Here is a 55265-nt window from a genome sequence, read left to right as displayed (position 1 = left end):
CGCTCGTCACCGCGGCCGTCTGGGTCCGCACACCACTTGTCGCCGCCAGCGCGGCGGTGCTCCTGGTGCTGTCCCGGCGCGCAGCGGCGGGGCACCGCGGCTCCTTCCGCCGCCTCCGCATCATCGCCATGGTGGTGCTGGCCGCGATCGTCGCTGTCGTCGCCTGGCCCGGCGCGTTCCCGGTCTGGCTGCGCATCGAACAGGCCGTGTGCGGCGTGTTCATGGCCAGCGTCGTGGTCCGCACGAACCTTCGCGTGGTCCGGTCGGCCATGGCGGGCGGCTCAGGGGACGCGGTGGCCACTCCCGCCGCCCGCCACTGGCCGGGACCGTGACCGGGCGGCGCCGCTCATTCGGCGCGCGTCGTGGGCGGTCGTGCGCGTGGCGGCCACCCCCAGCGCGGACCCACGACCCATCCCGGCCCGGTCCGACGCGGAGACGACGGGTCAGGGCGTCCAGCGCACGCTCGGGTTCACCCGCCCGGACCAGTCGAAGACGGCCATGTTGTCCCACTGGTTTCCGGTGCCGTTGATGTTGGCCGGATCCCAGCCGTTGCCCCGCACGGCATACCAGGTCGGCTCCCAGTAGAAGACACCAATGGCCCCCGCGTTGCGGGCGGTGTTCTGGACCCAGTCGAACTCCTGGGCCTGCCCGGACCACGTCGCGCCGATGCCGTCACAGGTCGCGTCGCCGATGGCGTTCGGCTCGCTGTCCGCGTTGTTCCGGGTGAAGGGGTACGCGGTCTCCACGATCACCACCGGCTTTCCGTAGCGGCCGCGCAGGTCGACGATGTTGTTGTAGAGGTTCGCCAGGGTCCCGTGCCACATGCAGTAGTACGACAGGGCTGTCATGTCCCACTGCACACCCTGCGCGCGGATGCCGTCGTAGAACCATCGCGCGTTGGCGTTGCTGTCGGCGTCGGCGGTGTGGATCATCACCGGGATGCCGCTGCCACACGCCTTGGTCGCGTTGTAGCCCTGCTTGAGCAGGCCGGCCAGCGGGGCGAAGTCGTTGTTGACGACCTTGCCCTCGTCCCACAGCATCCCGACGTTGATCTCGTTGCCGATCTGCACGCTGTCCGGCGTGGTGCCCTGGCCGCGGAGGCTGGAGCAGACGTCGTAGGTGAAGGTGTAGACGTCGGTGCGCAGTTGACTCAGGCTGTGGCCGACCCAGGCGGCCGGCTTGTACTGCTTGCCGGGGTCGGCCCAGGTGTCGGAGTAGTGGAAGTCGATGAGCACTTTGAGGCCCTTCGCCCTGGCCGCCCTCGCCTGGGCCAACACCCTGCTCTTGTTGTTGTAGCCGCTGACCGGGTTGTTCCAGACGCGCAGCCGGACGTAGTTGACGCCCACGGACTTCAGGATGTCCAGCGGGTCGCGGGCGACACCTCCGGCGTCGTAGTACCTGGCGCCCAGATCCAGGCTCCGCTGCAACGAGGAGACGTCGGCGCCCCGCATGCTGAGCGTGTTCGCGGCCGCGGCGGGCGTGGTCGTACCGCCGAGGGTGGTCGAGACGGCGAGAATGCCGGCCGTGACCGCCCCGAGCAGTGCTCTGCGGCGGCGGTGGGGTGTGCGCACGAGGATCCTCCAATGGGGACGCGTTCAGCCCACCGCGCAGGGAGCGCCGTTGAGCGAGAAGGCGGTGGGTGGCGCGTCGCTGACGCCCCACCGTCCCTGGACGCCGAAGCTCGCGGAGCCGTTCGGCGCGAGGGCGCGGTTCCAGTCGACGTTACGGGCGGTCACGCTGGTCCCGGTCTGGCCGACCGTGGCGTTCCAGGCCGAGGTGACCTGCTGGTCTCCCGGGTAGCCGAAGGTGACGATCCAGCCGTCGATCGGTGCCGCGCCGAGGTTCTGGACCGTCACCGTGGCCACGAAGCCGCCCTGCCACTGCGACTGGTTCCGGTACGTCACCCGGCAGGTCGAGGGCGGCGGGGGCGGCGGAGTGGACGTCGTGGGCAGGGTGACCGTGTTGGACGCGATCGACACGTTGCCCGCCGCGTCCCGGGCGCGTACGTAGATCAGGTTGCGAAGCGGCGTCGACGCGGGCAGCGCCGCCGTGTACGTCGTTCCCGGCACGGTGGCGATCAGTGTCGAGCTGAACCAGCCGTCGAACTGGTAGACGTTGTATCCGAGCACGCCGACGTTGTCCGTCGACGGCGACCAGGACAGCGTGGCGGTCGAGGCGGTCACCTCGCCGACGGTCAGGTTCTGCGGGGCGCTCGGCGGGGTGGTGTCCGGGCCGGTGTCGATCAACGGGGTGACCACGGTCAGCGCGTCCGTCGAGGCCGAGCGGTGTCCGAGGCTGTCCCGGGCGGCCACCCGGAACGAGTACTGCCTGCCCGGCCGGATGTAGTTGCTGATCGTGGCGGTGGTGACGGCTCCGACGCTGGCGCTGTAGATGACGTCGTCGAACGCCTGGTAGTACGTGATGTCGTAGCCGGTGACGGCGCAGCAGCCCGGCTTGGCGGCAGTCCAGGTGAGGGTGACCGACCCGCTGCGGACCTCGCTGGCGGCCAGGTTCGTCGGCGCGCTCGGCGGGAAGGGCGAGGTGTTCGGCGTACTGGGCGCCGTGGTTGGGGCCGGCGGCACGGTGGCGGTCGGCTCCGCGAGGCCGCCGGGGGCCGGGACGATTCCGGGGTACGCGGCCGGCGGCGCGGCCCCGGCGTCGGCTGCCGGAGCGACGCTGAACGCGCTGATGAGCACCGCCGTCGACACCACGACGGCGGCCAGCAGACCCGGCCGCAGGCGGCGGATCAGCGAGGAAGGGAACACGCCTGTCATACGTCGACGATCCCGCCAGACATCGATGATCGCCAACGTATCTCACGCCTCGGTCGGCGACCGCGCTCGGGTCTCACCCGGGTCATTGACGTCTCAACTTTCCCGCAGTAGCTTATCTCCATTCAGGATCATCGATTTAAGAAGGTGAACCATGCTGTTGAAGACCATCGCCGTCGCCGCATCCGTCGTAGGTGTACTGGCCACCGCCCCCGCCGCCTCGGCGGCGACCACCCAGGCGGCGGACGGCCCCTGGGCCCCCGGGAACTGCCCACAGGGCATGCTCTGCATCTGGCCAAACTGGAACCACCCGCCCCAGGGGCCGGTCGAGACGCCGTCCGTGCTGACCAACACCGAGTGGTCCGGCTACGCCCCGGCCTTCAACTACTACAACTACACCTCCCGGAACGCCGAGATCACCTGGTCCTACACGTACCTCGGGACGCCGCTCACCGGCACTGTCTGCGCGCGAGCCAACGGCAGTGGTGACCTGTACGTGCCCATGCACGTGACGAAGGTGAGCTGGCAGCCGCGCTCCTGCTGACCGCCCGCACGCAGGCGGGACGGCGCCGCCGGACGACAGTCACGCCGGCTCGGGTACGCCTGGAGGATCGCCGTCGTCGGGCATCGGCTCGGTGGGCGCCTCCGGCAGGTCGCTCGGCGTACCGGGAAGCAGCTCCTCGGCGGTCTCCGGAACGGGCTCGCGAGGATCGAGGGGTGGATAGACGTCCGGATCGAGCTCTGGATTGGTCATCGGGGAAGTATCCAGCACGACAGTTGTCGCCGCCTCTCGAAGCGGTAGCCGCGGCACCCGGGCGCCAGCGCTCTCGGCGACGACCAGGGCACATCTCCACCTGCACGTGGCCCCGACTTCCGCTATCTGTAAACAACCCTTGCTATTAAGGCGCACCAACGTCAATATGTGGAGGTCACGGGTCGCCGAAGCCGGGGAGTGAGCCATGAGAAGCCGTCGAATATTCGCAGTGGTGGCCGGGGCGGCGATGACCGTCACGGCCGCCATCGCCTTCGTCCCCAGCAGCATGGCGGCCGTGTCCTCGGCCAACGCCGTCGCGCTGGTCGCCTGCACCGCACCGGCCTGGGCCGAGGGCACCACCTACCAGGCAGGCGCCCAGGTGACCTACGGCGGCCGGCTCTACCAGGCGCTGGTCACGCACACCGCGTACGCCGGCGCCGGCTGGAACCCCGCCGCGACCCCGTCGCTGTGGCGTGACCTGGGCGCCTGCTCGGGGAGCACGCCGCCGCCCACCACGCCTCCCCCGACGACCGCTCCACCCACCACTCCGCCACCGACGACCGCGCCGCCGACGACGCCGCCGCCGACCACGGCTCCCCCCACCACGCCGCCGCCCACTGGCGGGACCTGCGCGGTGAAGTCGCGGCCCACCGGCAAGGTGCTGCAGGGCTACTGGGAGAACTGGGACGGCGCCTCCAACGGCGTCCACCCTGGACTCGGCTGGATCCCGATCACCGACAGCCGGCTCAGCCAGCACGGCTACAACGTGATCAACGCGGCGTTCCCGGTGATCCGCTCGGACGGCACGGTCCTCTGGGAGAACGGCATGGACGCCGGCGTGAAGGTGGCCACCCCGGCCGAGATGTGCCAGGCCAAGGCCGCCGGCGCCACGATCCTGATGTCGATCGGCGGAGCCGCCGCGGGCATCGACCTGAGCTCCACCGCTGTCGCCGACCGGTTCATCGCGACGATCGTGCCGATCCTGACGGCCTACCACTTCGACGGCATCGACATCGACATCGAGACGGGCCTGACCGGTAGCGGCAACATCAACACCCTGTCGACGTCGCAGGCCAACCTGATCCGGATCATCGACGGAGTGCTGGCCCGGATGCCCTCGAACTTCGGCCTGACCATGGCACCGGAGACCGCCTACGTCACCGGCGGCAGTGTCGTCTACGGCTCGATCTGGGGTTCCTACCTGCCAATCATCAAGAAGTACGTGGACAACGGCCGGCTCTGGTGGCTGAACATGCAGTACTACAACGGCAGCATGTACGGCTGCGCCGGCGACTCGTACCCCGCCGGCACCGTGCAGGGGTTCACGGTGCAGACGCAGTGCCTGAACAACGGCCTCACCATCGGGGGCACCACCATCCGCGTGCCGTACGACAAGCAGGTCCCGGGCCTGCCCGCGCAGAACGGGGCGGGCGGCGGCTACATGTCGACATCGCTGGTCACGCAGGCGTACAACAGCGTTCCCGGCATCAAGGGCCTGATGACCTGGTCGGCGAACTGGGACGGGTCGAAGGGCTGGACCTTCGGCGACAACGTCAAGCGCCTGCAGGGCCGCTGACGGGTTACTGACGTCGGGCCCACCGCCAGCCGGCATCCCGGCCAGCGTTGGGCCCGACGATCCGTCGCCGATCGTCTCCAGCCGCCAGTCGGCGCCCGGGTGGGCGCGTCGCTCGATGAGTGCGCTGGTGAGGGGACGGCTGGCTGGGAGCGGTACCAGTCGGGGCGGAATTCAACCCTCCCGATCGCTACACTCGCCGCAACCCGGCACCGCCCGCAGACCTCAGCCTGCGCCCGTCCCGATCGAATGGAGACGCCTGTGACCCGCGACAAGGCGGCACCCCCCGGCATCGACCCCAGCATCCCCAGCGTGGCCCGGGTCTATGACTTCTTCCTCGGCGGCAAGGACAACTTCGAGGTCGACCGACAGGTCGCCGAACACGCCCTGCGGATCACACCCGATGGGCCGGCGGCCGGTCAGGCGAACCGGGCCTTTCTGCGTCGCGTGATCCGCTTCCTCGTCGCCGAGGCGGGCATCGACCAGTTCCTCGACATTGGATCGGGGCTGCCCACCCAGGGCAACGTCCACGAGGTCGCCACCGAGCAGAACCCGAAGGCTCAGGTGGTGTACGTGGACAATGACCCGATCGTCCTGACACACGGCCGGGCTCTGCTCGCCGCCGACGGCACCGCGACGGTGATCCAGGCGGACATCCGGGAGCCGCAGGAGATCCTCGACCACCCGGACGTACGTCGGTTCCTCGACTTCGACAGGCCGATCGGCCTGTTGCTCTTCGCGATCCTGCACCACCTTGGCGACGACGAGGATCCGCGTGCGGTGGCGGCGGCGTTGATCGACGCGCTGCCCTCCGGCAGCTATGTGGCGGTCTCGCACTTCCGCGACCCGGGTGAGCGGGACCCCGAAGGCTCCCGCAAGGCCCGCGAGGTCGAGCGGGTCTTCAACGAGTCGCTGGGCACCGGCCGCTGGCGTACCGACGAGGAGATCCTCTCGTTCGTCGACGGGCTGACGGTGCTGGAGCCGGGGCTGGTGCCGCTGGCCGAGTGGCGTCCCGAGCCGGGTACGCCCGCTCCGGCGCAGACCGACACCTATCACACCTTCGTCGGGCTCCTCGCCCGCAAACCGTAGGCCCCGTTCCCGGTGCGGTCCCGGGCGAGAGTTCGCCCGGGACCAGTGCGGGGACGGCTCGGTGACGCTCTCGGCCGCCGAGGCGGACCGCTGCGCTCGTCTGCACGACAGGTGAAAGGCCGCTTCCCGAATCCGGGAAGCGGCCTTTCACCTGCGGAAACTGAGAGCGGGCGACGCCGGTGGGTTGCGGTTCGTCAGGAGGCGGGTTCGAGGGCCCACTGGCTGGTCCACCAGTTGGCGGGCGCGGCACCGTACTGGACGCTGCCGGTCATGTTCTCGGTATGGGCGTAGGTGCCCTTCCAACGGTTCTTCAGGCGCAAGCGGCCGTCGACCGGCTCCTGGGCCCACTGCGCCGACCAGTAGGTGCCGGGAACCGCACCGGTCTGCACGTTGCCGGTCTGGTTCTCCACGTGCAGGTAGTTGCCGGTGGCACGGTTCTTGAACCGGACGTAACCGTCGACGTTCTCGACGGCCCACTGGGCGGACTGGTCGGTGCTGGCAGCGGCGGCGTACCTGGCGGTGCCGCTGCCGTCGTCCTTGACGTACTGGCCGGTCTGCCGGTTCTTCAGCCGCTGATAGGCCACCGGGTAGCCGCCGTCCTTCTTGTACACGCGGAGGTAGTCGACACTCCAGGTCTTGGGCCAGACGTCGTTGTGCTGACCGGAGCCGGCGTCGGTGTAGATGCCCATGATCAGCCCCATCGGCATGTTGGGCGCGTCGTTGATCGTCCGGTAGAGCTGGCCGTCGTAGTAGAACTTGATGTCGGTGGGCGTCCACTCCATGCCGTACGTGTGGAACTCGGTGGTCGGCGACCCGCTGGGCACGGGGGCGATCGACGCGTACGAGCTGGACAGGAAGTTCGGGTCGCCCCAGCTGTGGGCGGCGATCCGCCAGTTGTTCGGCTCGGAGAAGAACGTCTCGACCATGTCGACCTCGGGGTTGCGCGATGCGCTGGAGGTGTCCCCGGTGCCGACCAGCCAGAGGGCCTGGTGGCCGCCCCCGCCGACGTTCGACTTCTTGGCCCGCAGCTCGACGTAGCCGTACTGGAACGTGTAGCCGTTGAAGTCGGGCTCGTGATGGTTCAACGGCATCGAGCCGTTGAACTTGTGCCAGTAGTCCTTGTTGTAGGTCTGGAACGAGGAGATCTTGACCGTGCCGTCGTACTGCGGATTCCACGCTGGGGTGTCGGCGTCGAGCCGCTGGGTGAGCACGCCGTCGGCGATCGTGTAGCGCGCCTTGGCGCCCAGCTCGCGGTTGGCGGGGGAGGTCCAGTGCGGCAGGTAGTAGGGCAGCCAGCGGTTCGTGTTCAGGGTGCTGACGTCGAACTCTTCGGAGAAGTCGAGCGTGTAGCCCGGCTTGGCGAGCGGGCTGGGCGGGGTGTCGCCGGCCTGCGCCGGCGCGGCGGTGACGATGCCGGCGAGGGTGACTCCGAGGATCATCGAGCTGGCTGCGGCGAGAACTCTTCGAAAGCGATGCGCCATGTGGCACTCCCGGGGGTAACGAAAGAAAAGTTCTTTCGGAATATGCCGGCGAGCCCAGCCGCTGTCAAGAGCCGTCGGTGAACAGCTCCGCGCGGACCGTGTCCCGGGCGGTCTCGACCGCGCCGATCGCCACCGCGTCGTCTCCGAGCGCGGAGATCGTCAGGCCTGGCAACTCGTACAGGATCTCGGCGAGGTGGCGCCGCACCGGCTCCATCACCGTCTCGCCGGCGCGCGCGATGCCACCGCCCACCACGACCACCTGCGGGTCCATGGCGAGAACCATGGCGCCCACCCCCTCGGCGAGCGCCCGGGCGTAGTCGTCGACGGCCCGGACCGCACGCTTGTCCCCCCGTCTGGCCTGCGCGAAGACCCACTCGCGGGAATTCATGCCGGGAGCGACCCCGGCGTCGGAGAGCAGCTTTCGGGGGGCTGCCTCCCAGCCCAGGCCCGGGTGCCGACCGATCTCGCCGGCAGCCCCCCGGCCACCGCCGAACGGCCTGCCGTCGACCAGGACACCGACGCCGAGGCGATGCCCGGCGTGCACGTACAGGACGTGGTCGACGCCCTGCGCGGCACCGACCCGGTGCTCGGCGAGGACCGCGAGGTTGGCGTCCTTGACGGCGCTCACCGGGCAGTCCAGGCGGCCGGCGAGTTCCTTGGCAAGAGCCGTGCCGGTCCAGTCCGGGATGGCCACGCTCAGCCGCACCACACCGTCGGCGATGATGCCCGGGGAGCCGGCACAGGCCGCCCACAGCCGAGGTGAGTCGGCCGGGATCGTCCGTCGCAGCAGGTTGACCGCGGCGTCGATGCGGCCGGTCGGGTCCAGGGCCGGGTCGATCGCGGCCCGGGCGGCCGCCACCTGCGCTCCGGCGAGGTCGGTGATCCGCACCGACACCGCGTGCGCCCCGATGTCGAGGCCGGCCAGGATGCCCGCGTCCGCGGCGAAGCGGTACCGCTGCGCCGGCCGCCCCCCGGTCCGGGCGGTGTCGAAACCGTCCAGCAGCAGCAGTCGGGACTCCACCAGGGAGGTCAGGATGCCCTGCACGGTGGGGCGGGACAACCCGGTCTCGCGGGCGACACCGCTGATGGTCAGCGACGGCCCCTCGTAGAGCAGCCGCAGCACACGGCGCGTGTTCAGATGCCGTAGGGCGCTCTGGTCCCCGCCCGGAAGAGCGTCACCTACGGTCATTCGCTGCCCCTTGACGTGGGTTCGTAGACCGCTCACTATAGCGAACGCAACTTTCCTTCGAAACTACTCCTGCCCAGGGAGATCCCCCATGAAGTCATTGCCATCGGTGAAGAGTGCGCTCAGCGCGGCAGCAGTGCTCCTCGCGCTCGGCGCGTGCGCACCCGGCAGCTCCTCCAGCGACGGACCGGCCGCCGACGCGAACGCGGCCGTCCAGACCGGCGTCCCGTCCGGACCTGTGGAACTCAACCTGATCGCCACCCCCGAGTCGGGTGCCGCCATGAAGGACATCATCCCGGCGTTCCAGGCGAAGCACCCCAACGTCAAGATCAACTACGTCGACACCACGTACGACGACTACAACAAGTCGCTCAACCTCGCGTTGTCCAGCGACACCTCCCCCGACATCGTGCTGCTCAACGCGGTGGGCACCACGGTCAAGGACCAGTTGATCCTCAACCTTCAGCCGTATGCGAAGGCGTACGGCTGGGAGACGGCGTACCCGGCCGGGCAGCTCAACCAGTGGCGGGTCGCCAAGGACGGCACCACCCTCGGCTCCGGCGACCTGTACGCGGCACCCGCTTCCTTCTCGCAGGTCGGGCTCTACTACAACAAGGCCAAGTTGAAGAAGCTCGGCATCGCCGCCGCTCCGGCCTCACTCGAGGACCTGGAGGCCGCCCTGGCCAAGGCCAAGGCCGGCGGCGAGACCCCGCTCCAGCTCGGCAACAAGGAGGGCCACGCCTCCTTCCCGGTCCAGCTCATCGGGCAGTCCACGGACGGCCCGGCCGCGTACGCCAAGTGGGTCTTCGGTGAGGGCGGCGCCACCTTCGACACCGCCGGGAACGCCAAGGGCGCCCAGAGCATCACCGACTGGGGTACGAAGGGCTACTACTCCAAGGACGCCAACGGCATCGACCTGCAGGGTGCGGTGGACAAGTTCACCAAGGGCGACGGCGTCTTCTTCGTGGACGGCTCCTGGGACTCGAAGAAGATCGGCGACGCGCTGCGGGGCGACGCCGGCTTCGTGCCCTTCCCCGGCCCCAAGGCCACCGCGATCGGCACCTCGGTGGCGTACGGGATCTCGCGGAAGTCGAAGAACGCGCAGGCCGCCGCCGCCTTCCTGGACTTCCTGCGCAGCCCGGAGGCTGCCAAGGCCTCCTTCGCCCAGGGCTTCCTGCCCTCGGACACCTCCACCGTGACCGCCGAGCCCGGCACGATCTCCGCCGACCTGATCGCCGCGTGGAACAAGGTCAACGCCGATGACGGGCTCATCGGGTTCAACAACAACGCCACCGCGACCATGAACGACACGCTGGTCGCCGAGACCCAGAAGCTGATCGCCGGCAAGGTCGACCCCGCCACCTTCATCCGGGCCGTCCAGTCCGACTGGGCCAAGACGCATGGCTGACAGCCTCGCGAACCGCGTGGCCGTCCGGGACCGCACCGTCGTCGCCCCCGCGACGCCGGTGCGGGCCCGGCGGTCGCGGGCACGACTCGTACCGCTGCTCTACACCGCACCGGCGCTGCTCTTCTACGCGGCCTTCGTGATCGCGCCCTGGCTGCACAGCCTCTGGATCTCGTTCTGGGACTGGAACGGAATCGGCGTCGCCACCTGGGCCGGGCTCGACAACTACCGGGAGATCCTCGCCGACCCGGCGCTGCGGCTCTCCCTGGTCCACGCCTTCGGGCTGATCCTCTTCTACTCGGTCATCCCGATCTGCTTCGGCCTGGTGCTGGCGGCGCTCGTCGCGAACGTGCCCTGGAAGGGCATGCCCTTCGTCCGTACCGTGATCTTCCTGCCGCAGATCCTTCCGCTGGTCGCGGTCGGCAGCGTCTGGAAGCTGTTCTTCGACGACGACGGACCGTTCAACGCGCTGCTGCGCGCGGTCGGCCTGTCCGACCTCACCCGGGCCTGGCTGGGTGACTTCACCTGGGCCTACCCGGCGGTCGGAGTCGTCGGGACCTGGGTCTCGACCGGGCTCTGCTTCCTGCTGCTGTACTCCGGAATCGGCAAGATCGATCCGGCCCTGTACGAAGCCGCCCGACTCGACGGCGCCGGTGCGATCCACGAGTTCTGGCACGTCACCGTGCCGGGTCTGCGCCGGGAGATGTCGGTCGCGGCGACCGTCACCGTGATCGCAGCCCTGGCCAGCTTCGACGTCGTCTACGTGATGACCGCCGGCGGTCCCGGCGAGTCGACACTGGTGCCCGGTGTCGCCATCTACCGGCTGACCTTCACCGCGGGGCAGGTCGGCACCGCCTGTGCGCTCGCCGTCGTCCTGTCCCTGTTGACCTGCGCGGTCATGTTCGCCCTCAACCGCCTCACCCGGGAGAAGACATGATCCGGTCGATGACCCGGTTGTCGCTGCTGGCTGCCACCGCCTCGGTGCTGGTTCCCTTCTACGCGATCCTCGCCGCGTCGCTGCAACCACAGGACAATCTCAGCCCGGGCCTCGCGTGGCCGTCGGATCCGCAGTGGCACAACTACGTCGACGCCTGGTCGACAGGCGGCTTCGCTGACCTCATGCGGTCCAGCCTGATCATCGCGCTCGGCGTCGTACCCCTCGCTCTGGTGCTCGCGACGCTCGCCGGATACGGGCTGGCGATGATGCGGCTCGCCGTCCGGGGGCCGATCTTCGCGTTGCTCATGCTGGGCCTGGCCCTGCCGTACGAGTCGATCGTCATCCCGCTCTACTACGACCTCAAGTCGGTCGGACTCCTCAACACCTACTGGGCGGTCATCCTGCCGCTCATCGGGGCGTTCATGCCGTTCGGGGTGTTCTGGATGCGCAGCCACTTCGAGTCGCTGCCGCCGGAACTCACCGAGGCCGCCGAGATGGACGGCGCGACCAGCAGGCAGATCCTGCGCCAGGTCCTGCTGCCCACCGCCCGGCCGGCGCTCACCACCCTCGGCCTTCTCTACTTCATGTGGGCGTGGAACCAGTTCCTGCTCGCGCTGATCCTCATCCAGGACCCGGCGATGCGGACGGCGCCGTCCGGGCTCGGCAAGTTCATCCAGGCCTACGGCCGCAACATCCCGCTGCTCAGCGCCGGAACGATCATCGTCATCGTCCCCGTGGTCATCCTCTACCTCTTCTTCCAGCGCCACTTCGTCAAAGGCATCCTTTCCGGCGCCATCAAATAGGAGACACCTGATGTCCATCACACTGGCGATCGTCGGTGCCGGAGCGCGAGGCGCCGCCTACGCGCGGCTCGCCGTCGCCACCGCCAACGCCACGATCGCGGCTGTCGCCGATCCCGACCCCGCCCGCCGCAGCACCCTGGCCGACGAGTTCGACGTACCCGCGGAGCGCCGGTTCGCCTCGTGGGAAGACCTCGCCGCACAGCCCCGGCTCGCCGACGCGGTGATCGTGGCGACCCCCGATCGCGCGCATGTCGAGCCGGTGGTGGCCTTCGCCGAACGCGGCTACGCGATCCTGCTGGAGAAGCCGATGGCCCCGTTGCCCGAGCAGGCGGAACGGATCGTCGCCGCAGCCGTCGACAACGACGTCCTCCTCGCCGTCTGTCACGTACTCCGATACACGCCCTATTCCCAGACACTCAAGCGGCTGATCGACTCCGGGCGGATCGGCGCGATCGTCAGCATCGATCACCTGGAGCCGGTCGGCTGGTGGCACCACGCCCACAGCTACGTGCGCGGCAACTGGGCGGTGGAGGCCGAATCCTCGTCGATGCTGCTCGCCAAGTCCTGCCACGACATCGACTGGCTCGGCCACCTCATCGGCCGACCGGTCCGACGGGTCTCCTCCTTCGGCGGCCTCGCCCACTTCCGGCCGGAGAACCGTCCAGCCGGAGCGACCGAGCGCTGCGTCGACTGCCCGGTCGAACGATCCTGTGCCTACTCCGCGATCCGGATCTACGAACGCTTCCTCGGTGACCCCGTCCACGAGGCATGGCCGCTAGGCGTACTCACCGACGACGTCAGCGCGGACGGTGTCCACAAAGCCCTCAGGGACGGCCCGTACGGCGTCTGCGTCTACGCGGGCCGCAACGACGTCGTCGACCACCAGGTGGTCAACCTCGAGTATGAGGGCGGCACCACGGTCGCCTTCACGATGACGGCCTTCACCGCGCTCGACTTTCGCAAGACGCGGATCTTCGGCACGTTCGGCAGCATCGAGGGAGACGGTCGTACCCTGCACGTCCACGACTTCCTCACCGACACCGTCGAGACCATCAACCTGGATCCCGACGGCGACGCCTCGGCCGCGGACGGGCACGGCGGCGCCGACGGGGCGCTCATCGAGGCGTTCATCGCGGCGGTCGCCACCGGGGACCGCTCACGTGTCACCTCCGGACCCGAGGAGAGCATCTCCTCCCACCGAGTCGTCTGGGCGGCCGAGCGGTCCCGCGCCACCGGCAGCGTCGTCGAGCTGACACCGGCCACGTCGATCTAGGGAATACGCCGGCCATCCGCCAAACGGAACCCGGGGCGATCGACGTGCGGTCGCCCCGGGAGGACGAGCGCCCATCCCGGCGAAGATCTCGCCGGACTCCGACCGCGCGCTCCGCGACGTGCCGCAGGCCCTGGTCGACCGGGCTGACCGAAACGCTGGCCCACAGCGCTGCTCGATCCCCGGGCGGCCGATCGTGTCGAGGGTGCGGGGTCGGCCTGGTCGGCCGGAGCCGGGGCTGTGTTCGAATGCAGCCCGTTTCCTGCTGACACCGCACGCGGTGGCGTGAGGATGGGGGCATGACTTCATCGCAGCCCGTCGTCGATCCCGAGCCCGAGCCGGACGCGACGACTGACGAACCGGTGAATACCGCGGGCACCCGGTCCGGGACCCCGCCACCGCACTCCCCCGAGGCTGCGCCGGATCACCGCTACCTGCTCGACAATGCCCGGCGCGAGGCGGGCGAGCGGTTCGGCTGGCTGGCCGAGCTGTTCGACGGTGTCACGCGCGGGCACCTCGACCGGCTCGGGCTGAGGGCGGGCTGGCGCTGCTGGGAAGTCGGTGCCGGAGGTCCCAGCATTCCCGAGGCCCTGGCCGCGGCCGTCGGACCAACCGGTCACGTGCTGGCCACGGACATCAACCCGACCTGGTTGGACCCGCACGGCGGGTACGAGGTGCTTCGGCACGACGTCGTCGCGAACCCGCCGCCGCAGTCCGGCACGTTTGACCTGGTACACGCACGGCTCGTGCTCGTTCACGTGCCCGACCGTGCCCGGGCGTTGGCGACGATGGTGGCGGCGCTGAAGCCCGGCGGCTGGTTGTTGATCGAGGACGCCGACACCGAGTTGCAGCCGCTGGCCTGCCTCGATGAGGTCGGTCCGGCGCAGCGGCGTGCCAACCGACTGCGGCGTGCCGTCCGGGAGTTGCTGACGCGCCGCGGCGCCGATCTGCGCTACGGCCGTACGCTGCCGCAGTCGTTGCGCGCGGCGGGCCTGGTCGATGTGGCGGCGGCCGGTTCCTTCCCGGTCGGCGGGGTGGCCTGCGACCGGCTGGAGACGGCGACGGTGCGCCTGGTCCGCGCCGAGTTGCTCGCCGCCGGGCTGGCCGACGACGCCGAGATCGACGCGCACCTGGCCGCCGTCGATGCCGGCGAACTCGACCTCACCCTCGCGCCGCTGATCTCGGCCTGGGGACGCCGCGCAGCCTGAGCAGGCTGCCTGACCTTCCCGACAGGCTCGCTGAAGTCAACGGGCCAGGTTGGCTCGACGACGTCGGTGCGATCGATGGTGTCGCCCGCTACGACTCGGTGGCGGTTGGACGGAGCTGGTTCCATTGAACGTCGAAGCAGACAAGCCCGCTCTCGGCCGCCAGATGAGCGCAGGCGGCGGAGACCTCGGCGGCCATGCTGTAGCGCATGGCAAGGTAGATGATCGGACCTTGAGCATTGTTCGTCAGGGGCGCGTCCGACCACGGGCTCGTGTCATCGACGTCGCGTGGGTCCCCCATCTCGTACCACCGGTCAAGCAGCGACTCCACGTACGCCGTGATCGCTGGCGTGGGCGGTATCAACGTCGGATCGTCTCGTTCGATGTACTGGTCGTACAGGGCGCTGAAAGTCACCGCCGCGTTCGACTCGTCTGGGCGCTCGCCTTCCCAGACCGCGAGGTCGTACGTCATGAACAGCGAGTATGCCCGGCCGGGAACCGATGATCGGTTACCCGTCGCCGAGCTGTCTCGTGCGGCTGCAGCAGATGACCGTCGCGTCGTCCGGGGCGACGTCGCCGCGAACCTCGGCCTCCCTGACCCGGCCGATGACCTCGCCGGGTCCGGCGGTCTCCGCCAGGTGCAGCAGTCCCGCCCAACTGGTCAGTCCGAGGGTGTCCACCAGCCGGCTCGCGCCGTTGCTCAGCAGAGCGGCAACTGTCACCTCGTCGGTTGGGCAACTGCCGGTGATCGCCTCGTCCACAACCCGCGGGTCGTCCTTGGCCACCCAGAAACCGCCCGGGCTGTTGCGTCGAGCACGCAACTCCAGCAGGATCCGCCGGTACTCGTCAGTGCCCTCGGGCACGCCCTTCAGCCGGGCCTCCACGGGACTGGCGATCATCGCCTCGCGCGGGTCGCGGGTGACCAAGGGATCGGCGCCGGTCCGGCCGATGACCGCCACGGCGTCTCCAAGGACCAGGTGCTCGACGAGGCCATCCGAGAACCGGAGCATCGCGACTGCCGCGTAAGGGCTGATCGAGTTGGTGACATCGCAGGTGTCGCGATGCTCGTCGGTGATCCGCTCGATGCTCTCGGCCAGCACCTCACCTAGGGTCCGGTGCTGGGACAACGCGCCCAGGAGAGCACCGCCGAGACGGGTGGCGTACCAGGTCACTCCGTGGTGGCAGACCTTCTCGGCGCCGGCGATGCCGCCCGCGCCGTCAACCAGAACCACGCCGGACGGCACGGCACCGGCGAAATCCTCATTCGTCCGCCCCGGGTGCCCCGCATCGGTGGCCATCATCACCCGCACCACCCGATCATCACACCGTCAATGGTGGGAGCGGTCGAAGAGCTCAGTGACGCGCAGCTGCGCGGACGCGGGCTCGGCCGATCTGGTACGCCGGTCGCACCTGGTGGAGTTGGAGTTGTGGGACAACGCCTGGGCCGGATCTGCTGGGTATCGTTCCGCACGTCACCGCCCGCCAGGCCGCTCACCGCAGAGGAAGGCAGACGTCATGAGGTTCGTCCTGGTCGTCTACGGCGACCCCGGCGCCTGGGTGCACCCGATGTTCCTGCGCGGTGGCCGGTCCGCGGCCGGCAGCGGAGAGGACCGGCCGCCACCTGTCGAGTCGTTGCTGCACGAGCTCGCCGAATCGGGTGAACTGATCGACGCCACCGCGCTCGCCGACCCGATCAACACGACGACGCTACAGACGAAGGACGCTGCCGACGGCCCGCAGCTGGTTGAGGGGTCCGTCGAGTCCGGCGGCCGGTACGTGGCCGGATTCTTCGTCGTCGACTGCGAGAGCCACGCCCGCGCTGTCGAGATCGGACGCCGCCTGCCCGTGGCCGGTAGCCAGGCGGTCGAGATCCGGCCCGTCCTGGGCCTGTCCGGCTGGGAGATGTGAGCATGAACGACGTTCTGGCCGGGCTGGCGCCCCGTGTGCTCGGTGCCCTGGTGCGGCGGCACGGCTCGTTCGACGCGTGCGAGGACGCCGTGCAGGAGGCGCTCGTGGCCGCGGCCGTGCAGTGGCCGCAGGAAGGCGTTCCGGACAACCCCGTGGGCTGGCTCATCCGAGTTGCCACCCGGCGGCTGGTGGACGCGCGGCGCAGCGAGACGGCACGTCAGCAGCGTGAGGTGACCGTTGCGGCGCTCACCCCCGCCGATCAGATGCACGCGCCGCCAGCCGACGCCCCGGGCTCTCCCGACGACACGCTCACCCTGCTGTTCCTCTGCTGTCATCCAGCCGTCTCGCCGCTGTCGCAGGCCGCGCTCACCCTGCGCGCGGTGGGCGGGCTGACGACAGCACAGATCGCGCGGGCGTTCCTGGTTCCGGAGGCGACAGTGAGCCGCCGCATCACCCGCGCCAAGCAGCGCATCAAGGCGGCCGGCTCCGAGTTCCGCCTGCCGCCGGAGGGCGAACTGGAGGACCGGCTCGCGGTCGTGCTGCAGGTGCTGTATCTGATCTTCAACGAGGGGTACGCCGCGACGACCGGGGCTGAGTTGAACCGTCCGGAGCTGATCACCGAAGCGGTGCGCCTCACCCGGGAGCTGCACCGGCTGCTGCCCGGCAACGGGGAGGTGACCGGGCTGCTGGCGTTGATGCTGCTCACCGAGGCGCGTCGTCCGGCGCGTTCCGGGCCGGACGGAAGCCTCATCCCGCTGGGCGAGCAGGACCGCTCCCGGTGGAACCGCGACTACATCGACGAGGGCGTCAAGCTGATCACTGGAGCGTTGTCGTCGGCGCCGCTGGGGGTCTACCAGTTGCAGGCCGCCATCGCGGCGGTGCACGACGAGGCGGCTCGGGCGGAGGACACCGACTGGCCGCAGATCCTCGTGCTCTATCGACTGCTCGCCCGCATCTGGCCCAATCCCGTCGTGCAACTCAACGAAGCGATCGCGGTGGCCATGGTGCACGGGCCGCACGCCGGGCTCGCCGTGCTCGAGCCGCTGGTCGACGACGCCCGGGTGGCCGACGGTCACCGGCTGCACGCCGTACGCGCGCATCTTCTGGAGATGGCCGGCGAGCACGACGCGGCACGCGACACGTACGAGCTGGCCGCTCGCCGCGCCACAAGTCTGCCGGAGCGCCGTTATCTGGAACGGCGCGTCGCCCGGCTCAGCTGAGGGGTCAGCCGAGCCGGGCGGGCGATCAGTCCGCGTGCACCGCGAACTCGAGTGCCGGATCCCGGGGCTGGGGACGCCGCACGCCCCGCAGCAAGGGCACCGTGACCAGCAGCCCGAGGAGGGCGAAGCCGACGCACGCGACGAAGCCGGCTTGGTAACCCGCCATCTCGGCGGCTTGCGGAGTGCCGCCGGTCGAGTACGAGACCAGGACAGTGGAGACGATGGCCACGCCGAAACCGCCACCTATCTGCTGCGCGGCCGTGTTCATGCCGGAGGCCAGGCCCAGGTCGTTCTCCCGTACGCCGGTCAGGGCGGCAGCCGAGGCGGCGACCGTGCCGAGGCCGAGGCCGGAGCCGAAGAAGAACATGGCCGCGAAAATCAGCAGGAACGGGCCACCGGCGCCCACCGCGAAAATCATCATGCCCGGGCCGACGCCCATGAGCACCAGGCAGACGACCGCCACCGCGCGGGTGCCGTAGCGGGTGACGAACCGCTGGCCGATGAACGAGCCAGCGAACGCCATGAACGGCATGATCGCTTGACGCAGCCCGAATTCCGTCGCCGACCATCCGAGCAGGTCACCCTGGGCGTACTGGGACACGAGCACCGAGACGCCGACGGCCAGCATGCCCATGGTCACCATCGAGAGGTTGCCACCCACCACGAAGTTCGACCGCAGGATCCGCAGGGGCAGCAGGGGCGCCTCCGACCGTGACTCGATCACCACGAACAGGATCAGCAGCGCCACCGCGGCGCCGAACACCGCCAGGGTACGGCCGGCGAACCAGCCCGCGGTCGGCGCGAGCTGCACGCCGTAGATGAGCAGCGCCAGCATCGCGGTGCTGGAGAGCGCGCCGGCCACGTCGTACCGGCGGCGCAGGGTGACATCGGTGCTCTCGCGCAGGAGCAGCGGGCTGACGACGAGCATCACGATGGCCACCGGGATGTTGAGAAAGAAGATCCATTGCCAGCCGAGTACGTCGACGAGAACGCCACCGGCCAGCAGCGCGATGGTGGCGCCGACGCCGGCGATGCCGGCCCACGCGCCGAGTGCCAGGTGCCGGTGCGGGCCCTCCGGGAACTCGCTGGTCAGAATCGACAACGCGGTTGGCGCCATGAGCGCGGCCGAGACCCCGTGCAGCGCCCGGGCGATGATCAGCACCTCACCGTTCCACGCGAGGCCGGAGACCAGCGAGACGATCAGGAACAGCACCGTTCCGGCCATGAAGACCCGACGCCGGCCCAGCAGGTCCGCGGCGCGTCCGCCGAGCAGCAGCATGCCGCCGAAGGTGATCAGGTTCGCGCTCAGCACCCACTGCGCCGCGCCCGGAGTCATCTGCAGTGCCGACTGGATGGACGGCACGGCCAGGATGGTGACCTGCGAATCGAGGATGACCATGAAGTTCGCCAGACACAACACGGCGAGAATGAGCCAGCGGCGGGTGTCCAGCCGGCTCGGTGGCGCGGATGCGGTCTCGGTTATCGCCATCTCAGGGGCCCTTTCGATAGGTGTTCGCGTTTTCGCACGGTGACCCTGGCCGGCGTCGACGCAGGCCAGGGTTCTCAGGGGTGCGGGAACAGGCGACTGACGACGCCGGGCCGCGTCAGCGCCTACGGCGGATCGACCAGCCCGGCGGTGCGCAGAACCGCCTCGGACGACGCCGGATCATCGGCGGCCGCCGTCCGCGGTAGCGGGATGGAGAAGGTGCCCAACCGGGTCTTGACGGGCGTGGGCGAAGACCCGGACCTGGATGTGAGAGTTGTCGTGCCGCGAAAGGGTCCGCGCCGCTGGAGCCCGGGACGACCGCAGGCGATTCGACTCCCCCATGCTGCCTCCACACATTCATGACGGTCGACCAGGTGCAGTCAGAGTAGGCAGCAGCACCGGAGCAGACTTCTCGCAGATTGCGCTCCTTGCGCGCGCCGATCGACCACCGCCAGCGGCCCCCGATAGCATGGCCAGCGCGGGAATGCTTCGCGTGCACCCGCGTTCACCGGGCTCACGAAACTGCTGCCTATGCCATTCCCGAACCATCGCCGCGACCTGTTAGGAGCGCGTTGAAGCCGTTCCGAATCGACGCTCCGCGGACCGCCTGGACGGCCGGGGCAGTCGTCTCGCCGCAGCCCGCCGGCGCGCTGCGGGGCGGGACGTCGGCGTACCCGGCCGTGCCGCCGCTGGTACCGCTCGCCATGGCCGTTCATCAGCGTGACCCGGCACGGCCCATCGGGCGCTACGCCGACAGCGACTTTCCGTCGATCGTCCACTGACGGGAGTACGAGCGCGGTGGGCCACTTCCCCGCACTGGAAACCCCCAACCTCTACGTGGCCGGCCTGCGGGAGTACGCCCGGCGCCGACCGACCAGCGACCACACATCGGCAGCGGGTCGCCGTCGGCGGCCCGCAAGGAGAAGGGAACGCGATGGGACAGGGATTCGTGGTGCGGTACGAGATGCGGCCGGACTCGGCCGAGGAGAATCAGCGCCTGATCGAGGAGGTGTTCGCCGAGCTGACCGCCGAGCGGCCCGACGGCCTGAGCTATGCGGCCTTCCGCCTCGCCGACGGAGTCACGTTCGTTCACGTAGGCGTCTCCGACGGCTCCAACGCCCTCGGCGGCGTGGAGGCGTTCGCGGCGTTCCAGCGAGACTTCAAGGCCCGGGTGGCCGGCGGCCCGGAGGCCGCCGAGGCCGAGCTGATCGGCAGCTACGGCTTCGATGCGCAGCACATGACGCAGTGAGGCGGCGGCAGGGACGGGCGGGGCAAGGGGAAAGCACCCACACCGTCCCTGCCCCCGGCTCAGGCGGCCGCCTCCCGGTCGGTGGCGGCGTCCGCCTGTCCCATGACGCGGCTGTTCAGCACGATCGCCGCCATCAGCGGGAGCAGCCCGGCGAACGTCCAGGTGAGACCGAAGACCGCGGCGAACCAACCGACCATCGCCGGGCCGAGCAGGATGCCGCCGTACGCGAAGGTCGTGGCCCGCGCGACGAACGTTGTCGCGCCCGGTCCGTCGCCACCGGCGTGGCCGACCGCACTGAAGATCAGCGGCAGCAGCACGGCGGTGCCGGCGCCGAGGATGGCGAACCCGGCGATCGCCACGTAGGGCGAGGGTACGAGGACGACCACCGCGATGCCGGCGATGCCGACCAGCCCGCTCACCCGGAACAGAACCGCACCGCCGAAGCGCTCGGTGAGGCGGTCACCGAACAGCCGGATCAACGTCTGGAAGGCGGTGTACGCGGTGAAGGCCAGCGACGCCACGGCCAGCTCGGCACCGCGGATCTCGTGCAGGTAGATGCCACTCCAGCTGGTCACGGCCGCCTCGCACACCATGAGCGTCGCGCCCATCGCGCCGTACATCAGCACCCGGCGGCTCCAACCGGTACGCCAGCTCGCCCGGGGCTTGGCGTCGGCGGAGGCCTGCACCGGGTTGCGGTCGACCGACGCGGGCAGCAACATCGCGGTCAGCGGCAGGGCGGCCGCGAGCATCACTATCGCAACGCCGGCCAGATGCCACGACGGGGCGATGCCGGCCTTGATCAGACCGACGCCGACGAGCGACGCCAGCACGGCGCTGATGCTCCACGCCGCGTGGCAGCCGTTCATGATGGGTCGCCGACCGACGCGCTCGACCACTACGGCATGGCCGTTCATCGCCACGTCGGTCGCGCCGTGCACGATGCCGAGCAGGATCACCGCGACGGCGAGTTGCAGGGCGGTTCGCGCGAAACCGACAGCGGCCAGGGCCAGTGGCATGCACAGCAACATCGTGCGGATCACCCGGGAACTGCCGAACCGTGCCACCATGCCGCCGACGAACTGCATGGTCAGCAACGCCGCGACGCCGAGCAGCGTGAGGATCATGCCGAACTGCGCGTCACCGAACTGGTGAACAGCCTTGATCGACGGGATCCGCGTGATGTACGTCGACAGCAGCAGGCCGTTGACGAAGAAGACCCCGGTCACGGCCCACCGCGCACGAACGGCCGCCGCGACACCTACCGGCTCGCTGACTGCCTCCGGTCGATCCGGCGTCTCCAGCAGCACCGGCACCCCGTCGGGCGAACGCGGCCCACGCTCCTCGTGGTCAGTCATCTGCTCACTCCCCTGTCGGTTGCGGACGGTCTCTATCTGCTCGTCGGACCCCTGGGACACGAACGAGACATCCACAGCCGCATCCGGAACGTGACCCGCGTCACATCCGTAGCTGCCCTGTCGGCCGGGTCGTGCCGGATCCGACGCCTCAGAAGGGGGTGAGCGGCTCCGGCCGCATCCCGCCGCCGTCATCACCGAAAGGAGCAGACCGATGTCCCACGACACCCCGCCGGCCTCGCTGATCATCCCGACCTACAACCGGGCGGACCTGTTACGCCGCAATCTGGCCCAACTGGTTGGGCAGAGCCTGGACACCGATCGTTTCGAAGTGATCGTCGCGGATGACGGATCCAGCGACGACACCGAAGCGGCCGTCGGAGAGTTCCGCGACCGGTTGCGCCTGAAGTATCACCGCCAGGAGGACCGCGGCAACCGGGTAGGCACGGCGCGCAACGCCGGCGCCCGGCTGGCCACCGCACCTCTACTGATCTTCCTCGACACGGGCACGTTCGTGGGCCGCGACTTCGTCGACGCCCACCTGCGCGCCCACCGCGAAGTCCCCGGCCGCTGGGCGATCGTCGGGTACACGTACGGCTACGACCCGGAAGGAGTCGACGCCGGTCTCATGCGGCAACTGGACGAATCGACACCTGACGAACTCGTGGAACGTGCCGGCGCGACGTTGCGGGACGTCCGGCACGCACATCTCGCGGCCCACGAGTTCGACCTGTCCCGGCTGCTGGTGCCGTACCAGAACTTCTTCACCCTCAACTGCTCGGTCGCGGCCGCCGACTTCGCGGCCGTCGGCGGCTTCGATGAGGATTTCGTCGGGTGGGGCTTCGAGGACCTCGAGTTGGCGTACCGCCTGCTGCGCGACGGCGTCGGCCTGCGCATGAGCCGGACGGCGTGGGCGATCGAGTCGCCGCACCCACGGGACCCGGCACGCTTCGACGAGCTGCTGCGCAACATGGACCGCTTCTTCGCCAAGCATCCGTCCCCGCCGCTCGAGGTGGGCTGGGTCCTGCTGATGCGCTACCGCGACGATTACTGGACGTGGGAGGACGAGCTGCGCCAGGTCCTGGAGCAGACTGCGGCCGCTCAGGGCCGCGACGTCACCGGCGAGATCGCCGGAGTCCTGGCCAGTCTGCCCGCCGGCGGGAGCCTGGCGGTGCTCGGCGCCGGCGATCAGGTGCCCCCCGGCCTGCCGGCCGCCGTGTTGTACGACCTCGACGTGAACGCCGTCGCCCGACTCGCCGCAGCGGAACCGGGACGGCACGATGTCCGGCACGGCATCGGGCTACGCACCACACTGGAGGACGGGGCAGTCGACGACGTCATCGTGACCTCCCGGCTCGACGGCCTGTGGAAACGGTGGGGAGCCGACTTGCTCGCCGAGGCGGGACGGATCGGCAAGCGCGTCCACGTGACCGCCACAGCGGCACGCTGACACCACGGTGCGGGCCGGGACAGTCCCGGCCTGTCCCGTCCACTCGGCGCGGAACCCGCTCGGCATACCGCCGAAAATGCCCGCCATTATCGGAGCCCTACGGGAATCGCCCACCACCTCTTCCAGCTCCCCCGTCGGAGGTTGGCGTCGCCGGAATGGCTGGCAACTTCGAGTGTGCGCCGCTTCCTGAGCACGATTGAAAGGTGTCCGACGCGGACGGTAGCCTGCGGCAGTCACCAGCCCAGCACGTCCGACGTTCGGCAGCGGACGACAAACGTGAAGGATTGCCCGTGAGGTACGTGGTATTGATCTACACCAACTCCTCAACCTGGAAGCACCCGCTTTTCCTCCACGACGGCGAGACGCTCTCTGAGCAGGAACGCGCCGATCGGGTCGCTCAGCACGTCAACCTGGTCGAGGAGATCCGTGCCTCCGGCGAGCTGCTGACCGCTGCCGCACTGACCGCCCCGGCCGAGGGCACCAGGCTGTCCGCTCGCGACGGAGTGCCGAGCCCGACCGACGGACCGTTCCCGGACGCGAAGGAGTACCTCGCCGGCGTCTTCTTCCTCGAATGTGGCAGCCCGGAGCGCGCCGCCGAGATCGCCTCCCGCTTCCCCGACGCCAAGGTCGGGGCCGTCGAGGTTCGCCCGGTCGAAGAGGTCTCCGAAAAGGACTTCTGACCGCACCGCCCGCCCGGAACGGCCCGCCGAGGTGCGGCGGCCGGCCGTTCCGGTAGCGAGGATATGGGCTCCAGCCCGCAGAGGTCGAGGTGAACCGCCGTACGCGCCCCTCGGCTTCATCGCCGCCACGCCGAACGCGGCCGTCCCGTAGCCGCCGCCCAGCCCGATGCCACCGCCGGGCAGGTTGTGTGCGCGGCGGCCCCGTAGCCGCCGAAGCGCGCCAGCGCGCGCATCCCGAAGTGGGCGAGCGCGCGCCCAGCTTCGTACGTGTGCTGAGGAATTGCCGGAGTACGACCCTGCCCGGCAGTCGCCCGAACGACGGCAGAAAAGGAGCCGGGTCCCGACCGCGCAATTTCAAAGACGCATGCCACCGGGAGCTTGCCTAAATTTATTGCGCCGATCGGCTTTGCAGGAATTGGTGGGTGGCATGGACGCGGAGTTCGGGCAGGCCGTCCCAATGGTCGGTGCGGCGGACGACGCATACCTGCTGACCGGCCAAGGCCTGCAACCCCTCCCGCACCGGCGCCCCCTTCACCGAACGGAGCACAGATGGACGGCATGCCCGAGGACCCGCAATCAACTACCGTTCTGGTCATCGGCGCGACCGGCTACGCCGGTTCCCACGTGGCCAAGGCCTTTGCCGCAGCCGGATACCAGGTCGCGGCGCTGCAGCGCCCCGACGGCCGGCCGGTGCCGCCGGCTTACCGGCCGGTGCCGGGCGACATCACCGACCCTTCGTCGCTGAAAGCCGCCGCGGATGGCTTCGACCTCGTCATCCAGATCGCCTGGGTCCCGGGGGACGTCGAGAGCCGAAGCGCCGAGGCCATCATGGCAGCCGGGGCACGGTTGATCCACACCTCGGGCACCGACGTCCTCGGTCCCGGCACCACCTACGAGGACACCGTGCCACGACCGCCCGCGGTGGTGGCCTGGCGTGCCGACATGGAGAGAAGGGTTGTCGCCGGCGGCGGGATCATCGTGCGGCCGGCGCTCATCTACGGCAACCGGGGCGGCGTCATCCGGGGAACGATGGTGCCTGTGCAGGAGCGTCTCGGCACCGGCGTCTATCTGGGTCATGCCGGCATCCAATGGCCCGTGGTACACGTCGAGGACCTGGCGCGGCTCTATCTGGCCGTCGCCCAGCGGGCGGCCGGCGGCACCCGCTGGAACGGCGTGGCCGAGAATCTGCCGGTGGCCGACATCGTGGCTGCGGCGGCCGGCGGTCGGGCGATCTGCTGGCCCGCCGACCAGGAACCGCCCGAGGAGATCGCTCCCATCGCGGAGCTCTACCTCATGGACCACGTCGTGAGCGCGGACCGGACCCGGCGCGAGATGGGCTGGGAGCCGGTGCACACGTCGCTGGTGGAGTATTACCGCCGGCACCCGCACGGCTGACCGCAGCGGTGGCGGGCCTCCGGACGGATGCCCGCCACCAGCACGCTCAGTACCTGTCGTGGTGTCGCAACCACGGCCGGCCGGGCTCGAGCGGGCGGCCGTTCGGCGTCAGGTCGAGGTAGTTGAACGTCGTGTGGAACACGTCGATCCCGTCGCCGTACGCGGAGTAGGTGTAGTAGACCTTCTCGCCGTCGCGGGCGAACACACTCATGCCACCCGCTTCGCCCTCGGTGAACCACTCACCCGATGCCGCCAGGGTGGCCTTGTCCATGTAGTCGTACTCGACCGGGGCCACGGTCTCGTCGAGCGTCACGTGGAAGTCGTAGTTGAACGTGCCGCCGTGCGATGAGTACCACGGCACGTTCCACCCCATGCGCTGCCGGAACGCCTCAATCTTGTCGATCGGCGCGCGGGAGACCACCGCGAACGTCGTGTCCAGGGCGTGCAGGTGCGCCAGGTCGCCGATGCCGTCGGTCAGCAGGGAACAGTGCTTGCAGCCCTCGTCCCACGCGGGATCGAACATGAAGTGCTGGATGATCAGTTGCGACCGGCCCTCGAACATGTCGATCAGCCGTGCCTTGCCGTGCCGGCCGTCGAAGACGTACTCGTCCTCGATGGCCATCCAGGGCAGTTGCCGGCGGGCGGCGTTGACCGCGTCGCGCGCCTCCATCGCCCCACGCTCCTGCTCGCGCAACTCTTTGCGCGCCGCCAGCCACTGCTCGGGCGTCACCACATGTGCCGTCATGGTCGAGCTTCCTCTCGTTCTCGGCGGTGTCCTCATGAAGTAGTCGTAGCCCGCCGGCCGTATCGAACACAGCGGCGACGGGCAACTCCCGCCCGGACACCTCACCGACCTGTCCGACGTCTCCCCGAGCCGACGACGATCGCGGCGGTTGCCGACCTGCTCGACATCACGCCTCTCACACGCTGCGCTACTACGAGCGGGCCGGGCTGGTCGAGGTGGCCCGGGACCACTACGGTCACCGCGTCCACGACGCCAGAGCGGTGCGACGCCTGGTGTTCCTCACCAGGATGCCGATGCGCGACCTGCAGCACTTCATCTCGCTCGTGGACGCCGGGCAGGACACGGTGCCCGAGCGGCTCGGCATGCTGCGTGACGCTCCAGCTCGGACGTTCTAGCCGGCGGTCGCCTCACGCTGGATCCGCTCGAATTGAGCGGCCATCGCGGCAGCCAGGGCCTGCGCGGCGGACAGGGGACGAACCATGACCGTCAACTCATCGATCAAACCGTTCTCATCCAGGTGCAGGAAGTCACAGCCCTCGACGGCGACGTCGCCGATTCGCGCCTCGAACACCAGCGCGTGATCGCGACCGCCCTCGCCGCTCAGCTCACGGACGTACCGGAAGTCCTCGAACACCCGCAGCACACCCCGCAGGATCGCGGCGGTGATGGCCTTACCCGGATAGGGCTTGAACGCCACCGGGCTGCGAAACAGCACGTCGTCGGCCAGGGCCGCCTCAAGGGCATCGGCGTCGCGTGCTTCAACGGCCGCGCGAAAGTCGATCATTACGCCAGCGTACGGGCTTTTCCGCTGTGGGGATCCGCCACGGGGCCGGCTACGGCCGGAAGGCGCCGTGGCGAGACCTTCTGATCGGGCTACACCGGCACCCGAACCCGGACGTACGCCGTCGACATGAGCGGAGTACTGGAACGGTCTCCGGGTGGACCGCCTACAGATCCATCGCATAGACCCGGACCCGGCGGCCGGTGTCCGGCTGCACGGTCTCGCGGTCCAGCGTCATGCCCAGCTTGACCATCACTCGCGCCGACGCCTCGTTGCCGACAATGTGGATGCTGACCAGCCGCCGCAGTCCGAGCCCGGCGCGAGCGTGAGCGACCACAGACCGGGCAGCCTCGGTGGCCAGGCCCCGGCCCCAGTACGCGCGGCCGAGTCGCCAGCCGATCTCCACGGCCGGCATGATCTCGGGCAGGAAGGTCGGCACCGCCAGCCCGGTGAAACCGGCCAGATCGCCGGTTTCCTTGACCTCCACCGCGTACAGGCCGAAGCCGTGCTCATCCCAGTGTCGCTGATAGTTGGCCAGGCGCTCCGCGGTCCCCGCCCGGTCCAGGGTGCGACCGTCATGGATGTAGTGCATGACCTCAGGCTGTGCGTTCACCGCGGCGAAGCCGTCCAGATCGGTGCTCTGCCAGCGACGCAACAGCAGCCGCGGAGTTTCCAGGGACGTGGCATCAGGGGAACTCGTCATCTCGGGCACGTCTCTTCGTAGCATTTCGGCCCTCGCAACTGGTCGCCGACCTGGTGCTCGCTGGTGTCGGGCCCGGCGCGCGAGGCCGGTCACCGGCGTTGCTGGCGGGGCGTGGGTGGTCACCCGATGCGAAGGTGGTCCGCACTCTGGGCGACGGCTATGGTTTGGGCATGCACGATCGACGCGGCCTCCGGCGCGTCGGCGAGCGAGCGCCGCTGCCGACGATGCTGCTGCTTGCCGTGCTCGTGCTGGTGCTCTCCGCCACCCGGTCGATCGGGCTGTGCATCGTGTTCCGTTCCGCACGGCGGGCGATCCCCGGTTGTGTGCCCGCCTGGTCGGCGGATCGTGCTCCCCCGCGCCATGCGCGGGGCCTCGCCTGATCCACTCGCCCCGCTCGCGCCGATCCCCATCGTTGCGCCCGGCTGGCCTCCGTGACCGGCCGGCAGCACTGTCACCGCGCCCGCCGCACGTGGCTCGCCACACTCCGTCGGCCTGCGCCGCTGCGCGAATCCGCACCCTGCCCGCTGGAGTCCCCATGATTGTCGAACTGACCCCGCTGCCCGGTATCGGGATATGCCGCATGTTCACCACCGTTGACGGTCGCCGCGTGGGCGTGGTCACGCACCGTCCAGGTGGCCGGCGAGATCTCGTCTACGAGTCCCCCGACGACCCCGACGCCACCTGCTCTCTGACCCTGACCCGCGACGAGGCGGTGACCCTTGCCAGACTCCTGGGAATCCTTGATGTCCTGGACATCGTCACCGTGGCGGAGTCATCTCCTGGGTGACGGTCTGCGGCTGCCGTGCCCACCGGGGCACGGCAGCCACACCGCGAGTCAGCCGTTGTGCTTCGCCTGGCAGGACACGCAGAACTGCGCGTGCGGAAGGATTTCGAGCCGCTCGGCCGGAATGTTCTGGCGACACTTCTTGCAGGCACCGTAGGTGCCGTCGCTGATGCGGCTCAACGCACCGGTGATCTGCTCGATGTTGCGGCGGGTGGCCACCAGCAGTGCGGCCCGGTTGTGGGCCTCGCTCGGGTCGCCGGTGTCCGCGTTGAGCTCGGTCAGTTCCCGCAGCCGAGCCGTCTGCGTGGCGAAGTCTTCCGCCAGGGACGCTCGCAGATCAGCCAGCCAGCCCTGGTCGACGGTTCGATGATCGACGCTCATGGTCTACCTCTACCTTTCAAGGGAAAAAGAAAAGGGCCGAAGCTTGAAAGCTTCGCCCTGGCGGTCGTTTCGTGATGCAACGATTCCGCGGGGGGCCTCGGCCGGTTCGCGCCGGGCTCGACAGCCGGAACGTGGACGCGATGTGCAACTCGCGCACAACCGGCACCCGCATCCCGACCATCCGGCACGCCGCCGTCGCCACGTGGGCAGCCCCGATTGCCGCCACACCGGTGACGGCAGAAGAGCGGAACGTCACCGGGGACATGTCTCCACCATAGGCGGCGTCCGCAGTAATGCCAACGCCTGCGTCGAGGCCCGGCTCCTGCCATGATCAGCCTTGGCGGCCCCGTCCTGGTCGGGCACGCCACCCGCATCCTGCGATCTGGATAAACAGCACAAATCCAGCCATGGCTTCGCCGGTCTTGGGGCGGTCGGAACGGTCGTCGCGACCCCCGGGTGGGTCATTCCTCGGGCGCGATGAGTCGGTCGTCGGTGGCGTCGCGGACCGTGATCGCTTCCACCGGGCACGAGTCGGCGGCGTCGAGGACGACGTCGGCCGGGGCGACGACGTCGGCCAGCGGCTCGGACAGGCCGCCCACCAGGCGGAAATGCTCGGGCGCGGTGCCGGCGCAGATGCTCGTGCCAATGCAGCGACGCGAGTCCACCCCGAGCCGCCACGCCGTACTCACCAGGCCACCGGCATGCCGAGCAGGCCCCGCACCAACATGCCGCGCTTCCACTCCAGCTCGGCTTCCGGTACGGCGAGCCGCAACCCGGGCAGGCGGGTCACGATTGTGGCGACGGCGACCTGCAACTCCATGCGGGCCAGTTGCGCGCCGACACAGTGGTGTACGCCGTGCCCGAAGCCCAGGTGCGGGTTCTGCCCGCGGTCGAAGTCCAGCCGGTCCGGGTCGGCGAAGACGGTGCCGTCACGATTCGCCGACGACAGCGAGCCGAGAACCGGCTCACCTGCCCGGACGAGAACCCCGCCGACCTCGACGTCCTCCTTGGCGTACCTGGCGAAGGAGGAGCCGACGCCGAGCGGCACGTACCGCAACAGTTCCTCGACCGCGGCCGGCACCAGCGACGGGTCGGCCCGCAGCCGAGCGAGCTGGTCCGGATTGTGCAGCAGGACGTAGACGAAGTTGGGGATCTGGGTCACCGTGGTCTCGTGGCCGGCCGCGAGCAGCCCTCCGGCCAGCTCCACCAGCTCGGTCTCGCTGAGCCGATCCTCATTCTCGTCACGGGCCCGCACCAACGCGCCGAGCAGGTCGTCGATCTCCGGCTCGCGGCGGCGCTCGGCGACCAGACCACCGATGTAGCCCCAGAGATTGTTCAGGTACTCCTGGATCGTCTCCAGGGGCAGCGAGGTGGTCGAGACGATCGCCTCGGACCAGACGTGGAAGCGGTCGCGGTCGGCGTACGGGACTCCGAGCAGCTCGCAGATCACCTGGATCGGCAGCGGCGTGGCGACGTGCTCCACCAGGTCGGCCGGAGGACCGAGCCGGACCATGTCGTCGACCAGCGCTTCGGCGATTTCCTGGGTACGGGGTCGCAGCGCCTCGACCCGACGTGCCGTGAACGCCTTCGCCACCAGCCGGCGCAGCCGGGTGTGATCGGGCGGGTCCATGGTCAGCATGCCGCTGTACTGCTGGCGCGGGGTGAGCCTGGGCTCGTCGCGCTGAACGGCCGGCGCGCGGCCGAACCGCACGTCGCCGAGGACCGTACGGACGTCCTCGTACCGGGTGGCGAGCCATGCCTCCTCGCCGTACGGGAGCTGCACCCGGGTCATCGGCTCGTTCTCGCGCAGTTCGCCATAGGTCGGATCGACGACGAGGCGGTCGGGCACACCGAACGGGTACTGTCGCGCGGGCGGAACGGTCCGGCTCTCGGTGGTCTGCGCGCTCTCCGTCATCCGGATTCCCTTCGTCGGAACGGCGTGATCCTCAGGCCGGGCACCACGTTCGTAGCGGCGCCGATTGCCAGCGTCCAGGGCTCACGAACAGCCACGCATTGACGCTCGGTGATGGTTCGATATCGGATCGTAGCGGCATATGTCGATGATCGCCATGAAGTCCGCGTCCGGGGCGAGCAAAGTGCGGGCGAGGCGCGTGGCAGCGGGTCCGGGTCGTCGTACCGGAGAGGCTGTTGACGGTTGGACGGCCGTCAGCGGATGATCCAGCGATGTATGTCGCTCGGGTTAGCGATCCGAGACGCCGACCCTGATGGACGACCTCATCGCCGTCATGCGGCGGCGCCAGGAGAGTGATTTCATGAAGTTCCTTCTCACGTCGTCGGGCATCTGCAATCCGAGCATCGCCGACGCGCTCGAAGACCTGCTGGGCAAGCCGATCGCCGAGTCCACGGCCCTGTTCATCCCCACCGCTGTCTACCCCTTCCCCGGCGGAGCCGAGCGGGCGTGGAAGGCGATTCACGGCCCGGCCGCGATCCCGCTGTCGCAGCTCGGTTGGAAATCCCTGGGGATATTGGAGCTCACCGCACTGCCGACCATCCGAGAAGAGAACTGGGTCCCGGCCGTCCGGCAGGCCGATGCCCTCCTCGTCTGGGGCGGCGATGTGCTCTACCTGACCCACTGGCTGCGCCAGTCGGGCCTGGCCGACCTCCTACCGTCGCTGAGTGACACGGTCTACGTCGGGGTCAGCGCGGGGAGCATCGCGGTCACCCCGTACAACTGCGACGCCGAATTTGACCTTGACTTCGTCCCGGACGGCAGCGACATGGCGCACGGCGCCGACCGGGCGCTGGGGCTTGTGGATTTCACGCTGTACCCCCACCTCAATCATCCGGAGATGGAGGACACCGAGCTGTCCAGCATCGAGAAATGGGCGTCCGGAATCCCGGTCCCCACCTACGCCATCGACGACAACACCGCCATCAAGGTGGTCGATGGCACAGTTGACGTCATCTCCGAAGGCGACTGGAAACTGATCAACCCCTGACCGACAAAGCGGAATTCGAGCCGGCCCACCGAACCGACTGCTACGGCCGACGCATGGTCGCGCTCCTGGTGGACGGACTACGGTCCGGCACATCCCCGTACTGACTGGGTGGCCTCGTCGACGCGGCCGAGTTTGACGGAGACGACTGACCGCGCGTCACGGGCCTCCCGTCCCGAGTGCCGCCCACCACCTGACGATTGAGCAGGTCACGGGCGGGGTAGTGCCCGTCCTCGCGGAAGATCAATCGGCGGCCGTCCCCGGTCCGCTGGGGCGGAAGGGGTGTCACCGGTGCGGACGTGGGGGCGCGACGCCGTCGCGCGGTTGCGGGGCGACGGGGTGACCGTGATCGAACTGACCGCCGCCGCGGTGATCGCCTGGCTCGTGGCAGCGGTGGTGATCCGTCACCCCGACCCGTTCTACGCCCCGACCGCCGCGCTCGTCGTGCTCGGTGAGTCCCGCGGGCGACGGCTGCGGCAGACCGTCGAGATCCTGCTCGCCGTGGCCGCCGCCGTGCTCGTCGCGGAGCTGCTGGTGTACGCGCTGGGCCCGGGCACCGGCACGGTCCTGCTGGTGCTGGTACTGACCACCACGACGCTCGTGGTGATCGGTGCCCGCCGTGCCCTGGTCGTGCAGGCCACCGTCTCGGCCATGTACCTGGTGGTGGTCGCCGCGCCGCACGGGACGCTGATGCCGTTCCGCTTCATCGACGCGCTCATCGGCGGCGCGGTGGCGTTGGCCGCCAGCCAGCTGAGGGCCGCCCGCGACCCGCTGGCGCCGCTGGTGTCGCAGGCCCGGCGCAGCTACACCGACCTGGCCGACCTGCTCGATGAGGTGAACGCGGCGCTGCAGAGCTGCGACGAAGACGCCGCCAGCGCCGCGCTGAACCAGGCCCGGCAGGTGGACGACTGCGTCGCCCAGTTGCAGACCGCCGTGCTCGCCACCGGTGAGACGCTGCGGCTGGGGCTGCGCCGCCGGCACCTGGGCAAGCTCGCCGATGTGGAAGCGACGCTGCGGCAGCTCGACTACGCCGCCCGCAACATCCGGGTGCTGGCCCGGGCCAGTGCGACCCTGACCCGCCGGCACACCGCCACACCGCCGGAGCTGGCCGCCGCGATCGGCGCGCTGACCGCCGCCGTACGGTCGGCCGGGGAGGCGCTGGCCAGCGACCTCAGCGGCGTCGACGCCGACCGGCACGCTCACCACGCCGACGCGGCGGCCCTGGAAGCGGTCCGGATCGCCGCGGGCCTGCTCCGGTCCGATCCGCCGCTGCCGGTCACCATGATCGTCGGGCAGATCCGGGCGACCGCCATCGACCTGCTGCGCGGCGTCGGCCATGACGACATGACGGTGCTGGACCGGGTGGACGAGGCGCTCGGCCTGAGCCGGGCGTGACACCTGTCGTCCGGCCCGGAGATAACAATCCGCGCCACGACGTGATGCCGCGTCACAGCGTCCATCCTGCCAGCACGGGACGGCGACGTCATCGGGACGTGCCCGAGAGGTAGGTCCCGAGACCAGCCAGCAGCAGGCTGATCAGGCTGGCACCGGCGCGCACCGAGTTCCACGACGTCCAGGCGGACGAGTAGGAGGCCCACACCCGGGCCGCCTCCGCAGGATCGGTCGGCACGCCCGCGGCGTCGAGGTTCTCGTTCATCGGCACGTTGACGACCACCGTCGGGATGAACGCGCCCACCAGGTACACCGCCGCGGCCATCAGGAACAGCACACCCGCCGACCGCTTCCCGAGGAGCAACAGCAACACACCGGTCACCGTGGCGGCGACGAGCGGGCCGAAGAACGTGACGAAGAACAGCGGATTCTGGATCCTCTGGTTGATGCTCGTCATGGCCGGGATCGCGGTACCGGGGGCGACGGCGTTCAGACCGGGCATCACCGCCACCGAAAAAGCGTAGTAGACACCGGTGATCGCACCCGTGACCACCACTGTCGCCGCGGCCGACCAGGCAGCCACTGTGGCGTTCATGCCCGGTCTCCAGCGGGTGACGTGTCCCATGCGCCAGCGGCGGCGGCTTCGCGGGCATAGTCGGTGAAGTCGCGCGGCCTGCGGCCCAGCGCCTGTTGCACACCATCGGCGAGCCGCGCATTGCGGCCGTCCAACACCGTGCCGAACAGCTCGGTCAGCACCGCCACGAGCTCCGCCGGCACGTCGTACCCGGCCATCACGGCGGCGTACTCCTCGGGCGAAACCGATCGGTAGCGGATCTCCCGTCCGAGCGCGTCGCCGATCTCCGAGGTCGCCTCGGCGAAGGTGAGAAGCCGCGGGCCGGTCACCTCGTAGAGCTGCCCCGCGTGCCCGTCGTCGGTCAGTGCCGCGACCACGATGTCGGCGATGTCGCGGGCGTCGACGAACGGCTCCGGCACGTTCCCGGCCGGGAGGGTGACCTGGCCGCCGCGTATCGAGTCGGTCAGGAAGTCCTCGCTGAAGTTCTGGTTGAACCAGCTCGCCCGCACGATCGTCCAGGCCACTCCGGAGTCCTGGACGATCCGCTCGCTGAGCGTGGCCTCCTCCTCGCCCCGGCCGGAAAGCAGAACCAGCCGTTCGATCCCGCCGGACACCGCCTGTTCGGTGAACGAGCGGATCGTCGCGACGGCGTCCGGTGCGGCCAGGTCCGGGTAGTACACCAGGTAGACCGACGAAACCCCGTCCAGTACGGGTGCCCAGGTGCGCTGGTCGGTCCAGTCGAACGGCGGCTCGCCGGAGCGGGAGCCGACCCGCACCGGCCGGTCGAGTGTGGCGAGCCGGTCCACCACCCGGCGGCCGGTCTTGCCGGTGCCGCCCAGTACGAGGATTGGCTGCTCATCAACGGTCTTCGTCATGCCAACCAGTCAATTCGAGGGCGAGCGCACCGGGAATGGGCGAGACTCTCGATCGCATGTCCTGGCGTCTCGACGGTCCACGTCGCAGGGCTAACCTGAGCGCATGGATGCGCTCGCGGGGCTGCTGGACGGGCCGAGGGCGCGCGGCGCGTTCCTGATGCGGTCGGTGTTCGACCCGCCCTGGTCGGTACGGATCCAGGATCGCGCGCCCCTCACCCTTGTCACCATGCTGCGCGGCACAGCGTGGGTGGTGCCGGACCAGGGCGCTGCGGTGCCGCTACGCCCCGGCGACGTCGCGATCATCCGTGGCCCGGAGCCGTACACGATCGCCGACGACCCGGCCACGGCGCCGCAGGCGGTCATTCATCCCGGTGAGCGCAGCACCACGCCCACCGGGGACGAGTTGTGCGACGTGATGGACCTGGGTATCCGGACCTGGGGCGAACGCGCCGACGGGGCGGCGGTGCTGCTCAGTGGCACGTACCAGTTGCAGGGCGAGGTCAGCCAACGGCTGCTGAGGGTCCTGCCCCATCTCCTGGTGCTGCCGGCCGGGGCACTGGACAGCCCGCTCATCCCGTTGCTCGACGACGAGATGACCAAGGACGAGCCGGGGCAGGATGTGGTCCTGGACCGGCTGCTCGACCTCCTGCTCATCGCCGTACTCCGGGCCTGGTTCTCCCGGCCGGAGGCGGCGGCGCCCGCCTGGTACCGAGCGCACGGCGATCCGGTGGTTGGCAGGGCGTTGCGGCTGCTGCACGACCACCCGGCAGAGCCGTGGACGGTGGCCACCCTCGCGGCCGGGACCGGTACCTCGCGGGCGGTGCTGGCCCGCCGGTTCACCGAACTGGTCGGCGAGCCGCCGATGGCGTACCTCACCAACTGGCGGCTCGCGCTGGCCGCCGACCTGTTGCGCGAACCGGACGCCACCGTCGCCGCGGTGGCCCGCCAGGTCGGCTACGGCAGCTCATTCGCACTCAGCGCGGCCTTCAAACGGGTACGCGGTCTCAGCCCGGCCGAACACCGGCAGGCCGTCGGGTCACCTGACCTCACTCCAGTGGGATGACCGTGCCGACGCGGGCCGTGTGCACCATTCCCGGCACCCACGCCGTCCGTACCGCCGCTGCCAATGATCGGGCGCTACGCGCCGCCCGCCGGTTCGCCGCGCACGCTATTGCTTCTCGTTCTGCCGGAGGGCTTCCTCGAGTTGGTCTTCGAGAATGATGATCCGGCAGGCGGCCTCCAGGGCGGTGCCCTGATCGACCATCTCCCGCGCCCGGGCGGCCAGGCGCAGCTGGTAGCGGGAGTAGCGGCGGTGCCCGCCGCTGGAGCGGTGCGGGTTGATCAGTTTCGCCTCGTCCAGGCGACGCAGGAAGTCCTGCGTGGCGCCGAGCATCTCCGCGGCCTGGCCGATGGTGTAGGCCGGGTAGTTCTCATCGCCGAACATGTCCTCGGGGTTTTGCCCCATGTCACCTCCACGTCGAGGGCCCCGGCGCATAAGCGCCGGGGCCCAGGGTTACGGGTCAGAACACCATCTTCCGACAGAAACGTCGGCTTGTCGTATCCGCACCAGCCGCCACTGACGGCATCGGGCGCGAGGATCGCATATGCGTGACCGGAGACCACCTCTCGTTCGATGGAAACTGCGGTGTCCGCCCGGCCTGACATGACAGCCGACGGCGGGCGATCCAACGGTGTAAGGCCCTCCCTTTCCTCTGCTACTTCTTCCCCTTGCTGTCGTACGGTCCGCCGGCACCGGAGCCCACGCGACTTCATGGCCCCGACACGTACGGCGAACATCAGCTGGAGCCCCGAAAAGAGCCTTGGCCCCACCTGCAACCGGCGTGCGTCACGCCGTAACTGACGTGCTCCTACTACCTCTCGGGAGGAACGGTGAAGCATGTTCCTCTCCTCGCCGCCCGTCGTGATCCCACGGCCGGACAGCCCGTCTACGTCTTGACGGATCTTTCCCCTCGACTCGAAGAAGAGTATGCCACACCACCGAAGATATCTAGTCGTCGGAACCTAGATTTCCTGACCGCCGGTCACCCACCCCGACCCCGACAGCAATCCCCAGCAGCCGTCTCGCGGCGGTGGCCTGCCGGGGCCTTGGTCGGCGACCAGGGCAACCGCTGACCAGACTCAACCGTTGCCCTGGCTGGTCGCTCCGGTCCCGATCGCCCGCAGGTGGGCCAGCCCTTGCGCCCAGGACTGGATCAGAGTGGTTTCGTGGTAGGCGATGCCATGCTCGGTGCAGAACTGGCGGATCAGCGGCTGGGCGTGGCGCAGGTTGGGTCGCGGCATGCTGGGGAACAGGTGATGTTCGATCTGGTAGTTCAGCCCGCCGAGGAGCGCGTCGAGGAGTCGACCACCACGTACGTTGCGGGAGGTGAGGACCTGTCGGCGCAGGTAGTCGAGGTCGTCGGCCTCGGTGAGGATGGGCATCCCCTTGTGGTTGGGTGCGAAGGAACTGCCCAGGTAGAGACCGAACAGGGCCTGGTTGACCAGGATGAACACGATCGCCTGCGGAACGCTCAGAACCAGGAACACGGCCCCGAGGTACGCGGCGAAGTGCAGGACGAGCAGGCCGGCCTCCACCGGTCGGTGCCGGAGCCCAGGACGGCTGATGATCGCCCGGACGCTGGCGCCGTGCAGGTGCACACCCTCCCCCAACAGCAGAGGGAAGAACAGTGCCGCCTGGTGCCGGACGAAGAGCGCCCGCAGGCCACGCTGCGTCGCAGCCTGGCCCGGAGTGAACGACAGCGGAGCCACCATGAGATCGGGGTCGCGGCCCTCGGTGTTCGGATGGGCGTGGTGGCGGTTGTGCTTGTCGACCCACCATCCGAAACTGATCCCGGTCAGCAGATTCGCACAGACGAGGCCGAGAACATCGTTGGCCCGACGGGATCGGAAGATCTGCCGGTGCCCGGCGTCGTGACCGACGAAGGCCAACTGCCCGAGGAACATCGCCACGGCGGCCGCGACAGCCGTCTGCCACCACGACGGTCCGAGCCGGACGAACACCACGCCCAGGACGCCGAGACAACCCAGCACAAGCGCGATCCGCGTCGCGTAGCGCCAGGGCTGACGGTCGAGGAGACCCGCGCCCCGGACCAGGCGAGACAGCTCGGCGTACGCACTGCCACGGTCACTGCGAGCGCCAAGATCCGCACTACTCACTCTCGCCCTCCTACAGGATGGCCGTTCAGGTCACGGGTCTGCCAACAGCCGCGAGGGGGCAGGCACGCGACCCCTTCGCTATACGACAGACATCGAGCAAGCGAACCGCCGCTTGACCGTCCCAGTCTTCCTCACAGCCGCCTCTCGCAGAAGGAAACGGCAGCTCACGCAACCATGGCGCAAGCACCGTTCACCTAGCCCACGCACCGGCGCCAGAAGGCATCCCAGCGCGCCACGCCGGTGAAGCAGGATTCACAGCACACCATCGGCACGATACGAAGCTCGTTGACAGCCGGCGTGCGGACAACTGGCAAGGCCGAATCCACCCTGACCACCTCCGATGTGCTGAGCCCAGGCGTCCGCGTGCCGGATGACCTTCCAGACGATCGAGCCTTTGGCCCCGACGTAGGCCGGCCGGTCGTGGCGAAACTGCGCCGCCGGTCGGCGTTCCACATCGGCGTACTCGCTGGCGGCCGGGGGATGTGCCCGTAGATGGTCACAAAAGAGCAGCGGGAACTGCTCGGAGAAGCTGCCGAGCTGACGTGCGTTGGTAGTCCCCACCCGAGCCGGTGACCTCGTCATCCTGAAGGTCGTAGACGATCAGGCCGTGCAGCTCCGCGAGGCCCAAGACGACGTCGACCCCCTCGCGGCGAGTAGCTGATGTTCATGCTCACCTGGTCGATGCCGACAGCGAGAGGTGCCGACATCCAGGGCGACTACGGGTCGTATGGGCGTACCCCTGAGGGGACGCCCCGTTTTCGTCACCCCGCCGGGCCGGTGGGCCCGGCGGCGGTGGCATCACTCAATCAACGACCGACCATGTGACGCGACGACACGTCACGAGAAACGAGGAAGCCGAACCGCCTTGTCCACCGTTCGGCAGAGGCCACGGTAAAACTCGACCATCTCCTCGTCTGTCGGCTCCTGCTCCTGCGTCTCCTCCAAGGCCCTGCGGGCGCCCACGGACAGCGCACGCACGAGCCGCTTGGCGGCCTCCGGATCTTCGATCTTCCGGATGTCCAGATATCCCATTGCCCGGCCGGGGCTGAGCCACTCGTCGAACTCGTCGACTGCGGCCACGTCGGCGGGGACCAGCCTCATGACGTGCGACAGCACCCTGCCCTGGATCCACCACTCCAGGTCGTCGTCGAACAGCACCGCCAACACCAGGACCCCCATGCCGAGCAACAGAACTGGTACATCAGAAGCCGATGCGGATGACGTCCTTCCGCCCCGAGTCGTCGGCTCTCTTCGCCATCGCGATCCGCCACTCCATCGGATAGCCCGTCATGTCGACGACCGTGAAGCCGTTTCCTTGGTGAGGCGGTGGTCGAATGACGCGAGCCACCACGCCACAGCTGGCAGCGCGCCAAGCACAACGATGGCGATCACCCATGAAGCATGATCGGTTGATCGCATAACCGGAAGCACCGCTGCTCACCTTGTGTGAAATCTTCACGCGTCGGCACCAAGCTGCCTCTCCTCGGTACCCCTACAGACTTGCCACCGCAGCTCACCATCCCGTATGCCGCCGACTGCTCCCAGCCTGCTCCCCCTCGACCGGGCTCGCACCGGGCCGCCGACCGCTCGTGAGCTGCCGGCCCAGCGCTGCGGTTGGCACCAGCGCTGGCTCCCTCAGCCGCATCGGTAAATCGGGAAAGCACGCCCACGAGCACCGCGCCTTGTCAGCGGCAGAAGAGTGTGTCGACGGCTCCACGCTCTCGCGGCCGCTTGTGATCAGTGTGCAACGACGACGGCGCGTACGACGCCATCAGCAGGTCTCGGATGCTCGGTCGAAAGCCGAACCAGATCACACCCGGTAGTACTGCACGACGCAGAACTCGTTGTCCTCCGGGTCGGTCATCACGAGGACTGCGCCCTCGTGGTAGTCATGCCGTTCACCTGTCCACCGCCCGCCCAACATCCCGATCCGATCGACCGCATCGTCAACGTCGGTAACGGCGATGTCGAGGTGTAGTCGCGTCTTGCCGGCCTTGGGCTCCGGGACCGGCTGGAATGTCAGCACCGGGCCGCCTCCGGCGACAGTGACGCGCCGCCAGCCGGGAAGAGACTCCGTCACGCGTCCTCCAAGCACCACGGACCAGAAGTCAGCCAGTCGCTGCGGATCCCGGCAGTCGACCGTGACTCCGGCAAGTCGGCCCAGTGTCTCCACGACACCGACCATAGCGACGATGTGCCGCCCACTCCCACAGGCCATCAGATCGATGAATTCAGACGCTCATGATCAACTGACATCAACCGTGACAGCGACGCCAGCTCATCACCGCGTCCGCGAGCGCAGCCCACGCCCGGCGTATGGACGAGCTTCCGATGTCCAGATTGGTGACGGAAGATGGAAGTCGCGCACCTTCCGTCACCAATAAGGCGACGAAGGCAGAGGCGACATGACCCTGCAGGCGACGGTCTGGGAAAGGTCGGCGCAATCAGGCTGACCATCGATGACCTGCACGCTCTTTAGCAGCGGTGCCGCTTCCACCTCACCGTCAGGGCAGTTCGATGCCGTTGGACGCAGTTCAAGGCTGTTCTAGACAACCCGCTGGTCCAGCCTGCTCCCGGCCCGTTGCCTTCGTCGGCACCAGCGCGGGCGCCAGCAGCCCCATCGATCGGAGCGTCCCCACTGGCACGTCGCCTTGTGGTCGACGCGGCCGTCCTTTTCGCGCGGTGCCATACTCGCCGACGTGAGCTCGCTGCTGGAAGCCTTCGCAGGGCTGCTCGATCGCTCCATCGGGGAGATCGCCGCAATGGCCACGGACGCCCGGAGCTTCGACGCCACTCGTATCGGCCGCATCGCTGATATCTGGGACAACAACGCCGTACCTTTGGTGAGCGCGGCATGTGCTCCCTGGCCACTTCGATCCAGACGAGCAAGCGCCGGCCTGCGGTGGATGGCTGACCTCGGGGCCGACCGACGCCGGCTGATGGTCGATCTCGACCCGAGCCTGGACAAGGTGCTTCCCACCGCAAGGCCGGAGCGTTCCGTACATCGGGACTACCAAGGACGCGTCTTCCCGGGCGCCTTTCGGCTGACCGCTGGAATCATCGATGCTCTTGTCCACGACTACGACCTCGCCAACGGCAGCGTGCGCTCACTCACCGCCCAACCGTCGGACGAGGGATTGCAGGTACACCTGACCCTGGCCACTCCACGACGGTTCACACCCACTGCCGGACGCATCTCGCGGGACGGATCCAGGAAGCCCTGGCCGGCCGCGCCGCTGAGGTTCACCCTCAACGGGGTCACCAAATTGCAGTTCGACGCCGAGGACCGGATCGGGATGGCCGTAAGCCGCACTGACGCCGGGCCGGCCGTGACAATTGGGCGGACCGGTCGCCTGCTGGCGACCGAGGCTTCAGTCTGGCCCGACGACCCGCGATGGAACGAGTCAACGGCAGGCCAGGCAGCCGACCTCACCACGCCACACGCACGGCCACAACGACGGAAGCCGCTACAGACGTCGACCCTGACCGCACCGCAACGGGCCGCCGCTCAAGCGCTCGTCATGTTGATGAACCATGCTCGACTCGTCCACCACTATCCGAACCTTGCCGCCGGCGTGCCGATCCTCGACATCTGCCGTATCGCGGCCGACGCGGGCAGCGCCATTCTCAGCGCGAGCACGCGTCGTGGAGCAGAGCGTCAGACGGCGTTCGTGGAGCTTGAACGACGGTGGCGTCACATACCGCCCACGGTGCCACCTGAGGCAATCCGCTACGGCCCGGTCGTGCTACGTCACGCACGGTACGACGAGCCCCACGACGACTACGACGTACCTCACGACGGCTGTGCCGTCCTTCTCGCCGCAGTGCCGGGCGCGGACCCCGCAGTACCGTGGACTCTCACCAGCGAGGAGTTCACCCACCCGTCACGGTTCCGAATAACCAGCACCGCGTTCAACGACGGTCAGCACATCCACCACGACGGCGAAGTCCTACGCATCGGCGACGCGCTCGTCGTCCGTTAAACCACAAACGACCACATGGACCTGACCGCCGCTCTCGCCCGCGCGCGGTCGAAGTTGCATCCACGCACCGCATCGGCGGCGACTACCCGACGGGCATGCCACCGCTGCCGCTAAATAATTCAGGCACCGACTACCGGGGGGCGCGGCATCACATGATCGCTGCTGCCCCGGCTGGACGATCCGGCCAGACCCGGACCCGTGGCGAGTCAACGGGTCGGACGAGTTGGCGCCGATGCTCGGTGTCCGGATAGCGTCGCTCACGATCGTCGCGCATTGTCAGCGGCAGTTCGGGACGCTCTCTCAGCCCGGCGGTCTGTCGAGATCGGTCCGCCCTTCACGCCACATCGACTACCCATGACGCCGTAGCGGCGACTTGTCTCCCACGAGCCAGAGATGACCCCATGGGTCGAAGAAGCCGCCCTGGCGGTGCGTGCCCCATGGCGCGGAGTGGTCGCGTACCGGATCGTGGTAGTCGGCTCCTGCCGCAGCAGCACCACCGACGACGGCGTCTGGATCGTCGACAAAGACCTCGACCCGCGCCGAGGTGCTGCCGAGCGCCGTCGGGCTCTCCCAGCCGTTGTTCGCGGGTTCCGCGACGAAGAACGGTGCCCCGTCGAGCTGGAGTCCGACAACCGATCCCAGGTTCCACAGCTCAGTGGCACCAAGGGCTCGCTGGTACCAAGCAGAGGCTGCTGCGGCATCGGGCACCGCGAGCATGACGGAGATGACGGTCATAGGGAAAAGGGTAGGCAATCCGGAGCGCAACGCGAAGCGAACAGCCGCTCATCGGCAGACGCGCGCGCTCGACATTCAGAAGTCACCGTTGGAGGGCGCCGGGCTCAGCGCGTCTCGCTGTGGGTCGTGCTGAGCCTCGCGCAGGCCAGCACGGTCAGGGCGGCTCCGAGCAGCAGCGCCGCGACGGCGACGGCGGTCTCGACGTCGGGCCCGGTCTCGACGGCCACCGACACACTGACACCCGTCTGGTAGAAGGCGTCGCTGCCGCGCGGCTCCGGCCGACTCCGCCAGGCATCGTCCACCGCGAGCCAGGCCGCCGTGGCCAGCAGCGTGACACCCACTGCGGCGATCGGGGCGGTGCCATGGCGCCGGACCGCGCGGCTCACAACCCAGGCATACCCGCCGAGCACGAGCAACGCCGCCACGGCCACATTGGTGAACGAGCCGAGCAGGGCGGTCAGCCCCGACGGGAGGAGGGCGACGAATACCAGGGTGAGCAGCGTGAGCACGCCCACGGCGAAGCCCGTTACCGATTGATCCGGCAACGGGCTTCTGGCCTGCAGAAACTGAGAGTGGGCGATGCTGGTATCGAACCAGCGACCTCTTCGGTGTGAACGAAGCGCTCTCCCACTGAGCTAATCGCCCTCAGCGCCGTTGACTCTACCCGATCGTGGAACGAGACCGGAAATCCGGGGTCAGTGCGTCGTGAGGTACCGCATCGCCTCGGCCACCACGTCGATGCCGAAGCTGAGCTTGAGTGAGAGCCAGACCACAGCGCCCACGAAGAGCAGGCCGACGACCCCGAGCACGAAGCGCAGTGGCAGCGACTGTCGCGTCACCCAGCGGGTCCAGCCGTGGACGTGTCGGCGGGTGAAGCCGAGCAGTCGGCGGGCCCAGTGGAATTCCACGGCCCAGATGCCGAGGCCGGCGATGACCAGGAGCCAGCCCGGCCCGGGCAGCGGGATGAGGGCGATGCCGATGGTGACGACCAGGGCGCCGGCGATGGCGATGAAGATCTTGAGGGCGATCCGGCCGGTGGGGTTGGCGCGGATCAGGTCGAGGGTCGTCGAGATCCGCTGCCGCCAGTGGGGCCGCTTCGGCGGCTCGCCGACGACGAGGACGCCGCCGGTACGGCCCGTGTCGGGCGTCGACCGTCCGGGTCGCTCGGGCTGCTCCATCGGCACGTCGTACCCCCGCTTTTCGGCTGCTCGGACCGCGACTTTCGGCGGACCGGACGCGGCCACCGGATCCACTGAGGATCGGTTCGTGACCATTTCACCCCCCAGTGTCGCTCGGGCCCGTCACTGCAACGGCCGACTGGACGTTACCGGAGTAAGTCGACGACTGAGCCACCCGACGCCGGGCGGAATCACGCACTGGGCAGAACCGGAAATCCTACATGAATGCTCACATTCACGCGGTCTTTCCGTCCCCCTTCCCACCACTGGGTGAAGTCAGCGTATGGCGGAGCGTAGCCAGGAGTAGCACCTGAGTATGGGAAAAGCGGGACACGCGCGTTCCGCAGCGGTGCCGGGGGGAGAACGTCCATGAGTGTCATCCGACCGACGACCGTAGAGGTCGAGACGTCGCTAAGGCTCGTCGCACCTGACGCCACCGCCTTGCCGGTGCGTGCCAGTCTGCGTTACGACCCTGCTGACCCGTATGCGGTCCATGTCCTGTTCCATGCCGAATCGGCCGGGGGCGAGGCGGTGAGCTGGTCGTTCGCTCGCGAACTTCTGGTCACCGGCCTGGACGAGCCGGCGGGCATCGGCGATGTGCGGGTCTGGCCCTGGGCCACACCGCGGGGCGACTTCGTCGCGCTGGCCCTCTCGTCACCGGACGGCAACGCCCTCTTCGAGGTGCCGCGCAGCGTCCTGGTGCGTTTCCTTCGACGGACGTACGTCGTCGTCCCGCGCGGCCGCGAGGCCGAGCACCTGGACGTCGACACGGCGGTGAACCGGCTGCTCGCCGGTCGCTGAGAAAAAGAGCAACACCGGCCAGACAGGGCCGCGCGGATCTGCCGAGTCCGCGCGGCCCTGGCACACCCCGGGGGTACGCGGGCAGCCCGACCGGGGGTGGCCGGCGCTCAGCCGTGGGTGGTGATGCCGCCGTCGACGGGGATGACCGCGCCGGTGAGGTACGCGCCGGCCCGCGAGGAGAGGTAGATGGCGGTGCCGGCCATGTCCTCGGGGCGACCGATGCGGCCCAGCGGCACCTGCTGCTCGATGGCGGCCCTGCTCGCCGGGTCGTCGAGGGCGAACGCCATCATCTTGCTCTCGAACGGGCCGGGCGCGATCGCGTTGACGGTGATCTGCTCGCCGGCCAGTTGGTGGGCAAGGCTGCGGGTGAGCATGTGCACTGCCGCCTTGGTGGCGGAGTACGCGTACACCTCCATGAACGGCACCCGGATGCCGTCGATGGACCCGATGTTGATCACGCGGGCGGGGTCGTCGGCGCTGGCGGCGGCGCGCAGCGCCGGCAGCAGCGCGGTGGTGAGCCGGAAGACGGCCTTGACGTTGACCGCCCAGAGCTTGTCGAACGCGGCCTCCGGGTAGTTGTCCAGCGGGGCGCCCCAGGTGGCGCCGGCGTTATTGACCAGCACGTCGAGGCGGTCGACGCGCTCCCGGACGGCGGTGGAGAGGGCCTCGGCGCCCGCGTCGGTGCCCAGGTCGGCGGGGATGGCCTCGCAGTGGCCCTCGGCGGAGAGTTCCTTGGCGACCGCCTCGCAGACGTCCGCCTTGCGGGACGAGATGATCACGCGGGCGCCGGCGCGGACGAAGCCCTGGGCGATCATCAGCCCGATCCCCCGCGATCCGCCGGTGACCAGGACCGTCTTGCCTTCGACCGAGAACAGCTGCGTCATGCCCATCCCATCGCGTGTCGGCGGGTCCGCCGGGCGGTCGGGCGGACGGCGGGCGCCGGGCGGCCACGGACCGCACAGCGCTACCGCCGGGTAACGTAGCCCGGCCGCGGGGATCGCGACAAGCCTCGCCGCCGCCGCGCACGAGATCGGGATGCGGTGACCTGCGGTTCGGGCTACCGTCGCAGGCGATGGTCTCCACCGATCCCTCCCCCGCGCCATCGATCGGAACGGCGTCACCCGTACCCGACGAGATTTCCACGTTCGCGCTTGCCGACCTGGCCGGCGACCCCGGCTGGCGGCGGCCGGTGTTCGTCGAGCGGGAGCTGTTGATCCTCACCACCAGGGGTCACGGCGACGCCGAGCTGGATTTCCACCTGTTGCCGTGCCGGCCCGGCACGCTGCTGCGGGTCCGCGCCGGCCAGGTGCTGCGCTGTGCCGGCCCACAGTTCGACGCGACGGTGGTCGGCTGGACCGCCGAGGCGCTGCACGGCCTGGCCGTCGATCCGGACGCCCCGCAGACCTGGCGACAGTTGGCCGGCGAGGACGAGGACGCGGTGATCAACGAGGTGAGCCAGTTGGCGGTGGACTGCCAGCGGCACGGCGGCGCCCCGGCCGGTCGTGCGCTGCTGCGCCACCAGCTCGCCGTGCTGCTGCTGCGGCTGACCCTGCCCGGCCTGGCCCGGTCCGGGCACCGGCCGGAGGTCGAGACGTTCCAGCGGTTCGGCCGGGAGGTGGAGCACGGCTACCAGCTGACCCGGCGGGTCGAGGACTATGCCGCCGCGCTCGGCTGCTCGGTGCGGACCCTGACCCGGGCCTGCCTGGCCGTGACCGGTCGCAGCGCCAAACAGGTCATCGACGAGCGGGTCGCGTTGCAGGCCGCCCGGCTGCTCGCCGCGAGCGACGAACCGATCGCCCAGATCGGCCGTCAGCTCGGCTTCTCCGAGCCCACCAACTTCGGCCGGTTCTTCACCCGTGAGATCGGGGTCAGCCCGGGGGCGTTCCGCGCCACCCGTGATCAGCCGGCCACCGGCCGGGTCGTCCGGCCCCGAGCGGCGGCCGAACCGACGGGCGCCAACGGCGGGCGGTTCCGCTCCGGCGCCGCCGCCGAACCGGCCAACGGCGGTCACGCCACGCGGTCCGGGAAGCCCACCGGGGCGGGCGGCGGCACCGGGCGGGCATGATGGCGGAGTGCAGATCTCCGCGCGCGGCGACTACGCGGTACGGGCGGCGCTGAGCCTCGCGACCGCGTACCCCTCGCTGATGTCCACCCAGGCCATCGCCGCCGAACAGGACATGCCCCGCAAGTTCCTGGAGGCGGTCCTGGCCGATCTGCGCCGGGCCGGCATCGTGCGCGCCCAGCGCGGCGCCGAGGGTGGCTACACGCTCGCCCGTCCGCCCCGCGAGGTGACCGTCGGCGCGGTGCTGCGCGCGGTGGAGGGCCCCCTCGCGGGTGTACGCGGCCTGCGGCCCGAGGAGACCCGCTACGAGGGCGCGGCGGAGAACCTGCCCGGCCTGTGGGTGGCGGTCCGCGCGGCCGTACGGCGGGTCGTCGACGAGGTGAGCCTCGCCGAGATCGTCAGCGGTCGGCTGCCCGCGCACGTCCGCAAGCTCACCGCCCTGCCCGACGCCTGGGAACCACGCTGACGCCGGGCGGCGGGGCCGCCCTCAGCAGCCGAAGAGCGCGCCCAGCCAGGTGAGCTGCTCGACCTGCTGGTGCGCCGCGCCACCCTCGTGGTCGTTGAACTCGTACACGCGCACCTCCTTGTCACCGCCGTACCGGTGGTAGGCGGCGAAGCAGGTCGAGGGCGGGCAGGTCCGGTCCATCATGGCGACGGAGAACAGCGCGGGCGCGGTGGCGCGGGGCGCGAGCACGGCGGCATCGACGTACGACAGGGTGTGGAACACCTGGCTGGCCCGGTCGCGGTAGAGGGCGAGGTATTCGGTGATCTCGCCGTACGGGCCCGCCCCGGCGACCTGGACGCCACGCCGGATGTCACAGAGGAAGGGCACGTCGGGCATGGCCGCCGCGACACCGGGGACCAGCGCGGCCACGGCCAGCGACAGGCCGCCGCCCTGGCTGATGCCGGTGACGGCGATCCGGTCGGCGTCGATGGCGGGATGCGCGGCGGCGGCGGTTGCGAAGCGGACCGCGTCCGTGATCAGCCTGCGGTAGTAGAAGTCGTCCGGGTCGGTGACGCCGCGGGTGAGGAAACCTGGGACGGTTCCCGCCGGGTACCGGTCCGGGTCGGCGGTGACGCCGGGCGCCGCGCTCCAGCCCTGACCCCGGGTGTCCATGATCAGGTGGGCGAAGCCCGCCGCGGCCCAGAACAGCTTCTCGTGGGGCAGGCCACGGCCACGGCCGTACCCCAGGTACTCGACGACGCAGGGCAACGGCCCGGTGGCGGTCGCCGGCAGGTGCAGCCAGCCGTGCACGGGCTCGCCGCCGAAACCGGCGACGGTGACCGCGTACGTGCGGATCTGGGTCAGGCCCGTGTCCACGGGCTCGTACGTCGCCGCCGTGGGTTCGTCGGCGCCCAGCGTCCGCTCCCAGAAGGTGTCCAGGTCCTTCGGCACGTCCAACTCGGGTCGGTACGCCCAGCACTCGGCGAGGGTGAGATCGCTCAGAGCCACAGCATGGCCTCCGTGACAGCAGGGTTGTCAGTGTGTGGGGGGGGTTGCGCTACCGGGCGGCCATCGCCGAGGCGAACCAGCCGGTGATGGTGGCGGGGTGGGTGATCGCCGTACCCACGACCACCGACCACGCCCCCGCCCGCAGCGCCTGCGCAGCCTGCGCCGGCGTGTGGATCCGGCCCTCAGCTACCACCGGCACGTCGACGGTGGCGGCGAGCCGGGCGACCAGGTCCAGGTCCGGTCCGGGCTGCTTGGTGGTGTACGCGGTGTAGCCGGCCAGGGTGGTGCCGACCAGGTCGGCGCCCGCCGCGGCGGCGGCGATCCCCTCGGCGAGGGTGGAGCAGTCCGCCATCACCAGAGCTCCGGTCAACTGGTGGACGGCGGCGATGGTCTCGCGCAGGCTCCGGCCGTCCGGCCGGGGCCGCGCGGTGGCGTCGAGCGCGACGACGTGCGCGCCGGCCCGGGCCACCGACAGCGCGTGCTCCAGCGTGGGGGTGATGAAGACGTCGTCGTTCCCGTCCTTCCACAGGCCGATCAGCGGCAGGTCGACGGCCTCCCGGATGGCCGCGATATCCGCCAGGCCCTGGGCGCGGATGCCGGCGGCTCCGCCCTGGGCGGCGGCGAGGGCCACCCGGCGCATCGTGTCCGGGGTGCGCATCGGCTCACCGGGGTACGCCTGGCAGGAGACGACCAGCCGGTGGCGGAGTCCTTCGATGAGCGCGTTCATGAGATGCCCTTCCAGGCGAGCGTGGCGGCCCCGAGAAGTGGGGCGTCCGAACCGAGGGTGGAGGCCAGCACCGGCACGTCGTCCAGGCTGGGCAGGGTCTCCCGCCGTACGGCGGCGCGAAGGGCCTGCCACCAGAGGTCGCCGAGGCCGGCGACGCCGCCGCCGATCACGACGGCGCCGGGGTCGAGCATGTTGACCAGCCCGCCGACCGCCGAGCCGACGGCGGTGCCGCCCAGCAGGATCACGTCCCGGGCCGCCGCGTCGCCGTCCGCAGCCCGCGCGGCGACCGACCGCAGGTCGTCGACCCGCTGGCCGGTGCGCCGCACGTACTCCTCGGTGAGGGCGGGGCCGGAGGCGATCGCCTCCAGGTGGCCCTGGCCGCCGCAGGTGCATTGCAACTGCCCGGCGTACGGCGAGGGCTGGTGGCCGGCGTGGCCGGCCGTCGAGTGGGCGCCGGTGAGCACGTCGCCGTCGACGACGAAGGAGGCGCCGATGCCGGTGCCGACGGCGATGAAGAGCGTCGTGTCGTAGCCGGCCGCGACGCCGTGCCGCGCCTCACCGAGGGCGTGCGCGTGCACGTCGTTGATGACGGACACGGGTACGCCCAACTGCTCGCGCAGTCGTCCCCGCAGGTCCGTACCGGCCCAGCCGGCCAGGGCGTCGGTGGCCGACAGCACCAGGCCCGTCCGGGGGTCGATCACACCGGCACTGCCGACACCGAGGGCACCGACTCGTCCCGCCACCCTCGACCGCAGCCGACCGACGAGATCGGCTGCGTTGTCGAGGATGGCGGTCGCCCCGGCCCGGCCAGGGGTCGGGGCTGTGAGTCGGTCGATGACCTCGCCGTCGCGGGTCACGATGGCGGCGGCCGTCTTGGTGCCTCCGATGTCGAGCGCGGCGACAACCGGGGGCGTGCGTACCGTGGGCATGGCTAGACGAGCCCCGCCAGTTCCAGGTGGCCCCGCACCCGGGCCGCCTCGTCGGCGTCGAGCGGTCGCAGGGGCAGCGACACGGCGTTGCTGTCGATGACACCGAGCAGGGCCAGGGCGGTCTTGAACGCGCCCACCCCGCGGGTGGCCCCGGCCGCCGTCGCCGGATCGGCCGCGTCGACGATCCGGAACAGCCGGGTCAGGCGGTCCTGCTCGGCGCGGGCGGCATCCCAGTCGCCGTCGACGCAGGCCCGGTGCAGGCGCACGTAACCGTCCGGGTCCACGTTGCCCAGTCCGGGGACGGAACCGGAGGCGCCGGCGAGCATCATCGCGTCGACCACCACCTCGTGGCCGGTCAACAGGCTGAAGTCGGCGTTCGGCGAGTGTTCCGCGATCGCCAGCACCAACTGGCGGAAGGAGACGTCGTCGCCGCTGGAGTCCTTGACGCCGGCGAGGACGCCGTCCGCCGCGAGCCGGGTCAGCAGACCCGGCGACAGCTTGGTGTGCACGCAGACCGGAATGTCGTACGCCAGCAGCGGCAGCTCGACCGCCGCGGCGAGCGACCGGAAGTGCCGCTCGACCTCGTGCGGGCCGACGATGGCGTAGAAGGGTGCGGTGGCCACCAGGCCGTCGACACCCAGACGCGTCGAGGCCTCGGCCCGGTCGACGACCCGGCGGGTGGTGGGCTCGATGCAGCCCGCGATGACCGGGACGGTCCCGCCGACGGTCTTCACGATGGTTTCGAGAGCCTGGTCCCGCTGGCTGTCGGTGAGGAAGACCGTCTCGCCGGAGCTGCCGAGGGCGAAGATGCCGTCGACGCCGGCAGCGAGCATCCGCTCGACGAGCCGTTCAAGGGAGGCGACATCGACAGCACCCTCCTCGGTCAGGGGGGTGACGACCGGCGGCACGACTCCGGCGAACCGCGGGGCAGGGGTGGTCACGCTGTCTCCTCGACATGTAGGGGGGTGTTGCGGCCGGTCGCTGCTCTGGCGAGCTCGACCAGCTCCGTGTTGCTCGATCCGGCGGGAACGGGGTGGTAGCACCGGAACTCGTGGAGGCCGGCACCGCCGTCGCCCGTCGTGGGTGGTGGCATCTCGATGGCGCAGCCGTCGGTGGCCTTCCAGCAGCGGGTGCGGAACGGGCAGCCGGTGGGCGGCCGGGTCGCGAGCGGGACGGGGCCGACGAGCGGGATCGGATCCAGCGGCGAGAGCAGACCGGGCGTCGCGGAGAAGAGCGCCCGGGTGTACGGGTGCTGCGCGACCTCGGGCAGACCGGCGGCGGGGGTCTGCTCCACGATCCGGCCGAGGTACATGGTGACCACCCGGTCACTGATCCGCTTCACGGTCTGGATGTCGTGCGACACGAAGACCATGGCCAGGTTCAGGCGCTCCTTGAGGTCCAGGAGCAGGTTGAGGATCTGCGCCCGTACCGACACGTCCAGGGCGCTGGTGGGTTCGTCGGCGATGACCAGCCCCGGTTCCAGGGCCAGGGCCCGCGCGATGGACACCCGCTGGCGTTGGCCGCCGGAGAGCTGGCTCGGCAGGACGTCGGCGACCGACCGGGGCAGCCCCACCAGGGCCATCAGTTCCCGCACCCGCTCCTCGCGCTGCGCCTTCGTGCCGCGACGGTGCACGTCGAGCGGGTCGCGCAGGATGTCCCGGACCGGCATGCGCCGGTTCAGCGACGTGGCCGGATCCTGGAAGATCATGCCGACGCCGGCACCGATGTGCATCCGGCGTTCCGCAGCGTTCATCGACCAGACGTCCTTGCCGGCGAAGGCGACAGTGCCGCTCGTCGGCCGCTGCAGACCCACCAGCACCTTGGCCATCGTGGACTTGCCGCAGCCGGATTCGCCGACGACGCCGATGGTCTCGCCGGCACGAACGTTGAGATCGGCGCCGGTGAGGGCGTACACCCGCTCGCGGCCGAACATGCCGCCCCCGCCGGTGCGGTGGACGACGTGCACGTCGCGCAGCTCGACGATCGACTGGTGTGGGACCGACTCGCTCATCGGGCCAGCTCCTCTTCCCTGACGGTGACGGCCGGGTGGTGACAGGCGTACCGGTGGCCGGCGTCGCCTTCCAGGTGGGGCGTCTCCTCCCGGCAGATCTCCGTCGCCATGGGGCAGCGGTCGGCGAACCGGCAACCCGACGGGAAGTCGGCAGGCGACGGCACCACACCGCGGATCTGGGTGAGCCGCTCCGCGCCGGCCTCGAGGGAGAGCACGGAGCCGAGGAGGCCCCGGGCGTAGTGGTGCGCGGGCGCTCCGACCACGTCGGCGGTGACACCGCTCTCGACGATCTGACCGCCGTACATCACCACGACGCGGTCGGCGACGTCGCTGACCAGTGCCAGGTCGTGGCTGACCAGGATCAGCGCGAAGCCCAACTGGCCGCGCAGCCGCATCAGCAGCTCCATGACCTGCGCCTGGACCGTGACGTCGAGCGCGGTGGTCGGCTCGTCGGCGATGATCAGGCGTGGGTCGCGGGACAGCGCCATCGCGATCACCACACGCTGCCGCTGGCCGCCGGAGAGTTCGTGCGGGTACGCGGACAGGGTGCGCTGCGCGTCCAGACCCACCAGTTCCATCAGCTCCTCGGCCGACCTGGTGCCGCCCCGACTGATCATCTGGGCGAGCTGGGGCCCGATGCGCAGTGAGGGGTTCAGGGCCGAGAGGGCGTCCTGGTAGACCATCGCGATCTCGCGGCCCATCAGGGCGCGGCGTCGTTTCGCATTCAACGTCAGCAGGTCGGTGCCCCCGAAGTGGACCTCGCCGCGAACCCGGGCACCCTGCGGCAGCAGACCCATCACGGCGAGCGACGTGAGGGACTTGCCCGAGCCGGACTCCCCCACCAGGCCCAGCACCTCACCGGGACGCACGTCGAAGGTCAGGTTGTCGACGATGTCGACGCCCCGGTGACGCCCCTGGAACCCGATGGACAGGTTCCGGACCTCCAGGACGGGCTCGCCCTGCGGGAGCGGACGGGCCCGCTCGCGCAGCCGCTGCGCCGCCTCGGGCAGGCCGGGCAGTTGCACCATCTCACCGGAGCCGGGCTGCGCCTCCTCCTGTGCGTCGCCGGCCTTCGTCCTGGTGGCCCGCCGCGCCGCCGGGGCGGCCCAGGCGTCCGACATGCCCTCGGAGAGCACGTTCAGGGCGAGCACGGTCAGCAGGATCAGCAGGCCGGGGAAGAACGTGGCCCACCAGCCACCGATCTGGACCATCTCCTTGCCGAAGGCGATGACCGAACCCCACGAGGACGCCGCCTCCTGGGGAGCGAGGCCGCCGCCGATGAAGGAGAGGGACGCCTCGAACACGATCGAGTCGGCCACCATGACGGTGACGAAGACGAGGATCGGTGCGGCGCAGTTGCGCAGGATGTGCCGCCACAGGATGTGCGGCCGGCGGGCGCCGATGATGCGTTCGGCGGCGACGTAGTCCTCCCGGTACTGCGAGAGCACGTTGGCGCGCACGATGCGGGCGACCTGGGGGACGAAGACGAAGCCGATCGCGATCACCAGGACCAGGAGGCTGTTCTTGCCGAAGGAGATGATCAGCAGGGCGGACAGCACGATGGCGGGGAATGCCATGACGACGTCGAGGCACCGCATCACCACCTCGTCGACCGCGGGCCGGCTGGTTCCCGCCAGCGCGCCGAGGATCGCGCCGACCACCAGGGCGATGCCGGCGCTGCCGAAGCCCACGATCAACGAGCGTCGGGTGCCGGCGACCAGCCGCGAGAACACGTCGCGGCCGAGCTTGTCCAGGCCGAACCAGTAGTCGCCGTTCGGGCCGGTCAGCGCGGGACCGAGCCCGGCCTGCGCGGGGTCGTGCCGCAGGATCAGCGGCGCGAAGACGCCCACCACGAGGATGAGCAGGATGAAGCTCAGGGCGATCCGGGACGTGACGCTGAGCCGTTTGAAGGCGATGCCGGGAACCGACAGCCGGGCGGTGAGTGTTCGACGCATCAGTGGGCTCCGCGCAGTCGAGGGTTGGCGAAGAGGTAGAGGATGTCGACCACCAGGTTCACGAAGACGAAGCAGATGGCGATCGTCAGCACGGTCCCCTGTGCGAGGGCTGTGTCGTTCTGCTGCACCGCGCTCATGATCTGGGTGCCCATGCCCGGCAGCGAGAAGATGGCCTCGATGACGACAGTGCCGCCCAGCAGGTAGCCGATCCGCAGGCCCAGCACGGTGAGCGGGTTGATGAGCGCGTTGCGCAGCACGTTGCGTCCGACCACCACGCGCGGCGGCAGCCCGGCGCCAATGGCGGTACGGACGTAGTCCTTGTCGAGTTCCTCGACCATCGACGTCCGCACGATCCGGGCCAGTGAGCAGCCGACCGGCACGGCGAGAGCCAGCGCGGGCATGGCGAGGGACTGGAGCCACATCGAGAACGAGTCACCGGGGTTGACGTACCCGCCGGTGGGGAAGATCGGGCGGCGGACCGACAGCTCCTGGATGAGCAGGAGGGCCAGCCAGAACGACGGCATGGCGATACCGGCCATCGAGACGAACCGGATGACCTGGTCGGGCCAGCGGTCGCGGTACAGCGCCGCGGTGATGCCGAGGGCCAACGCGATGACCAGCGCGCCGACGATGCCCAGGGCCGTGAGCTGGATCGTCAGCGGCAGCGCGGTGGCGATCTTGTCGGCGACCGGAACGGACGGCGGGAAGGTCACGCCGAGATCGCCCCGGAGCAGGTCGCCCAGGAAGTGCAGGTACCGCAGGGGCAGCGGGTCGTCCAGGCCGTTGGCGGCCTTGAACGCGGCCACCTGCGCGGGCGTCGCCTGGTCGCCGAGGACGGACAGCGCGGGATCGATCGGCGAGAACTGCATGATCACGAAGACGAAGATCGTGATGCCCAGAACCAGCGGTATCAGGGTCAGGAGTCGTCGCGCGACAAGACTCAGAACGCTCAGCATGGTGTCTTTCTTTCGTCGAGGGCGCCGGGGCGTCCCGCCCAGCCCGAGGGGCGAAGGGCTGGGCGGGACGCGGAGGGGCCGGATCCGGGGCCCCCGGGGGCGGGCTCAGCCCTTTCGGCTGCTGCCCAGGAAGTACAGGCCGGTGGTCGCCGCGCCCGAGAAGTCGCTGAGCTTCGCGGGGTCGTACGCGGTGACGACCTTGGTGTGCAGGATCGGGTACAGGGGGACCTCGTCGGCCACCTTGTCCAGAGCCTGCTTCCACAGGGCCTTGCGGGCCGCCTCGTCGGAGGTCTGCGCGGCCTTGTCGAGCAGGTCGGCCATGGCCTTGCGGTCGGCGGCGTCCCACCGGTACCGCAGGCCCGGCCAGGTCTGGCCGTAGTAGAACCAGCGCAGCAGCAGGTCGGTGTCGACGCCGAAGACGCTCGGGTCGCCGGTGGCCATCAGCACCCGGAAGGTGTCCTTGGGAACGATGTCGCCGTAGATGGCCGACGAGGGCACCGTGTTGAGGGTGGCGTTGACGCCGATCTTCTTCCACTGCTCGATGACCAGCGGGGCGACGTCCTTCACCGCGGAGTTGTCAGTGGTGTCGAGCTGGAACGACAGGTTGGTGACGCCGGCCTCGGCGAGCAGGGCCTTGGCCTTGTCCACGTTGTGGTCGTAGACGGTGGCGGCCTTCTGGTAGTCCTTGTTGCCCTCGTCCAGGTAGCTCGTCGCCGGGGTGCCGTAGCCGTTGAGCGCGGTCTTGATGACCGCGTCCTTGTCGATCGCGTAGTGCAGAGCCTGGCGTACGCGCTTGTCGTTGAACGGCGCCGCGGACGAGTTGAACATGAGGAAGACCTGGTTGAAGGCCTGCTTCACGTCAACCGTGTACTTGCCCTTGAGCGAGTCGACG

Annotated in this window: 60 protein-coding genes and 1 tRNA gene (2 of these 61 running past the window's edge); 26 read left to right on the top strand and 35 right to left on the bottom strand. The window is 69.7% G+C overall.

Going from position 1 to position 55265, the window contains the following annotated elements:
* Nucleotides 1–332, top strand: partial view of a hypothetical protein gene (locus tag ACLQ27_RS29045; RefSeq protein ID WP_357495434.1) — the 3' portion only. Its footprint begins 103 nt before the window's first position; only the last 332 of its 435 coding nucleotides appear in the window; its start codon lies off the left edge, out of view; its stop codon occupies nt 330–332.
* A gap of 111 nt (nt 333–443) precedes the next feature.
* Here the strand turns inward: ACLQ27_RS29045 and ACLQ27_RS29040 are convergent, their stop codons facing one another.
* Nucleotides 444–1571 carry a glycoside hydrolase family 53 protein gene (locus ACLQ27_RS29040; RefSeq protein WP_425869695.1) on the bottom strand — a complete coding sequence of 376 codons (1128 nt, stop codon included), beginning with the start codon at nt 1569–1571 and terminating at the stop codon, nt 444–446.
* Between the two features lie 24 nt (nt 1572–1595).
* Complete coding sequence (locus tag ACLQ27_RS29035; RefSeq protein WP_425869693.1) at nt 1596–2774, bottom strand: cellulose binding domain-containing protein; 1179 nt, start codon at nt 2772–2774, stop codon at nt 1596–1598.
* Nucleotides 2775–2925: 151 nt separating this feature from the next.
* On the opposite strand from ACLQ27_RS29035, the gene ACLQ27_RS29030 reads away from it, so the two are divergent.
* The gene (locus tag ACLQ27_RS29030; RefSeq protein ID WP_357495440.1) at nt 2926–3315 is read left to right on the top strand and encodes a hypothetical protein; all 390 of its coding nucleotides are present in this window, start codon (nt 2926–2928) and stop codon (nt 3313–3315) included.
* A gap of 39 nt (nt 3316–3354) precedes the next feature.
* On the opposite strand, the gene ACLQ27_RS29025 is transcribed toward ACLQ27_RS29030, so the two are convergent.
* A complete protein-coding gene (locus ACLQ27_RS29025) occupies nt 3355–3525 on the bottom strand; it encodes a hypothetical protein (RefSeq protein ID WP_234587599.1) in 171 nt (56 codons plus the stop codon).
* 205 nt (nt 3526–3730) lie between these two features.
* On the opposite strand from ACLQ27_RS29025, the gene ACLQ27_RS29020 reads away from it, so the two are divergent.
* A complete protein-coding gene (locus tag ACLQ27_RS29020; RefSeq protein ID WP_425869690.1) occupies nt 3731–5101 on the top strand; it encodes a carbohydrate-binding protein in 1371 nt (456 codons plus the stop codon).
* A gap of 258 nt (nt 5102–5359) precedes the next feature.
* A complete protein-coding gene (locus ACLQ27_RS29015; protein WP_234587595.1) occupies nt 5360–6187 on the top strand; it encodes an SAM-dependent methyltransferase in 828 nt (275 codons plus the stop codon).
* A 194-nt stretch (nt 6188–6381) separates the two neighbouring features.
* Here the strand turns inward: ACLQ27_RS29015 and ACLQ27_RS29010 are convergent, their stop codons facing one another.
* Both ACLQ27_RS29010 and ACLQ27_RS29005 read right to left on the bottom strand, forming a co-directional pair.
* Nucleotides 6382–7668, bottom strand: a complete 1287-nt coding sequence (locus tag ACLQ27_RS29010) for a family 16 glycosylhydrolase (protein WP_357495445.1) — start codon at nt 7666–7668, stop codon at nt 6382–6384.
* Nucleotides 7669–7732: 64 nt separating this feature from the next.
* Nucleotides 7733–8857 carry an ROK family protein gene (locus ACLQ27_RS29005; RefSeq protein ID WP_425869688.1) on the bottom strand — a complete coding sequence of 375 codons (1125 nt, stop codon included), beginning with the start codon at nt 8855–8857 and terminating at the stop codon, nt 7733–7735.
* A gap of 88 nt (nt 8858–8945) precedes the next feature.
* On the opposite strand from ACLQ27_RS29005, the gene ACLQ27_RS29000 reads away from it, so the two are divergent.
* From ACLQ27_RS29000 to ACLQ27_RS28980, 5 genes are all read left to right on the top strand, one after another.
* Nucleotides 8946–10262: an ABC transporter substrate-binding protein gene (locus ACLQ27_RS29000; protein ID WP_425869686.1), complete on the top strand. Its 1317-nt coding sequence runs from the start codon at nt 8946–8948 to the stop codon at nt 10260–10262.
* A complete protein-coding gene (locus ACLQ27_RS28995) occupies nt 10255–11196 on the top strand; it encodes a carbohydrate ABC transporter permease (RefSeq protein ID WP_030328490.1) in 942 nt (313 codons plus the stop codon). The genes ACLQ27_RS29000 and ACLQ27_RS28995 overlap by 8 nt, the downstream gene beginning before the upstream one ends.
* Nucleotides 11193–11999: a carbohydrate ABC transporter permease gene (locus ACLQ27_RS28990; RefSeq protein ID WP_357495452.1), complete on the top strand. Its 807-nt coding sequence runs from the start codon at nt 11193–11195 to the stop codon at nt 11997–11999. Before ACLQ27_RS28995 ends, ACLQ27_RS28990 begins: the two co-directional genes overlap by 4 nt.
* 10 nt (nt 12000–12009) lie before the next feature.
* Nucleotides 12010–13272, top strand: a complete 1263-nt coding sequence (locus tag ACLQ27_RS28985; RefSeq protein WP_425869683.1) for a Gfo/Idh/MocA family protein — start codon at nt 12010–12012, stop codon at nt 13270–13272.
* A gap of 296 nt (nt 13273–13568) precedes the next feature.
* Nucleotides 13569–14477: a methyltransferase domain-containing protein gene (locus ACLQ27_RS28980; RefSeq protein ID WP_425869681.1), complete on the top strand. Its 909-nt coding sequence runs from the start codon at nt 13569–13571 to the stop codon at nt 14475–14477.
* Nucleotides 14478–14565: 88 nt separating this feature from the next.
* Here the strand turns inward: ACLQ27_RS28980 and ACLQ27_RS28975 are convergent, their stop codons facing one another.
* Nucleotides 14566–14946 carry a hypothetical protein gene (locus ACLQ27_RS28975; protein WP_425869679.1) on the bottom strand — a complete coding sequence of 127 codons (381 nt, stop codon included), beginning with the start codon at nt 14944–14946 and terminating at the stop codon, nt 14566–14568.
* A 37-nt stretch (nt 14947–14983) separates the two neighbouring features.
* On the bottom strand, nt 14984–15775 hold the full coding sequence (locus ACLQ27_RS28970; protein ID WP_425869677.1) for a hypothetical protein: 792 nt from the start codon (nt 15773–15775) through the stop codon (nt 14984–14986).
* 214 nt (nt 15776–15989) lie between these two features.
* Here ACLQ27_RS28970 and ACLQ27_RS28965 point away from each other — a divergent pair, with 214 nt between their 5' ends.
* Complete coding sequence (locus ACLQ27_RS28965) at nt 15990–16382, top strand: YciI family protein (RefSeq protein ID WP_357574535.1); 393 nt, start codon at nt 15990–15992, stop codon at nt 16380–16382.
* A 2-nt stretch (nt 16383–16384) separates the two neighbouring features.
* Nucleotides 16385–17602: an RNA polymerase sigma factor gene (locus ACLQ27_RS28960; protein ID WP_234587574.1), complete on the top strand. Its 1218-nt coding sequence runs from the start codon at nt 16385–16387 to the stop codon at nt 17600–17602.
* 25 nt (nt 17603–17627) lie between these two features.
* Here the strand turns inward: ACLQ27_RS28960 and ACLQ27_RS28955 are convergent, their stop codons facing one another.
* Nucleotides 17628–19091 carry an MFS transporter gene (locus tag ACLQ27_RS28955; RefSeq protein WP_234587572.1) on the bottom strand — a complete coding sequence of 488 codons (1464 nt, stop codon included), beginning with the start codon at nt 19089–19091 and terminating at the stop codon, nt 17628–17630.
* 569 nt (nt 19092–19660) lie between these two features.
* Between ACLQ27_RS28955 and ACLQ27_RS28950 the strand changes: the two genes are divergently transcribed.
* Complete coding sequence (locus tag ACLQ27_RS28950; RefSeq protein WP_425869674.1) at nt 19661–19870, top strand: hypothetical protein; 210 nt, start codon at nt 19661–19663, stop codon at nt 19868–19870.
* A gap of 152 nt (nt 19871–20022) precedes the next feature.
* Nucleotides 20023–20337: a hypothetical protein gene (locus tag ACLQ27_RS28945; RefSeq protein WP_357495467.1), complete on the top strand. Its 315-nt coding sequence runs from the start codon at nt 20023–20025 to the stop codon at nt 20335–20337.
* Between the two features lie 59 nt (nt 20338–20396).
* Here the strand turns inward: ACLQ27_RS28945 and ACLQ27_RS28940 are convergent, their stop codons facing one another.
* On the bottom strand, nt 20397–21692 hold the full coding sequence (locus tag ACLQ27_RS28940) for an MFS transporter (protein WP_357495469.1): 1296 nt from the start codon (nt 21690–21692) through the stop codon (nt 20397–20399).
* Nucleotides 21693–21903: 211 nt separating this feature from the next.
* Between ACLQ27_RS28940 and ACLQ27_RS28935 the strand changes: the two genes are divergently transcribed.
* The 3 genes from ACLQ27_RS28935 to ACLQ27_RS28925 all read left to right on the top strand — a co-directional run bounded on the left by ACLQ27_RS28935 (nt 21904) and on the right by ACLQ27_RS28925 (nt 25214).
* Nucleotides 21904–23139, top strand: coding sequence for a glycosyltransferase (locus ACLQ27_RS28935; protein WP_357574536.1), 1236 nt, complete (start codon nt 21904–21906; stop codon nt 23137–23139).
* Between the two features lie 290 nt (nt 23140–23429).
* Nucleotides 23430–23819 (top strand): YciI family protein, encoded by a 390-nt coding sequence (locus ACLQ27_RS28930; RefSeq protein WP_234587559.1) that lies wholly within the window; start codon nt 23430–23432, stop codon nt 23817–23819.
* Nucleotides 23820–24368: 549 nt separating this feature from the next.
* Nucleotides 24369–25214 (top strand): NAD-dependent epimerase/dehydratase family protein, encoded by an 846-nt coding sequence (locus tag ACLQ27_RS28925; RefSeq protein ID WP_357495473.1) that lies wholly within the window; start codon nt 24369–24371, stop codon nt 25212–25214.
* A gap of 46 nt (nt 25215–25260) precedes the next feature.
* Here ACLQ27_RS28925 and ACLQ27_RS28920 read toward each other — a convergent pair whose 3' ends face one another.
* Nucleotides 25261–25959 (bottom strand): DUF899 domain-containing protein, encoded by a 699-nt coding sequence (locus ACLQ27_RS28920; protein ID WP_357495475.1) that lies wholly within the window; start codon nt 25957–25959, stop codon nt 25261–25263.
* 260 nt (nt 25960–26219) lie between these two features.
* Between ACLQ27_RS28920 and ACLQ27_RS28915 the strand changes: the two genes are divergently transcribed.
* Nucleotides 26220–26354 carry a hypothetical protein gene (locus ACLQ27_RS28915; protein WP_357495720.1) on the top strand — a complete coding sequence of 45 codons (135 nt, stop codon included), beginning with the start codon at nt 26220–26222 and terminating at the stop codon, nt 26352–26354.
* Here the strand turns inward: ACLQ27_RS28915 and ACLQ27_RS28910 are convergent.
* Both ACLQ27_RS28910 and ACLQ27_RS28905 read right to left on the bottom strand, forming a co-directional pair.
* Entirely contained in the window at nt 26351–26743 is a 393-nt protein-coding gene (locus ACLQ27_RS28910) for a nuclear transport factor 2 family protein (RefSeq protein WP_357495477.1), read from the bottom strand. The genes ACLQ27_RS28915 and ACLQ27_RS28910 overlap by 4 nt on opposite strands.
* Before the next feature lie 163 nt (nt 26744–26906).
* Entirely contained in the window at nt 26907–27443 is a 537-nt protein-coding gene (locus ACLQ27_RS28905) for a GNAT family N-acetyltransferase (RefSeq protein ID WP_357495702.1), read from the bottom strand.
* 170 nt (nt 27444–27613) lie between these two features.
* Here ACLQ27_RS28905 and ACLQ27_RS28900 point away from each other — a divergent pair, with 170 nt between their 5' ends.
* Nucleotides 27614–27823, top strand: coding sequence for a hypothetical protein (locus tag ACLQ27_RS28900; RefSeq protein ID WP_357495479.1), 210 nt, complete (start codon nt 27614–27616; stop codon nt 27821–27823).
* Nucleotides 27824–27978: 155 nt separating this feature from the next.
* On the top strand, nt 27979–28230 hold the full coding sequence (locus tag ACLQ27_RS28895) for a potassium transporter TrkA (protein WP_425869670.1): 252 nt from the start codon (nt 27979–27981) through the stop codon (nt 28228–28230).
* 48 nt (nt 28231–28278) lie between these two features.
* Here ACLQ27_RS28895 and ACLQ27_RS28890 read toward each other — a convergent pair whose 3' ends face one another.
* The 3 genes from ACLQ27_RS28890 to ACLQ27_RS28880 form a co-directional block, all read right to left on the bottom strand.
* Nucleotides 28279–28608, bottom strand: coding sequence for a TraR/DksA family transcriptional regulator (locus ACLQ27_RS28890; RefSeq protein ID WP_234587543.1), 330 nt, complete (start codon nt 28606–28608; stop codon nt 28279–28281).
* 461 nt (nt 28609–29069) lie between these two features.
* Nucleotides 29070–29297, bottom strand: a complete 228-nt coding sequence (locus ACLQ27_RS28885; protein ID WP_234587540.1) for a ferredoxin — start codon at nt 29295–29297, stop codon at nt 29070–29072.
* Nucleotides 29294–30523 (bottom strand): cytochrome P450, encoded by a 1230-nt coding sequence (locus ACLQ27_RS28880; protein WP_357495482.1) that lies wholly within the window; start codon nt 30521–30523, stop codon nt 29294–29296. The genes ACLQ27_RS28885 and ACLQ27_RS28880 overlap by 4 nt, the downstream gene beginning before the upstream one ends.
* A gap of 358 nt (nt 30524–30881) precedes the next feature.
* Between ACLQ27_RS28880 and ACLQ27_RS28875 the strand changes: the two genes are divergently transcribed.
* Together ACLQ27_RS28875 and ACLQ27_RS28870 are read left to right on the top strand one after the other, a co-directional pair.
* Nucleotides 30882–31568 (top strand): Type 1 glutamine amidotransferase-like domain-containing protein, encoded by a 687-nt coding sequence (locus ACLQ27_RS28875; RefSeq protein WP_425869735.1) that lies wholly within the window; start codon nt 30882–30884, stop codon nt 31566–31568.
* Between the two features lie 288 nt (nt 31569–31856).
* The gene (locus ACLQ27_RS28870; RefSeq protein ID WP_425869667.1) at nt 31857–32960 is read left to right on the top strand and encodes an FUSC family protein; all 1104 of its coding nucleotides are present in this window, start codon (nt 31857–31859) and stop codon (nt 32958–32960) included.
* An 88-nt stretch (nt 32961–33048) separates the two neighbouring features.
* On the opposite strand, the gene ACLQ27_RS28865 is transcribed toward ACLQ27_RS28870, so the two are convergent.
* Entirely contained in the window at nt 33049–33552 is a 504-nt protein-coding gene (locus ACLQ27_RS28865; RefSeq protein WP_357574538.1) for a DUF1772 domain-containing protein, read from the bottom strand.
* Nucleotides 33549–34406 (bottom strand): NmrA family NAD(P)-binding protein, encoded by an 858-nt coding sequence (locus ACLQ27_RS28860; protein ID WP_425869665.1) that lies wholly within the window; start codon nt 34404–34406, stop codon nt 33549–33551. The genes ACLQ27_RS28865 and ACLQ27_RS28860 overlap by 4 nt, the downstream gene beginning before the upstream one ends.
* Nucleotides 34407–34509: 103 nt before the next feature.
* On the opposite strand from ACLQ27_RS28860, the gene ACLQ27_RS28855 reads away from it, so the two are divergent.
* Entirely contained in the window at nt 34510–35469 is a 960-nt protein-coding gene (locus tag ACLQ27_RS28855; protein WP_425869663.1) for a cupin domain-containing protein, read from the top strand.
* Between the two features lie 105 nt (nt 35470–35574).
* On the opposite strand, the gene ACLQ27_RS28850 is transcribed toward ACLQ27_RS28855, so the two are convergent.
* The 5 genes from ACLQ27_RS28850 to ACLQ27_RS28830 form a co-directional block, all read right to left on the bottom strand.
* Nucleotides 35575–35871, bottom strand: a complete 297-nt coding sequence (locus ACLQ27_RS28850; RefSeq protein WP_234581695.1) for a helix-turn-helix domain-containing protein — start codon at nt 35869–35871, stop codon at nt 35575–35577.
* A 674-nt stretch (nt 35872–36545) separates the two neighbouring features.
* On the bottom strand, nt 36546–37583 hold the full coding sequence (locus ACLQ27_RS28845) for a fatty acid desaturase family protein (RefSeq protein WP_425869661.1): 1038 nt from the start codon (nt 37581–37583) through the stop codon (nt 36546–36548).
* Between the two features lie 252 nt (nt 37584–37835).
* A complete protein-coding gene (locus tag ACLQ27_RS28840) occupies nt 37836–38165 on the bottom strand; it encodes a GrpB family protein (RefSeq protein ID WP_425869659.1) in 330 nt (109 codons plus the stop codon).
* A gap of 255 nt (nt 38166–38420) precedes the next feature.
* Nucleotides 38421–38762, bottom strand: a complete 342-nt coding sequence (locus ACLQ27_RS28835) for a hypothetical protein (RefSeq protein ID WP_425869657.1) — start codon at nt 38760–38762, stop codon at nt 38421–38423.
* A 631-nt stretch (nt 38763–39393) separates the two neighbouring features.
* Nucleotides 39394–39756 carry a VOC family protein gene (locus ACLQ27_RS28830; protein ID WP_425869655.1) on the bottom strand — a complete coding sequence of 121 codons (363 nt, stop codon included), beginning with the start codon at nt 39754–39756 and terminating at the stop codon, nt 39394–39396.
* Between the two features lie 526 nt (nt 39757–40282).
* Here ACLQ27_RS28830 and ACLQ27_RS28825 point away from each other — a divergent pair.
* Entirely contained in the window at nt 40283–41566 is a 1284-nt protein-coding gene (locus ACLQ27_RS28825; protein WP_425869653.1) for a hypothetical protein, read from the top strand.
* A gap of 348 nt (nt 41567–41914) precedes the next feature.
* Here ACLQ27_RS28825 and ACLQ27_RS28820 read toward each other — a convergent pair whose 3' ends face one another.
* From ACLQ27_RS28820 to ACLQ27_RS28805, 4 genes are all read right to left on the bottom strand, one after another.
* Nucleotides 41915–42301, bottom strand: a complete 387-nt coding sequence (locus ACLQ27_RS28820; protein WP_357574539.1) for a VOC family protein — start codon at nt 42299–42301, stop codon at nt 41915–41917.
* Nucleotides 42302–42405: 104 nt separating this feature from the next.
* Nucleotides 42406–42816, bottom strand: a complete 411-nt coding sequence (locus ACLQ27_RS28815) for a hypothetical protein (protein ID WP_357574540.1) — start codon at nt 42814–42816, stop codon at nt 42406–42408.
* 58 nt (nt 42817–42874) lie between these two features.
* Nucleotides 42875–42946, bottom strand: a tRNA-Val gene (locus tag ACLQ27_RS28810).
* A 50-nt stretch (nt 42947–42996) separates the two neighbouring features.
* Nucleotides 42997–43554, bottom strand: a complete 558-nt coding sequence (locus ACLQ27_RS28805) for a PGPGW domain-containing protein (RefSeq protein WP_425869733.1) — start codon at nt 43552–43554, stop codon at nt 42997–42999.
* Nucleotides 43555–43848: 294 nt separating this feature from the next.
* On the opposite strand from ACLQ27_RS28805, the gene ACLQ27_RS28800 reads away from it, so the two are divergent.
* On the top strand, nt 43849–44280 hold the full coding sequence (locus ACLQ27_RS28800; protein WP_007457244.1) for an SsgA family sporulation/cell division regulator: 432 nt from the start codon (nt 43849–43851) through the stop codon (nt 44278–44280).
* Nucleotides 44281–44387: 107 nt separating this feature from the next.
* Here ACLQ27_RS28800 and ACLQ27_RS28795 read toward each other — a convergent pair whose 3' ends face one another.
* Complete coding sequence (locus ACLQ27_RS28795; protein ID WP_357574542.1) at nt 44388–45164, bottom strand: SDR family oxidoreductase; 777 nt, start codon at nt 45162–45164, stop codon at nt 44388–44390.
* Between the two features lie 188 nt (nt 45165–45352).
* Here ACLQ27_RS28795 and ACLQ27_RS28790 point away from each other — a divergent pair, with 188 nt between their 5' ends.
* Nucleotides 45353–46345 (top strand): helix-turn-helix transcriptional regulator, encoded by a 993-nt coding sequence (locus ACLQ27_RS28790; protein ID WP_425869651.1) that lies wholly within the window; start codon nt 45353–45355, stop codon nt 46343–46345.
* A gap of 7 nt (nt 46346–46352) precedes the next feature.
* Entirely contained in the window at nt 46353–46808 is a 456-nt protein-coding gene (locus ACLQ27_RS28785; RefSeq protein ID WP_357495512.1) for an RrF2 family transcriptional regulator, read from the top strand.
* A 21-nt stretch (nt 46809–46829) separates the two neighbouring features.
* On the opposite strand, the gene ACLQ27_RS28780 is transcribed toward ACLQ27_RS28785, so the two are convergent.
* The 8 genes from ACLQ27_RS28780 to ACLQ27_RS28745 all read right to left on the bottom strand — a co-directional run.
* Nucleotides 46830–47795: an acetylxylan esterase gene (locus tag ACLQ27_RS28780; RefSeq protein WP_425869648.1), complete on the bottom strand. Its 966-nt coding sequence runs from the start codon at nt 47793–47795 to the stop codon at nt 46830–46832.
* Between the two features lie 49 nt (nt 47796–47844).
* Entirely contained in the window at nt 47845–48522 is a 678-nt protein-coding gene (locus ACLQ27_RS28775; RefSeq protein ID WP_357495516.1) for an N-acetylmannosamine-6-phosphate 2-epimerase, read from the bottom strand.
* The gene (locus ACLQ27_RS28770) at nt 48519–49451 is read right to left on the bottom strand and encodes an ROK family protein (RefSeq protein ID WP_357574544.1); all 933 of its coding nucleotides are present in this window, start codon (nt 49449–49451) and stop codon (nt 48519–48521) included. Before ACLQ27_RS28770 ends, ACLQ27_RS28775 begins: the two co-directional genes overlap by 4 nt.
* A gap of 2 nt (nt 49452–49453) precedes the next feature.
* Nucleotides 49454–50392, bottom strand: a complete 939-nt coding sequence (locus ACLQ27_RS28765; RefSeq protein ID WP_425869646.1) for a dihydrodipicolinate synthase family protein — start codon at nt 50390–50392, stop codon at nt 49454–49456.
* On the bottom strand, nt 50389–51462 hold the full coding sequence (locus tag ACLQ27_RS28760) for an oligopeptide/dipeptide ABC transporter ATP-binding protein (RefSeq protein WP_425869644.1): 1074 nt from the start codon (nt 51460–51462) through the stop codon (nt 50389–50391). Before ACLQ27_RS28760 ends, ACLQ27_RS28765 begins: the two co-directional genes overlap by 4 nt.
* On the bottom strand, nt 51459–53417 hold the full coding sequence (locus ACLQ27_RS28755; RefSeq protein WP_357495522.1) for a dipeptide/oligopeptide/nickel ABC transporter permease/ATP-binding protein: 1959 nt from the start codon (nt 53415–53417) through the stop codon (nt 51459–51461). The genes ACLQ27_RS28760 and ACLQ27_RS28755 overlap by 4 nt, the downstream gene beginning before the upstream one ends.
* Nucleotides 53417–54373: an ABC transporter permease gene (locus tag ACLQ27_RS28750; protein ID WP_234581680.1), complete on the bottom strand. Its 957-nt coding sequence runs from the start codon at nt 54371–54373 to the stop codon at nt 53417–53419. The genes ACLQ27_RS28755 and ACLQ27_RS28750 overlap by 1 nt, the downstream gene beginning before the upstream one ends.
* Before the next feature lie 105 nt (nt 54374–54478).
* On the bottom strand, nt 54479–55265 hold the end of the coding sequence (locus ACLQ27_RS28745; RefSeq protein WP_357495525.1) for an ABC transporter substrate-binding protein. 842 nt of this gene lie beyond the right edge of the window; only the last 787 of its 1629 coding nucleotides appear in the window; the start codon falls outside the window, past its right edge; the stop codon is at nt 54479–54481.

Source organism: Micromonospora sp. DT63 (genome assembly GCF_049841615.1).
In the GTDB taxonomy this organism is placed as follows: Bacteria; Actinomycetota; Actinomycetes; order Mycobacteriales; family Micromonosporaceae; genus Micromonospora.
Note: the sequence above shows the minus strand (reverse complement) of the source record. Positions and strands in the feature narration are given on the sequence as shown.

Coding starts and splice junctions, on each gene's coding strand:
- ACLQ27_RS28750 (WP_234581680.1), bottom strand. CDS start 54,373: ATGCTGAGCGTTCTGAGTCTTGTCGCGCGACGACTCCTGACCCTGATA.
- ACLQ27_RS28975 (WP_425869679.1), bottom strand. CDS start 14,946: ATGACGTACGACCTCGCGGTCTGGGAAGGCGAGCGCCCAGACGAGTCG.
- ACLQ27_RS28795 (WP_357574542.1), bottom strand. CDS start 45,164: ATGACGCAGCTGTTCTCGGTCGAAGGCAAGACGGTCCTGGTCACCGGC.
- ACLQ27_RS28945 (WP_357495467.1), top strand. CDS start 20,023: ATGGGACAGGGATTCGTGGTGCGGTACGAGATGCGGCCGGACTCGGCC.
- ACLQ27_RS28855 (WP_425869663.1), top strand. CDS start 34,510: ATGGATGCGCTCGCGGGGCTGCTGGACGGGCCGAGGGCGCGCGGCGCG.
- ACLQ27_RS28820 (WP_357574539.1), bottom strand. CDS start 42,301: ATGACCGTCATCTCCGTCATGCTCGCGGTGCCCGATGCCGCAGCAGCC.
- ACLQ27_RS28910 (WP_357495477.1), bottom strand. CDS start 26,743: ATGATCGACTTTCGCGCGGCCGTTGAAGCACGCGACGCCGATGCCCTT.
- ACLQ27_RS28940 (WP_357495469.1), bottom strand. CDS start 21,692: ATGACTGACCACGAGGAGCGTGGGCCGCGTTCGCCCGACGGGGTGCCG.
- ACLQ27_RS28880 (WP_357495482.1), bottom strand. CDS start 30,523: ATGACGGAGAGCGCGCAGACCACCGAGAGCCGGACCGTTCCGCCCGCG.
- ACLQ27_RS28890 (WP_234587543.1), bottom strand. CDS start 28,608: ATGAGCGTCGATCATCGAACCGTCGACCAGGGCTGGCTGGCTGATCTG.
- ACLQ27_RS28925 (WP_357495473.1), top strand. CDS start 24,369: ATGGACGGCATGCCCGAGGACCCGCAATCAACTACCGTTCTGGTCATC.
- ACLQ27_RS28875 (WP_425869735.1), top strand. CDS start 30,882: ATGAAGTTCCTTCTCACGTCGTCGGGCATCTGCAATCCGAGCATCGCC.
- ACLQ27_RS28985 (WP_425869683.1), top strand. CDS start 12,010: ATGTCCATCACACTGGCGATCGTCGGTGCCGGAGCGCGAGGCGCCGCC.
- ACLQ27_RS29010 (WP_357495445.1), bottom strand. CDS start 7,668: ATGGCGCATCGCTTTCGAAGAGTTCTCGCCGCAGCCAGCTCGATGATC.
- ACLQ27_RS28775 (WP_357495516.1), bottom strand. CDS start 48,522: ATGAACGCGCTCATCGAAGGACTCCGCCACCGGCTGGTCGTCTCCTGC.
- ACLQ27_RS28760 (WP_425869644.1), bottom strand. CDS start 51,462: ATGAGCGAGTCGGTCCCACACCAGTCGATCGTCGAGCTGCGCGACGTG.
- ACLQ27_RS28980 (WP_425869681.1), top strand. CDS start 13,569: ATGACTTCATCGCAGCCCGTCGTCGATCCCGAGCCCGAGCCGGACGCG.
- ACLQ27_RS28850 (WP_234581695.1), bottom strand. CDS start 35,871: ATGGGGCAAAACCCCGAGGACATGTTCGGCGATGAGAACTACCCGGCC.
- ACLQ27_RS29005 (WP_425869688.1), bottom strand. CDS start 8,857: ATGACCGTAGGTGACGCTCTTCCGGGCGGGGACCAGAGCGCCCTACGG.
- ACLQ27_RS28755 (WP_357495522.1), bottom strand. CDS start 53,417: ATGCGTCGAACACTCACCGCCCGGCTGTCGGTTCCCGGCATCGCCTTC.
- ACLQ27_RS29020 (WP_425869690.1), top strand. CDS start 3,731: ATGAGAAGCCGTCGAATATTCGCAGTGGTGGCCGGGGCGGCGATGACC.
- ACLQ27_RS28960 (WP_234587574.1), top strand. CDS start 16,385: ATGAACGACGTTCTGGCCGGGCTGGCGCCCCGTGTGCTCGGTGCCCTG.
- ACLQ27_RS28955 (WP_234587572.1), bottom strand. CDS start 19,091: ATGGCGATAACCGAGACCGCATCCGCGCCACCGAGCCGGCTGGACACC.
- ACLQ27_RS29000 (WP_425869686.1), top strand. CDS start 8,946: ATGAAGTCATTGCCATCGGTGAAGAGTGCGCTCAGCGCGGCAGCAGTG.
- ACLQ27_RS28895 (WP_425869670.1), top strand. CDS start 27,979: ATGATTGTCGAACTGACCCCGCTGCCCGGTATCGGGATATGCCGCATG.
- ACLQ27_RS28835 (WP_425869657.1), bottom strand. CDS start 38,762: ATGGGGGTCCTGGTGTTGGCGGTGCTGTTCGACGACGACCTGGAGTGG.
- ACLQ27_RS29030 (WP_357495440.1), top strand. CDS start 2,926: ATGCTGTTGAAGACCATCGCCGTCGCCGCATCCGTCGTAGGTGTACTG.
- ACLQ27_RS28840 (WP_425869659.1), bottom strand. CDS start 38,165: ATGACGAGGTCACCGGCTCGGGTGGGGACTACCAACGCACGTCAGCTC.
- ACLQ27_RS28935 (WP_357574536.1), top strand. CDS start 21,904: ATGTCCCACGACACCCCGCCGGCCTCGCTGATCATCCCGACCTACAAC.
- ACLQ27_RS28770 (WP_357574544.1), bottom strand. CDS start 49,451: ATGCCCACGGTACGCACGCCCCCGGTTGTCGCCGCGCTCGACATCGGA.
- ACLQ27_RS28965 (WP_357574535.1), top strand. CDS start 15,990: ATGAGGTTCGTCCTGGTCGTCTACGGCGACCCCGGCGCCTGGGTGCAC.
- ACLQ27_RS28990 (WP_357495452.1), top strand. CDS start 11,193: ATGATCCGGTCGATGACCCGGTTGTCGCTGCTGGCTGCCACCGCCTCG.
- ACLQ27_RS28970 (WP_425869677.1), bottom strand. CDS start 15,775: ATGATGGCCACCGATGCGGGGCACCCGGGGCGGACGAATGAGGATTTC.
- ACLQ27_RS28905 (WP_357495702.1), bottom strand. CDS start 27,443: ATGACGAGTTCCCCTGATGCCACGTCCCTGGAAACTCCGCGGCTGCTG.
- ACLQ27_RS28790 (WP_425869651.1), top strand. CDS start 45,353: ATGGTCTCCACCGATCCCTCCCCCGCGCCATCGATCGGAACGGCGTCA.
- ACLQ27_RS28800 (WP_007457244.1), top strand. CDS start 43,849: ATGAGTGTCATCCGACCGACGACCGTAGAGGTCGAGACGTCGCTAAGG.
- ACLQ27_RS28995 (WP_030328490.1), top strand. CDS start 10,255: ATGGCTGACAGCCTCGCGAACCGCGTGGCCGTCCGGGACCGCACCGTC.
- ACLQ27_RS29035 (WP_425869693.1), bottom strand. CDS start 2,774: ATGACAGGCGTGTTCCCTTCCTCGCTGATCCGCCGCCTGCGGCCGGGT.
- ACLQ27_RS29025 (WP_234587599.1), bottom strand. CDS start 3,525: ATGACCAATCCAGAGCTCGATCCGGACGTCTATCCACCCCTCGATCCT.
- ACLQ27_RS28865 (WP_357574538.1), bottom strand. CDS start 33,552: ATGAACGCCACAGTGGCTGCCTGGTCGGCCGCGGCGACAGTGGTGGTC.
- ACLQ27_RS28920 (WP_357495475.1), bottom strand. CDS start 25,959: ATGACGGCACATGTGGTGACGCCCGAGCAGTGGCTGGCGGCGCGCAAA.
- ACLQ27_RS28860 (WP_425869665.1), bottom strand. CDS start 34,406: ATGACGAAGACCGTTGATGAGCAGCCAATCCTCGTACTGGGCGGCACC.
- ACLQ27_RS28900 (WP_357495479.1), top strand. CDS start 27,614: ATGCACGATCGACGCGGCCTCCGGCGCGTCGGCGAGCGAGCGCCGCTG.